We start from the raw sequence: 42,374 nt of genomic DNA, 5'->3' as shown, positions 1-42,374 counted from the left end.
CCGCCACGCACAGTGGCTAATAGTGATAAATAGAATAACTAACATATAACGACCGAAGGCCTGAGCAGCACCAACCCGGCATAAACTCCCGACCGCCTCGGCATCCCCAAAACCGTCCACCGGCGCGAGCGACTTTAATACCCAACCGGCGGAGGCGGCGGCGTCCCCGGCGGCGGTGGCGGTACCGCTGACTGCGTCGCATAACCCCCCGGTGCCGTGGCCATCACCCGCCCCCGAACCGGCACACGATTACCATTCGCATACATGCACTGCAGATACGCGTAGTCATAGCGGCGCTGAACGTCATAAGCCGAACCCTGCGCGGCAGTCGCACCAAACGCACTCCCAGCCAGCAACCCGACACCGGCGCCCACGGCGGCACCCGTCCCGCCATTGAACGCCGCACCCGCCGCGGCACCCAACGCCGTGCCGACCACAGCGCCGCCCACCGCGCTATTAGTCGCAGCCTGATTGGTCGTCACTCCACCCACCTGACCAAACGCAAACTGGCGGCACGAACCGTCGTCCGCACGGAACTGATCGAAGCTCTTGCCCGTACCAGGAAGAGCCATCACGCTCGGTCCCGTCGGCACCACGGCGCACCCGCCAAGAATGCCGAGCGACACCCCCATCGAAACGAGTAATGCAAGTCTTGAATACTTCATAACGCTGTGATCTTCCGTTCAATGTTTACTGAGAGTTGCCAGGCCGGGGCGCCACGGCACGCCAGCCAGCCGGACAGTCCTTCACATACGGGTAATACGCTTTCGATGCCTCGCAGTAGTACCAGGAACCGCCCGGCTGTCCGGAAGCATCGGCTGATGATCCTTGGTCCTGTGCCTGTCCTTGTTCGACGTAGTCGACGGGCGGCGGCGCCGGCACGGCCACCACCGGCGGGTAAGGGTAGTAATACGGAACGGGCGCAACTGGATAGTAATAAGGCACACCTACCCCAAAATAAACACCGACGCGTGCAGCATTCGCAGGTCCGCAAACACAGGCCGCAGCAACTGCCACCGCCGCCAGCGGTAGCCAAGGATTCAGGCGTTTCACGACGTTTCTCCCAACCTGGTTTGAAGAATAATTTTCTGTAAGCAGATGACGGACTCCCCCGCTGTCCGACGCGCTTAACCAGCACAACTTAACGCTAATTCAGTTGAACACGAAGTGCCATTACAGACGTTACCTGCCATTTTTCCGATCGTTACAAGGAAAATTTTTGCACCGTATATAAACGGGATTGGATGGCTGTAAGTAAGGTGTTTTACAACCGGCCTTCGAAAGAATCACAGGTAATACGGAGAGATTTTAGAAACGCATGCCGTGACTGGCCGGAGGTAATCCGGTGGCATCGTTCTGACGGTCGAAAACCAGAGTTCGCCCAACGCTCCCGGGCGTGGTGCGTCCTTCTGCATGAGGCTGTTCGTGAGAGGAAGAGGCCTTCATTTGACGGCGCACGAAACAAGCGGCGAGGGCGGCGGCCGGATCATGAAGATGTGCACCGAGTGGTCCGCGAACGCTTGGAACGCGAACCACCGGTGTCAAACTACGCGGACTATCCTATTGCCGTGTACCGGCTCGGATCGCATCGGCGAACCGCTTGATGTAGGCCGGCGATGCATCACTGATCGCCCAGTAAGTCATGCCGTCCTGATGCCACTCGACGAGCGAATAACCATCGTCGGATTGGGTAATCAAGGGCGTCGATATTGACGCGGTCTTGCCGTGATCATCGGGGAACACATACAAGTCGATCGGATGTTTCAGATAGCGGTAGATCATGACGGCAACCGGACGATGATCCACATAATCGAGCCGGCCACCGACCAGCGGAAACCCTTGCGCCTGAGGGTCGACCACCGGCGGCGCATAGTCAATGCGCCCGTTGAACCACGGTTTCACCGTATGCTGGTCGCTCGACAGCACATCCATCGTGCGCGCCGACATCAGCGCCCGGACATGACTCGACACGATTTCCTGCTGCAGGTCGCCGCCACGGGGCGGCTGTTGCGTCCAGAGCAGCGTCATGAATACCAGAGAGCACAGGCCGATCCCCATTATTCCACCGCCAACGAACGGCAGGCCGACCATGCGCCACGACCAGTTCCACGGCGACGGATTTTTCCTGGCTGTCTCCGCTTTCAGCCGGGCTTGCACCTGCGCACGCAAGGATGCCGGCGCCCGCTCGTAAAGTGAGCCGTCACGCAGCTTGTCAGCGAGCGATGAGTTAGGTTTAGTTTCCACGCTTGGACTCCTCCGGACCGGCGGGTGGTGTCTTGATCAGGCGAATGGCCGGCAGTTCCGACCCGCCCTGGGCCGCCCGCACGGCCGTACACAACAAACGGCGAGCACGCGATAGCCGCGACATGACCGTGCCAAGCGGTATGCCCGCGACCGCTGCTACGTCCTTGTAGCTCATATCTTCCAGCTCGCGTAACACGATCACCTCACGAAACTCGACAGGCAACGTAGCCAGCGCCCGATGCACGAGTTCGGTCTCGTCCTGGCGGACCGCCAGCTTTTCCGGATCGTCGCCGCTTTCATCGGCCCAGCCGGGAAGCTGCTCGTCGACATTGAGCGAGTCGTCGTACGGCGTGGCATCCGCGCGGTGACGCTGCCTGCGCCATTCGGTGAACCAGGTGTTGCGCACGATTGCCAGCAGCCAGGCGCGTGGATTGTCGCCCTGGTAGCCATCGAAGAAACGAAAGGCTCTCAGGAAGGCTTCCTGCACGACGTCATCGGCGTCTGTGGGACTGCCGCTCAACCAGCGAGCAAGGTTATACGCCGCGTCCAGATGCGGCAGCATCACCTCATCGAAACGATCCGGCGAGTGCTTCGCCATCAGTATTCTCCCTGGCAACCGCTGTTGCCTCGGACCGTGCCTAACGTGTGCCATGCGCCAACGCGCATTACGGGTGCCGGTCGGTTCGCAATCAAACCCGCCGGCTCTCAACTGTACTTACTGGTGGGCTTCTCGCTTTATTCCCGCTTTTCCCCAATTATGCGGTTTTAACAAAAAAATTTAGCGGGAATAAAACTGCGGGCTGCTGAGTTTGATGGACATGGGCAACGCACGCCCAACGCGCATTGCCCATGCCCATTTACCAGGAGCCATTCATGCCCGACCTCGACACAAGCGCCGTCCCGCCCGAACCACTCACCGAACACGGTGCCAGACGGCGCACCGCACTGACTTGCATGGCATGGGCCGGTGCCGGCATGCTCTGGACCCTGAATGGGGGCGTGCCCGGGTCGAAGCTGATCGGCGGAACCGCGCAGGCAGCCGAAGTCGATCGCCACGCGTTCAGCTTCGTACAGATCAGCGACAGTCATATCGGCTTCAGCAAGGACCCGAACCTCGACCCTGCGAGCACGCTGCAGGAAGCCGTCGACAAGATCCGTACGAGCAAGGAAAAGCCCAAGTTCATCATTCATACCGGCGACATCAGCCATTTATCGAAGCCAGACCAGTTCGACACTGCCACGCAGATCATCCAGAGCACGGGGCTGGATGTGCACTACGTACCGGGCGAACACGATGTGCTGGTCGACGACGGCAATTCGTATTTCGAGCGCTTTTCCAAGCCGTCCGCCCCCAAGTGGTACAGCTTCGACCAGAGCGGCGTGCATTTTATCGGCCTGACCAATGTGCTGGACTTGCGAGGCGGCGGCCTGGGTTTTCTCGGTGATGAACAACTCGCCTGGCTGCAGCAGGATCTGCACGCACGCACGAGCAGCACGCCGATTGTGGTGTTCGCGCACATCCCGCTCTGGTCGCTGTATCCGCAGTGGGGGTGGGGCACCGACGACAGCGCCCGGGCCCTGACCTTGATGAAACGCTTCGGCTCCGTCACGGTGCTCAACGGCCACGTGCATCAGGTCGCGCAAAAGGTCGAAGGTGAAATCAGTTTCTACTCGGCACTGTCAACGGCCTTTCCGCAGCCGGCGCCCGGCACGGCAGACGGTCCTGGTCCGATGAAAGTACCCGCCGACCAGCTGCGCAAAATGCTTGGCGTGCGCTCGGTCAACTATGTTCCGGGCAAGGGTCAGCTCGCCGTGGTCGACACCCGGCTCAGCGTATGAGAAGCCATCCAAACAAGCGGAGAGCGATGATGACAATGCCTGACCTTGGGCGTGCTTTAGTGGCTAAGAACGTGGCCAGGACCGTGGCCGCGATGTGCCTCGCAACGGCGCTAGCCGCTGCGCCCGCATTCGCGGCCGAAACGAAGCCGGCCACCACCATAGTGATCGACAACTTTTCCTTTAGTCCTGCTCAGTTGTCCGTTGCCACGGGTTCGACCGTAACCTGGGAGAACCATGACGATATGCCTCATACCATCGTCAACGATGCAACACCACGCGAATTCAAATCAGCGCCGCTGGATTCCGGGGAGCACTTTTCACAGACGTTCTCGAAGCCCGGCACGTATAAGTATTTCTGCTCGATTCATCCGCGTATGACAGGGACTATCGTTGTGAAATAGACGGGCTGACGGACGGCGCAACAACACGTTATTGCTGCAGGCCCAGGCGATACCAGGTGACCTGCCGATACGGCTCGCCGGGGCGCACGATCACGCTGCCGGCGTCCGCCATGTTGACCTGATTCGGAAACGCGCCGGCCTGGAGACACAGACCGGCGTGTTTGCCGTAGCGTTGTCCATGCCGTCCCACGATGCCATCGAGATGATTGCCGGTATAGAACTGCACGCCGGGGGCATTCGTGCCCATCGTCAACTCGCGGCCGCTCCCCGGGTCGTAGAGCCGCACGACGGGTTTGAGCGCGTTGCCGTTTTCCCCTACGACATAGCAATGATCAAAGCCTCCCGCACGCGCGAGCTGATCATGTGGCCAGTCGAGTCGCGCACCGAGCGGAGCGCTCGCGCGGAAGTCGAACGCATGGCCCGCGACTTCCGCACGGCCTTCGGGAATCAGGGCGGCGTCGACTTCGAAGAAGGTATCGGCGTCGATGGAAATAACATGGCCGCGGATGTCGGCGGTTTCGTCGCCGGACAGGTTGAAGCACGCGTGGTTCGTCAGGTTGAGCGGCGTAGGCGCATCCGATACCGCTTCGTAGGCGAGCGTGAGCGTGCCATCGTCGTCGAGCGTGTAGCGTAATGTGGTTGACACATTGCCCGGGAACCCGGCGTCCCCTTCCGGCGATTCGTGCGTGAGGACAAGTCCTCCATCTACTTCCTGCGCGTCCCACAGCGCGCGGTGAAATCCCGCCGCGCCGCCATGCAGCAAGTTGTCGCCCTCATTGCGATCGAGTGAATACGCCACGTCGTCGAGTGCGAAGCGCGCGTTCTCGATCCGGTTTGCCCAGCGTCCGATCACACCGCCCAGATAAGCATGGCCGGCGAAATATTCAGCCGGTGTGTCGTGACCCAGCAGGACATCGGCCACACGTCCCGCGCGATCCGCGCAATTCCACGAGACCAGCGTTGCGCCGAGATCGCTGATCGTGACCCGCATGCCATGCACGTTGCGCAGCGTGAACAGGCGCGCAACATCGCCGCCGGGCAATTCACCCCAGCGTTCGACACTTACGCGAGCAGAGCCTGGACGGACGATGGTGGGCATATCGGCGAGATACATAGAGTGCGGGGATCAGCCGGGTTGTGCGCAAGGCGCGACGAGCAAACGCTCCTGATACTCGCGCGGCGTGCAGTCCAGTTCGCGGCGGAACACGGCATACATGTATTGCAACGATGTGAAGCCGCAGCGGATGGCGACTTCGGCGCTGGATAAGTCGTGACGCGCGAGGAGTTGCTTTGCAACATCGAGCTTGTGATTCAGGATTTCCTGGTGCACGGTGTAGCCGAGTTCACGGCGGAAATGATCTTCCAGCGACGAACGCGACACACCTACGTAATCGGCCACCTGTTCCGTCTTGATGCCCTGACATCCGTATTGCCGGATGTAGTGGCGGGCACGCATGACATAGGGACTAGATACGGGCTGATGACGCGTCGATTCGAGCACGTTGATGCCGACCGGCGGCACGAGAATGCGTCTGCCGTGAAAGCGCGCACCGCCCAGCATCTGGTGCAACAGATGTGCCGCAGTGCGGCCCATTTCTTCGGCGCCTTGAATAACCGAAGAAAGCGGTATGCGGGTGAGCGAACGCGTCAGCGGGTCGTTGTCGATGCCAATGATGGCTACTTGCTCGGGCACGGGAATGCCGGAGATAAGGCATGCCTGCAGCAGATGCCGTGCGCGGGCATCGGTCACGGCGATCACGCCAACGGGCTTCGGCAAGCTCCCGAGCCACGAGGTCAGTTGCGCGCTTGCCTGGCTCCAGACCGGCGCGCTCGTCGGCAAGCCGCGATGAATATCCGCTTCGAGGCCATCGGCGGCGAGCAGCGCCTTGAAGGCAAGTTCGCGTTCTTGCGCCCAGCGGTTTTCTGGCGCTTCCGGCAGGCTGTACAGCGCAAAACGCTGCAAGCCGGCGCCGATCAGATGCGTGTACGCAAGCGAAATCAGCTTGACGTTGTCAGTGGCAATGTAGGGTAGATTGGCCGGATAACACGCAGCATCCGCATAAGACGAACCCACTGCAACCACAGGCAGTTGCGAGTCGCCGAGTGCTTCGGCCACATCCGGATCGTCGAAATCCGCGATGATGCCGTCGCCTTCAAATCGTTCGATGCCGTTCAGCCGGCAGCGAAAATCCTCTTCCAGGAAGAGGTCCCACGCCACCCGCGTGGACAGCAGATAGTTGCCGATGCCGGTAATGACCTCGCGGTCATACACCTTGTTTGCGTTGAACAGCAGCGCGATCCGGTGCGAAGTCTGAGCGGTCTGTGGTCGTGTCATCGAACTCCGGACGAACCCTACCGCAGTGCCGCGATATGTCCGTCATCTCCGTTGCAGCGCAATATGCGCCTGTTTTATGCGGCTGTTTTTAGCGTTTGCTGATTCTAGGCCCGGCTATCGGCTGACCGCCAGCCTGATTTGCACTAAGCTGAAGAAACACCATGAGCGCTGGCGGATTTCGCAATTGCTGGGTGCAGGGCGAAGCTGGCAGCATTGGGCCACCTTAAAAGAAGGAGACGTCCATGTCGTATTTCGAGCATCTGCCCGCCGTGCGTTACGAAGGCCCGCAGTCCGACAATCCTTTAGCCTACCGCCATTACGACCGCGACAAGCTGGTTCTCGGCAAGCGCATGGAAGATCACTTGCGGCTGGCAGTCTGTTACTGGCACACGTTCGTATGGCCTGGCGTGGACATGTTCGGGAAGGGCACGTTTCACCGGCCATGGCAGCAACCCGGCGACGCAATAGAACGGGCTCATGTGAAAGCCGACTCGGCGTTCGAATTTTTCTCGAAACTGGGTGCGCCGTATTACACCTTCCATGACACGGATGTGGCGCCCGAAGGCGACAGCATCAAACATTACGTCAACAACTTCAAAGGCGTTACGGATTATCTGGCGGCCAAGCAGGAACAAACTGGCGTCAAGCTGTTATGGGGCACGGCGAACCTGTTCTCGCACCCGCGTTACGCCGCAGGCGCTGCGACCAATCCGAACCCGGAAGTGTTTGCGTTCGCGGCCACGCAGGTGTTCCAGGCGCTTGAAGCCACCCATCGGCTTGGGGGCGAAAACTATGTTCTGTGGGGCGGCCGCGAGGGTTACGACACGCTGCTGAACACGGACCTCAAGCGCGAGCGCGATCAGCTTGGACGTTTTCTAAACATGGTGGTCGAGCACAAGCACAAGACCGGTTTCAAGGGCGCTTTGCTGATCGAACCGAAACCGCAGGAACCGACCAAGCACCAATACGACTACGACGTGGCGACGGTCCACGGCTTCCTCGCACAGTTCGGTTTGCAAAATGAAATCCGCGTGAACATTGAAGCGAATCACGCAACGCTCGCTGGGCATTCGTTCCATCACGAGATTGCGATGGCTTACGCGCTCGGCATCTTCGGCAGCGTCGATGCAAATCGGGGCGATCCACAAAACGGCTGGGACACCGACCAGTTTCCGAACAGCGTTGAAGAGTTGACGCTGGCGCTGTATGAGATCCTGAGGCACGGCGGCTTTAGCACGGGCGGCATGAATTTCGATGCCAAAGTGCGGCGTCAGAGCGTGGCGCCGGAGGACTTGTTCCATGGTCATATCGGCGCAATCGACGTCATAGCGATCGCTTTGGAACGGGCGGCCACGCTGGTCGAGAACGACAAGCTTGCGGAGTTCAAGAACCAGCGCTATGCGGGATGGGACACGGAATTCGGCCGCAAGATTCTCTCGGGCGGTTACTCTCTCGAATCGCTGGCTATCGACGCGCTGGCACGTCGCGTTAACCCTCAGCATGTGAGCGGTCAACAGGAGCAACTCGAAAATATCGTCAATAGGGCGATCTATAAGTGATGCGCTTACCCTGCAAAATCCGCATCTAAAATCATTAAGCGGCCCGGCCGATTTCGCAATTGCGTCCAAGGCGAATGAAGGCCCAAGCTAACGACAAAATCAAGAGACAAGCTTCTGTAAAACCGACGACCGCGAACATGGATTCGCGGCGCAAGCAGTAGATTCCGCCGACGTCTCCTCCCTCGCATATGCGTTGCCCTGACCGGCCACGCAGGGAGACGTATCGGCTAGTCAACCATAAAAAGGAGTGAGACATGAAGTCTGCAAAACGCCGTGCCGTGCTCGGATCGCTAGTTTGTGGAGCGATGTTCGCGAGTTTGACTGTGCTTCCGTCCCTGGCTCACGCAAGCAAGGACAAGCCTGAAATTGGCTTCTGTATTGACGATCTGCGCGTCGAGCGCTGGTCGCGCGATCGTGATTATTTCGTTGCCGCCGCCACGAAGCTGGGCGCCAAAGTGTCGGTGCAATCCGCCGATGCCAGCGAAGAACGGCAGATATCGCAGATCGAAAACCTGATCTCGCGGGGTGTCGATGTCATCGTGATCGTGCCGTTCAATTCGAAAACGCTCGGCAACGTAGTAGCCGAAGCGAAGAAGGCGGGCATCAAGGTGGTGTCGTATGACCGCCTGATCCTCGACGCCGATGTAGACGCCTACATCTCCTTCGACAACGAGAAGGTCGGTGAAATGCAGGCGCAAGGCGTGTTCAACGCGCAGCCGAAGGGCAACTATTTCCTGCTCGGCGGTGCACCGACCGACAACAACGCGAAGATGCTGCGTGAAGGGCAGATGAAGATCCTGAAGCCGGCAATCGACCGCGGCGATATCAAGATTGTCGGCCAGCAATGGGTGCCGGAATGGAGCGCGGCGACCGCATTGCGCATCACCGAAGACGCGCTTACGGCGAACAACAACAAGATCGACGCCATTGTCGCGTCTAACGACGGCACGGCCGGCGGCGCCATCCAGGCGCTGGCCGCGCAACACCTTGCAGGCAAGGTGCCTATTTCCGGCCAGGATGCGGATCTTGCTGCGGTCAAGCGTCTGGTGGGAGGCACGCAGACCATGACCGTCTACAAGCCGCTCAAGGTGATTGCGGGCGAAGCCGCCAAACTTGCGGTGGACCTGGCCAAAGGGCAGCAACCGGCCTACAACGCTAAATATGACAACGGCATGAAGCAGGTCAACACCGTGTTGCTGCAGCCGACGCTCCTGACGAAGAGCAATGTCGATGCAGTGGTGAAGGACGGTTTCTACACGCAGGCCCAGTTGGCGGGAAATTAATAACCTGCTGCGTCACGCAGGGCGTGAAGGCCGCGCAGGCCTTCGCGCGGATTCACTGTCCAGGATAAAAACCGCATGGCAAACGCGCTGCTGGAAATGCATGGCATCGTCAAGACGTTTGGCGGCGTGAAGGCGCTCGACGGGATCGATCTCGTGGTTGCGCCGGGGGAATGCGTCGGTTTGTGCGGCGAAAACGGTGCAGGAAAATCGACCTTGATGAAGGTGCTGTCCGGCGTCTATCCGTACGGTACGTGGGAAGGCGAAATTCGCTGGGAAGGTGAGCCTTTACGGGCAGCCAATATCCGCGATACGGAGGACGCGGGTATTGTCATCATTCATCAGGAGCTGATGCTGGTGCCGCAATTGTCGGTGGCGGAGAACATCTTCCTTGGCAACGAGATTACGCTGAGCGGCGGCCGCATGAATTATGCTGCTATGTATCAGCGCGCCGACGAACTGCTGCGCGAGCTGAACATCAGCGGCATCAACGTGGCGCAGCCCGTGATGAACTACGGCGGCGGCCATCAGCAACTGATCGAGATCGCCAAGGCGTTGAACAAGCGCGCGAAGCTGCTGATTCTTGATGAACCGTCGTCCTCGCTGACAGCAAGCGAGATAAGGATCTTGCTGGATATCGTGCGCGATCTGAAGAAGCGCGGCGTGGCGTGTGTGTACATCTCGCACAAGCTCGACGAAGTCGAAGCCGTCTGCGACACCATCACCGTGATCCGTGACGGCAAGCATGTCGCCACGCAGCCAATGAAGGATCTGAGCACCGACAGCATCATCGCGATGATGGTCGGCCGCGAGATCAAGAACCTGTTCCCGCGCGAGCCGCATGATATTGGCGAAGTGATCTTCGAGGCGCGCAACGTCACCTGTTTTGACGTAACCAACTCGCGGCGAAAGCGTGTGGACAATGTCTCGTTCTCGCTGCGCAAGGGCGAGATTCTTGGCGTTGCCGGGCTGGTCGGCGCGGGGCGGACCGAACTGATGCAGGCGATCTTCGGCGCGTATCCGGGCATCAGCGAGGCGGAGGTTTATCTGAACGGCAAGCGGCTGAAGATCAAGACGCCGGCCAATGCGATCGATGCCGGCATCGGCATGGTGCCCGAAGACCGCAAGCGCCACGGCATCGTGCCGCAGCTTGGCGTGGGACATAACATCACGCTCGCTGTGTTGAACCGTTTTGCGAAGGGCGGCCGTATCGATTCCGCTGCTGAACTCGACACGATCCACACCGAGATGAAGCGCCTCTCCGTGCGCGCCGCCACGCCGATGCTGTCTATCGCCAGCCTGTCGGGCGGCAATCAGCAGAAGGCCGTGCTGACCAAGATGCTGCTGACCGATCCGAAAATTCTTATTCTCGATGAACCCACGCGGGGCGTCGATGTCGGCGCCAAGTTCGAGATATACAAGCTGATGTTTGCGCTGGCCCGGCGCGGCGTATCGATCATCGTGGTCTCGTCGGAACTGAATGAAGTACTTGGCGTAAGCGACCGGGTGCTGGTGATAGGAGAGGGTCAACTACGCGGCGACTTCGTTAATGTCGGGCTCACGCAAGAACATATCCTGGCGGCTGCCATCCGCGCGACCCCTCAGACCCACTCTTTTCAAGCGAGCGTCGCATGACTCCTGACGTCACCTCGTCTCCAAAGCGCAGCGCCACGAGCGGCGCGAGCGCATCATCCGGGCAACGCTTCAGGCAATTGTTCACGCGTTATAAGCTGCTCGCGCTGCTGCTCGCTGTCACCGTCATCTGGATCTTCTTTTCGTTCCTCACTGACGGCGCGTTCGTCACCCCGCGCAATCTTTCAAACCTGCTGCGGCAGATGTCGATTACCGGCATGCTCGCGTGCGGCATGGTGTTTGTAATCATCTCGGGCGAGATCGATTTGTCGGTGGGTTCGTTGCTCGGTTTGCTCGGCGGCGTGGCCGCGATTCTGGATGTCTCGCATCACTGGCCGATCCAGTTCACTGTACCGGCAGTAATGCTGCTGGGCGTTGCGGTCGGCATGTTCAACGGCTGGTGGTCGACCTATTTGCGGGTGCCGTCGTTCATTGTGGGGCTCGGCGGCATGCTGGCGTATCGCGGCGTTCTGCTCGGTGTGACAGGCGGCTCGACGATCGCGCCGGTCTCCGACCATCTGGTGTTTATCGGCCAGGGTTATCTGCCGCGGATGGCGGGCAATGCGCTTGCCGTTGTGCTGTTCGTACTGCTGGTGACACTAACTGTGCGCCAGCGGCAGAACCGCTTGCGCTACAACTTGCCGGTCGTGCCGCTTTGGCAGGACGGCGTGAAGATCGTCGCGGCGGGGCTCGTGCTGGTTGCGTTCGTGACCACATTGAACCGGTACGGCGGTATTCCCGTACCCGTATTACTTCTGCTTGCGCTGCTCGGTATTTTCACCTATATCGCGACTCAGACTGTGTTCGGCCGGCGCATTTATGCAGTAGGTTCAAACCTTGAGGCCACGCGTTTGTCGGGAGTGAATACGAACCGCGTGAAGCTGATGATCTTTGCGTTGATGGGGTTGATGTGTGCGCTTGCCGGGCTGGTCAACACCGCGCGGCTGGCGGCGGGATCGCCCTCGGCGGGGACGATGGGCGAGCTCGATGCCATCGCGGCATGCTTCATCGGCGGGACCTCGATGCGAGGCGGTTCGGGAACGGTCTATGGCGCGCTGATCGGGGCGCTGGTGATGGCGAGCCTGGACAACGGCATGTCGATGCTCGATGTCGATTCGTATTGGCAGATGATCGTGAAGGGCGGCATTCTTGTGCTGGCGGTGTGGATCGATGTCGTGTCGGGGTCTAATCAGCGATAGCGTCAGGGTTTTCAATGGTGGTTTGACCGGAGGCCTAGTGTCACAAAACTTGGCGCATAATCCGAGCACCGAACGTGCTAGATCCGGGAGCGACCATGCTGACGAAGAACGAAGAGCGCATCGCGCATCTCCTTACCGATGTGGTCGACTTTGCGCGGGGGAGGCTGCCAGAGCCCGCGTTCAACGTCATAGAACCACTCCTGAGTCATTATTACGAACTCGCCGATCCCGAAGACGTCCAGAGCCGCGATATAGCCGATCTCTACGGCGCCGCCATGGCGCACTGGCAGACGGCGCAGAAATTCGTGACAGGCCACGAGGTCCTGCGGGTATACAACCCCAACCTCGAACAACACGGCTGGCACTCCGATCACACGATTGTGGAGATCGTCAACGACGACATGCCGTTCCTCGTGGACTCGGTGACCATGGCGGTCAACCGTCTCGGCTTGGCGATGCATTCCGCCATTCACCCGGTGTTCCGTGTCTCCCGCGACGCAAGCGGCGCGATCACGCGCATCGCGTTGGGTCACGTCGACGGCGGCGACCCGCAATCGCATCTCGAGTCGTTCATTCATTTCGAAGTGGACCGATGCAGCGAGGCCGCAAAGCTCGAAGAACTGCGCAGCGACATTGCGCGCGTGTTGGGCGACGTGCGTGCTGCGGTGGAAGACTGGCCGAAGATCCTCGAGGTGGCGCGCTCGACCATCGGCGAAATGAAAACGCGCGAGACAGGCGCGGAGGGTGTAGAGGCTCGTGCGTTCCTGGAGTGGATGGTCGCGGATCATTTCACCTTTCTCGGGCACCGCGACTACGAACTCATCTCGCAGGACGGCGCGTTCGCGCTGCGCGGCGTGCCGGGTTCCGGCGCAGGACTGCTGCGCGAAAGCCTGCGTCCGCCCACAGCCGATAACGTCACGCCATTGCCGCCCGCCGCCGCGGCCATCATCAATGGCTCCGCGCCGATTTTTCTCACCAAGGCCAATTCGCGAGCGACCGTGCATCGGCCGGGTTATCTGGATTATGTCGGCGTGAAGCGGGTTGGCGCGGACGGCAAGGTGACCGGAGAGCGACGGTTTATTGGCTTGTACACGTCGACCGCGTATCTGGTTCCCACGTCCGAGATACCGATCGTGCGGCGCAAATGCGCGAACATCATCAGGCGTGCCGGCTTCCTCGCGAAGGGGCATCTGCATAAGTCGCTGGTGACGGTGCTCGAACAATATCCGCGCGAAGAACTCTTCGAAGCCGATGAGGACGACCTGTTTGACATCGCACTCGGTGTGCTGCGCTTGCAGGAACATCAGCGCACACGCCTGTTCGTGCGGCGCGATCGTTTCGACCGCTTTGTCTCGTGCCTCGTTTTCGTGCCGCGCGACAAGTTCAACACCGACCTGCGCAAGCGCATCGCGAAAGTGCTGATGGAAGCGTTCAACGGCAAGAGCATCGAGTTCACGCCGCTGCTGTCCGAGTCACCGCTGGCGCGCATCTATATCACGGTGCGTTCGGATAAGGGCGCGATGCCCGAAGCCGATACACGCGAACTAGAACAACGCATCGTGCAGGTCGCGCGCCGCTGGCAGGACGATCTGGCGGATGCGCTGATCGATAGCTTTGGTGAAGAGCAGGGCAACCGGCTCTTGAATCGATATGCGGATTCGTTCCCGGCTGGTTATCGCGAAGATTATCCGGCGCGTACGGCGGTGCGCGATATCGAGCTGATCGAACAGACGCAGGTGAGGGCGGGCGGTCTCGCGATGAGTCTTTACCGGCCCATCGAAGCGGGGCGGCGGGCGTTTCGCTTCAAGGTGTATCGCGTGGGCGATCCGATCGCGCTGTCGCATAGCTTGCCGATGCTGGAGCATCTTGGTGTGCGAGTGGATGAAGAACGGCCTTACCGCATAGAACCGCTTGGTGCGCCGCACGCCTGGATACACGACTTCGGCTTGGAGCTCGCTGACGACGTGGAATTCGAGATCGACCGCGTCAAGGAGTTGTTCGAGAACGCGTTCGCGAGTGTCTGGACCGGTGAAGTCGAGAACGACGATTTCAACCGGCTGGTCCTGCGCGCGCAACTCGGCGCCCGCGATGTCACCATCCTGCGCGCTTACGCGAAGTACTTGCGGCAAGTCGGATCGACGTTCAGCGATGCCTACATAGAACGCGCGCTGACCGGCAATCCGGCGATTGCGCGCAAGTTGCTTGAGCTGTTCGTGGTGCGCTTCAATCCGGCACTTCCCGGCTCGGCCGGCGATAACTCCCAAAGCCGTGAGCTTCGCGACACACGCACGCAGCATGTGCTCGCCGAAATAGAAACCGCGCTCGACAACGTACCCAATCTCGACGAAGACCGCATCCTGCGGCAGTTTCTGGGCGTCATCAACGCGACCGTGCGGACCAATCACTTTCGCAAGGATGCCGAAGGCAATCCAAAGCCGTATCTGTCATTCAAACTCGATCCGTCGATGGTGCCGGGCTTGCCCGAACCCAAGCCGATGTTCGAAATCTGGGTCTACGCGCCGCGCGTCGAAGGGGTGCATCTGCGCGGCGGCAAGGTCGCTCGCGGCGGCTTGCGCTGGTCGGATCGTCGAGAAGATTTTCGCACTGAAGTACTCGGCCTCATGAAGGCGCAGATGGTGAAAAATACCGTGATCGTGCCGGTTGGATCGAAGGGTGGATTTGTGGTGAAGAACCCGCCGCCGGTGACCGATCGCGAGGCGTTCGCGCGTGAAGGTGTGGCCTGTTACCAGATGTTCCTGCGCGGTCTGCTCGACGTGACGGACAACCGGGTGGCCGGTGTCATCGTGCCGCCATCCGACACCGTGCGCCACGATCCCGACGATCCTTATCTTGTCGTTGCGGCTGATAAAGGCACGGCCACGTTCTCAGACTATGCCAACGCCATCGCGCATGAATATGGTTTCTGGCTCGACGACGCCTTCGCTTCGGGCGGTTCGGTAGGTTATGACCACAAGAGAATGGCGATCACCGCGCGCGGCGCGTGGGAGTCGGTGAAGCGGCATTCGCGCGAGATGGGTCTCGACACCCAGACAACGGATTTCAACGTGGTCGGTATCGGCGATATGTCGGGCGATGTATTCGGTAACGGCATGCTGCTCTCGCGCCATATCCGCCTGGTTGCGGCGTTCGATCATCGCCACATTTTCCTCGATCCCGATCCCGATACCGCCGCGAGTTTCAATGAACGCGAACGCCTGTTCGCACTGCCGCGTTCAAGCTGGGCCGACTACGACGTCGCGCTGATTTCAGCCGGTGGCGGTGTCTTCCCGCGCACGGCAAAAACGATTGCGCTATCGAAGCAGGTCCAGGCCGCGCTCGGCGTAACAGCGCCGACGCTCGCACCGAACGAACTGATCCGCGCGATCCTGTTGGCCGACGTTCATCTGCTGTACAACGGCGGGGTGGGCACGTATGTCAAGTCGACGCGTGAAACTCACGCGCAGGTTGGTGACCGCACTAATGACGCCGTACGCGTCAACGGTTCGGAACTGCGCTGTAAGGTTGTTGCCGAGGGCGGCAACCTTGGCGTGACGCAGCTCGGCCGGATCGAATACGCGCAGCAAGGAGGTCGGATAAATACCGATGCCATCGACAATTCCGCGGGCGTGGACTGTTCCGACCATGAGGTGAACATCAAGATCCTGCTGGGTCTTGTCGTGGCCGACGGTGAGATGACGGAAAAGCAGCGTAACGCGCTGCTCGCCGAGATGACCGATGAAGTCGGCTTGCTCGTGCTGAAGGACAACTATGCGCAGACGCAGGCGTTATCGATTGCGAACCGCTATGTGGCCGAGATGCTCGACGCCGAGGCGCGGCTGATGCGCTGGCTGGAACGCGCTGGACGGCTGAAACGCAAGATCGAATTCCTGCCCTCCGATGAAGAGATCACCGAGCGTCAGGCGGCCAAACTAGGGCTCACGTCGCCCGAGCGTGCTGTGCTGCTTGCCTATAGCAAGATGTGGCTGTATGACGAGTTGCTTGCCTCCGATGTTCCGGAGGACCCGCTTGTCGCCAGCATGTTGCCCGAGTATTTTCCGCTGCCCTTGCAGGCGCGCTACAGCGAACCGATGCAGCGCCATCCGCTCAGGCGTGAAATCCTCGCTACGCACCTGACGAATGCGTTGATCAACCGGGTCGGCTGCACCTTCGTGCATCGGTTGATGGAGGAGACCGATGCGCGTCCGAGCGAGATTGTGCGCGCCTGCATCATGGCGCGCGATGTATTCGATCTGAACGAGATCTGGCGCAATATCGACGCACTCGACAATCGCGTCGCCGACGAAGTACAGGCACGCATGTTTGTCGATGTGGTGCGTTTGCTTGAGGGCGCGACGCTCTGGTTCCTGCGTCACCTGAAGGTATCGACGGAGGACGCCAGTCTCGCGGCCGAGCGGGTCGCGCGTTGTCGTGAGGCGGCGCAAAGGCTTGCTCCACAGTTACCGGCTTTGCTTCCCACCGGCGAACTCGAAGAATGGACAGAGCGGCGCCGCGTGCTGGAGGAAGCGGGCGTCGAAGAGGTATTGGCGGCGCAAGCGGCGAGCGGAGAGATACCGACTGCCGTGCTCGACAGTGCCGAAGTGGCGGCAAGTTGCGGCCGTAGTCTCGAGGTGGTCGCGAGCGTTTACTTTGCTATAGGCACGTTGCTGAACTACGGCTGGATCGCCGAGCGCGCGATGGCGTTGCCGGCGTCCACTCACTGGGATCTGCTCGCACGGGCGGCTGCTTTGGAAGAACTGGCGAGGCTCAAGCGCGCACTCACGATCAGCGCGCTCGAACAGACACGCGATATTGACGCAACCGAGGTGATCGTTGAAAACTGGCGGTCGAGAAGGGAAGCCGCGGTCGAACGTTACGCGCGTTTGCTCGCAGAATTGCGTGCGACGACCGGCGCGAGTCTTTCGATGCTGCTGGTCGTGGTCCGTGAGATAGCGACGCTGGAACGCGCGTAGTCACGTAGGGCCGGAGCATAGACATGACTCCGGCCCTGCGCGGTCTCAAACGGTCCAGTCCAGAATCACCTTGCCGCTCTGGCCTGAGAGCATGGTCGCGAACGCTTCTTCGTAGTCGTCAACCGCGAAGCTGTGCGTGAGGATAGGGGAGAGATCGAGTCCGCTTTGCAGCATGGCGACCATCTTGTACCAGGTCTCGAACATCTCGCGGCCATAGATGCCTTTGATCTCCAGTCCCTTGAATATCACCTGGGTCCAGTCGATGGCCATGTGCGCAGGCGGAATGCCTAGCAACGCCACCTTGCCGCCGTGATTCATTGCTTCGAGCAAGCCCGTGAACGCGCTCGGCACGCCGGACATTTCAAGCCCGACGTCAAACCCTTCCGTCATATGAAGTTCGGCCATCACGTCGCGCAGCGAGGTCTCCGATACATTCACCGCACGCGTCGCGCCCATCTTGCGGGCAAGCTCCAGCCGATAATCGTTCACATCGGTGATGACCACATTGCGCGCGCCGACATGCTTGGCAATCGCCACGGCCATGATGCCGATCGGCCCGGCGCCCGTGATCAGCACGTCCTCGCCGACAAGATTGAACGACAGCGCCGTATGCGTTGCGTTGCCGAACGGATCGAAGATAGCGGCGAGATCGTCGGAAATATCGGGTGGAATCTTGAACGCGTTGAATGCGGGAATGACGAGAAATTCAGCGAATGCACCGGGACGATTGACGCCTACGCCCACTGTATTGCGGCACAAATGCCGACGCCCCGCACGACAGTTTCGGCAGAAACCGCAGGTGATATGGCCTTCGCCCGACACCCGGTCGCCGATCGCAAAGCCACGCACTTCCTGCCCCATCTCGACGATCTCGCCAACGTATTCGTGACCCACATGCATGGGCACGGGAATCGTCTTCTGCGCCCACTCGTCCCATTTCCAGATATGGATGTCAGTACCGCAGATGGCCGTTCGTGTGATGCGGATCATCACGTCGTTATGACCGACTTCAGGCTTCTTGACGCGAGTCAGCGTCAGCCCCGGTGCACGTTCTAGTTTTGCCAGTGCTTTCATGATTGTCTCGATGTCTCAGATGATGCCAAGTGATCGGCCAACGCGCGCGAACGCATCCACCGCGCGATCGATCTGTGCCGGCGTATGCGCGGCGCTCATTTGCGTGCGGATACGCGCGCGGCCTTTCGGCACCACCGGGAATGAAAACCCGATCACGTAGACGCCTTCATGCAGCAGCGCGTCCGCCATGCGCGAGGCGACTTGCGCGTCGCCGAGCATGACGGGGATGATCGGATGTTCGCCTGGGACGAGCGTGAAACCGAGCTTGCTCATGGCGTCGCGGAAATGCGCGCCGTTGGCTCGCACGCTGGCACGCAGCCGGGCACCTTCGTCGCTCGCCAGCAGTTCCAAAACCTTGAGCGTGGCGGCGGCAATGCTCGGCGCGAGCGAATTCGAGAACAGATAAGGACGCGAACGTTGCCGCAGCAACTCGACGATCTCGCGGCGCGCGGCGACGTAACCGCCGGACGCGCCGCCCAGCGCCTTGCCCAAGGTGCCGGTGATGATGTCGACGCGCGACAGCACGCCGCAATGCTCTGGTGTGCCGCGTCCGTTTTCACCGATAAAGCCCACTGCATGCGAGTCGTCGACCATGACCAGTGCGCCGTAACGATCGGCGAGATCGCAGATGCCGGCAAGATTCGCGATGATGCCGTCCATCGAAAACACGCCATCGGTGGCGATCAGCTTGAAACGCGCGCCGGCTGCATCCGCTTCGCGCAGCTTCGTCTCAAGGTCGGCGAGATCGTTGTTCTTGTAGCGATAACGCTTAGCTTTGGACAACCGCACGCCGTCGATGATGCTCGCGTGATTCAGTTCGTCGCTGATGATGGCGTCGGACTCGTCGAGCAAGGTTTCGAACAGGCCGCCGTTTGCATCGAAGCAACTCGAGTACAGGATGCAGTCGTCCGTTTGGAGGAAGGCGGCGAGCGCTTGCTCGAGTTCCTTGTGGACGGTTTGCGTGCCGCAGATAAACCGCACCGACGCCATGCCGAATCCGTCGTGATCCAGGCCCGCTTTTGCGGCCTCGATCAGGCGTGCATCGTCGGCGAGACCGAGATAATTGTTGGCGCAGAAGTTCAGCATGTCGCCGCCGCCCGCGAGCCGGATGTCGGCGGATTGCGGACTCGAGATCACGCGCTCGGTCTTGTAGAAACCGTCGGCGCGAATCTGATCGAGGGTGCTGCGCACATGCGCAAGATAAGAATCGTGCATGGATCATGCTCCTAAGTAATACGAGGACAGCCACGAGGACGGCGCACGAGGACCGCGCGGCAACGCCGTTTCGATGGTGCGGCTGCCAGTATGAAGGAAAATGCCATTCGCGCGAACGTTCGGGCGGCGCCGATCGCATTGTCTCAGGCCGTGGGATCGGCCGCATGAAACGCAAAACCGGCGGGTCTCAATGACGACCCGCCGGTACGAAGTGTCCACATTCCGTTTTTACATCAGAGGAATCATTCCAGCTCAACGCCGCGCAACTCGGGAATCAGGACGATCGTTGCCAGCAGATCAACGATATAAATCGACGCCAGCAACGCGATTGCCGTGCCGAACGAATAGTGCGTGGCGAGCGCACCGATGGCGAGTGGACCAAACCCGCCCACCGCCCGCCCGATGCTCCACAACACGTTTTGCGCGGTGCCGCGAGCGTGGGTTGGATAGAGCTCCGCCATCAGCGCGCCATAACCACCCATCATTCCGTTCACGAACAGACCCATGAAAATGCCGCCGATCAAAAGCGCATTGGGGGTTGTAAGCGTTGAGTAGATAAACACCATCACGAGTGCGCCGATCTGATAACCGACAAAGGCGGGCTTACGTCCTATCCGATCCGCAAGCTGCCCGAAGATCCAGATGCCGGCCAGCATGCCGAGGATCGAGGAGCCGGTCCAGATGGCCGACTTGGTGAGCGTGTAGCCGAACATCTTTGAAAGATAACCCGGCATCCACACGATGAGGCCGTAGTACCCGAAATTCTGGACCGAGCACAGGATGATCACGCCGATGCTGCGCTTTGTCGTGGTCTTGTCGCGAAACAGGGTCTTGATCGGGAACTCGCGTTGCTTCGTGGCGTGCGTGCGCACGAACAGTTCCGATTCGCCGATGGCCTTGCGGATGATGAACGATCCCACTGCCGGAAACAGGCCGACCACAAACATTCCGCGCCAGCCGATATGCGGCAGCAGCAGCGGCGTGACGATAGCCGCCGCGAGCACACCCAGCTGCCAGCCCATGCCGACATACGACGAGACGCGCCCGCGTTTGTTCGCAGGCCACGCTTCGATGGCAAGCGCCATGCCGATACCGAACTCGCCGCCGAGCCCGACACCTGCAATAAAGCGGTAGACGAGCAGATCGCCATAACTCGTCGCGAGGGCGCAGAGACCCGTGAAGAGCGCGAACAGCAGGATCGTGTAGGTCAGCACGCGAACGCGGCCGAGATAGTCGCTCAATATGCCGAAGCCCAGGCCACCCACCACGCCGCCGATAAGCGTCCACGTCACCAGTGACCCGGCTTGAGAACTCGTCAGGCCGAGATCGGCGGAAATCAGGTTCAGCATGAAGCCGAGGATCAGCAGATCGAATCCGTCCATCGCGTAACCTGAAACGGCTGCGATCAGCGCGCGAACGGGGCTTTGCGTTGGGGCTGCGGGCGGTGCGAGGATGTTGTCGGTCTCGCGTGCAGTGGCGTCGAGTGCCTCGACGCCGTCTTGCTTGTAGCTTGTCATGTAGGAAGGGCTCCGTGCGCGCTTAGTCGTGAGGCAACGGCGCGCCTGCACCGGTGCGCTCGACGATCAGTCCATAGTGCTCGGGCCGGCGATGCTTCGCGAAGTTGAACACGTGTTCGCGGAACGTGTCGCCAATGGCGAGATCGATGTTGGAGAAGATGACTTCATCTTCTTCACCCGACGACTGCGCCGCGATCTCGCCCGACGGCGCCACGATCACCGAGCCGCCTATCATGTGGAAGCCGTCCTCGAAGCCGCACTTCGCTGCCGCACCGATCCACATCGCGTTCTGGTAAGCCGAGGCCTGCAGCGAAATCAGATGCGTGTGCATGCGAAGATGCGGGGGCTCGTTCCAGTGAATATTCCAGGACGGCGTGTTGTAGCCGAGCACACCGAGCTCCGCGCTTTGCAGGGACATCACGCGCCACGTCTCCGGCCAACGGCGGTCGTTGCACAGGCACATACCGACCTTCGTGCCGAACGACTCGAATACCGGAAAACCTCGGTCGCCGACCTCGAAGAACTTCTTCTCGAGATGCTGGAATGGCGCATCGGGCTTATGGTCTGCGTGACCGGGCAAATGGATCTTGCGATATTTACCGATCACTTTCGCTTCCTTGTCGACCAGCACGGCGGTGTTGAAGCGGTGGCCTTCGGGTGTCAGCTCTGCATAGCCGAGATAAAAGCCAATGCCGAGTTCACGGGCTGCATCGAAGAGGGGCTGCACGTCCGCGTTAGGCATTGAACGTTCGAAGAAACGCTCGACCGCTTCGTCCTCGCTCATCCAGTAGCGCGGGAAAAACGTGGTCAGCGCCATCTCCGGGAACACGACCAGGTCTGCGTTGCGGCCCTTCGCCTCGCGCAACATGTCGACGAGACGCGCGACCACTTTGGGGCGATCATCGGCGAGGTTGACGGGACCCATCTGCGCCACGGCGAGACCGAGTTTTCGTGAATTACGCATGCTTGACCTCTGGTTGAAATCGATTCGAATTACGTAGGCAAATTACAAGGAGACCGGTTTGCTGCCGGTCAACGAGCGGAAGAAGCGAGTCGATGGCGTGAGCTCACGTTCAGTTGCGCAAGGCATGGGCGTAGAGCGCGGAATAAAGCGGCCGCTGCCGCGCGCCGCGTTCAACTGGCCATTCTCGACAATCACGCGCCCCGCGCTGACGACTGTTTCTGGCCAGCCTGTTATGGTGATTCCCTCGTAGGGCGTGTAGCCCACTTGATCGTGCAGCGCGCTCGCCGTAAGCGTCACCACACGCAATGGATTCCAGACAGCAACATCGGCGTCCGCGCCCGGCGCAAGCAGCCCTTTGCGCGGGAAAAGGCCATATAGGCGAGCATGATTGGCTGCGCTCAGCGCCACAAATTCGGGTATCGACAGCCGGTTCTTTCCAACCCCCTCCGAGAACAGCAGTGGCAAGCGCGTCTCCAGTCCGGGCAGGCCGTTTGCGATCTGCTTGAAGGTCGTTTTGTCGCCTTCGGGCAGCTTGCCGCTCGCATCGTATCTGTACGGCGCATGGTCCGACGATAGCGTCTGCAACGTGCCCTGCCTGAGCGCGTCCCATAGTGCTTCCTGAGCAGCGGCGTCGCGCAGCGGCGGGCTGCAGCAATACTTAGCGCCCTCGGTGCCTGGCAGGTCCATGTCGTCTTCCGTCAGCAGCAGATAGTGCGGGCAGGTTTCGCCATACACTTGCGCCCCGATTTTCTGAGCGGCCTGGATGGTCGCGAGCGCTTCATGCGCCGATACGTGCACGATCAGGATGGGTACGTCGAACAGGCGCGAGAGCTGGATCACGCGATTCGTCGCTTCGGTCTCGGCGAGTTGCACATGGCTCGTGCCGTGGAATTTCGGCGCGGTATAACCGCGTTCGAGCAGGCGCTGCGAGACCCAGCGGATCACATCGTTGTTCTCGGCATGCACCATCACCAAAGCCCTTTCGCGTGCGGCGACGGCCAGGACATCGAGCATCTGATAGTCGTCGATCTTCAACTGATCGTAGGTCATGTAGACCTTGAACGAGGTGATGCCCGAGCGGATCAACTCAGGCAGATCATGCTGAAGCGTTTGCGGATCGGTCTCCGAGAGAATCAGGTGATAGCTGTAGTCGATGACCGATTTCTCACGCGCGAGCGCGGCGTAATCGGCGGCTGCCTGTTTGAGCGACATGCCGCGATGCTGGGCCGCGAAGGGCACGATGGTTGTCGTGCCGCCGAACGCCGCGGACACGCTGGCGGAGTACCAGTCGTCCGCGCCCATGCGGCCCATTCCCGAGCGCTGCTCTACGTGGCAGTGCGTATCCACGCCGCCGGGCAAAACGAGGCGGTCCTTGGCATCGACGTCGTGGCGGCCGGGAGGCAAATCCGCTTCGACGGCAACAATGCGGTCGCCGACTATGCCGATATCGGCGCGGAAAACGTCGGTGTCGCTAGCGACGGTGCCGCCGCGAATGGTGAGATCGAAATCGGTCATAGAGAGGCGCCCTGGGATCGTTGACGACGCGTTGCTTCGGCGTGATCCTTCACGCGCGCGATAGCGAACGCGACCGCTGCCGTGCAGGGATCGACCACGGCAACACCCACCGCGGCTTCCACGCGGGAGCGCAGTTCGGCCATGCCTGCGCAGCCCAGCACGATCACGTCGGCGCCAGCGTCGTCGCGCAAGGTCTTCGCTGTTTCAATGAGGCGTTGCAGTGCGAGGTTTTCATCGCCGGAATCCGCCACGGGCAGGTCGATTGCAAGTTCGCCAGCAATCCGGCGATCGACCCCGAGCGTGCGGTAATAGCGAAGATGGCGGGGTATGCCGCGCGAACTCACGGCAATCACGCCGACCCGTTCGCCCAGTTGAAGGGCCGCTGACAGACCGGCTTGTCCGATACCTATAACAGGCTTTTTCGTTATTTCACGCGCGGCAAACAGGCCCGGATCGCTATAGCAGGCAATCACAAACGCGCTGGCGACGGCGTCGTTGCGCTCCACGTAGTCGGCGACGAGCGTCGCGGCGGAGTCCGCATCCCGTTGCGAGACGATGCCGGGCGGGGCGGTCTCGAGCGTAATGCAACGCAAGGCTGGACCGCCCGTTGACGCACCCGGTTGAACAGCGCGATCAATGCGCCCGGTGACGTCCGCGAGCGAGTTCGGATTGATGACGTGGATCGGCTGAATCATGGAGGAATCGCCTTGGAACGCGCAATCGTGGTGCACGCTTGCGCTGGATATGCGGCAACGATATCAATCGCCGCCCCAGTAGTGAAATACGCCAAAATTTAAAGGGTATAGACGGCATGCATGCATCTCGTCCGAGAGTGCGGATAGCGTTAAGCTTGCGCCGTCCGGCCGCCCCCGCCAAAAGGATTCGAGAGGCAATTGGAGAGCAGATGACCTACGACGACTCGCCGCAACGCAGGCTTACGATGAGCCTGCGCCAGATTGAAGTGTTTCGCGCCATCATGATCGCGGGGTCGATCAGCGAGGCCGCCCGCATGCTGTTTATCGCCCAGCCCTCGGTGAGCCGGGTGCTGTCGGTGTCGGAAGAGCGGCTCGGTTTCCTGCTGTTCGAACGCTCACGGGGCCGTCTTTATCCGACCCCGGAAGCCCGGCGTATTTTCGAGGAAGTGGAGTCGGCTTACGCGGGCGTTCAACGCGTCGATGACCTCGTGCGGGCGCTCGTGGAAGGGCGCAGCGGCAAGCTGAACGTGGTCTGCAGCCCGAGTCTCGGGGTGCATCTGGTGCCGCGCGCGATTGCGGTTTTTAACCGGCGTTATCCGAACCTTCCAATCCATTTCGAACCGCTCACGCATAACAACCTGATTCCGCGGGTGCTGTTCGGGAAGAACTATCTGGGGGTATCGATGTTCGACGTGGCGCACCCGAACCTCACGACGGAACCGCTAGTGAAGGTGCCGCTCATGTGTGTCAGTCCACCTGGCTGGCTGCCCGCGCACAAGACCGTGCGTCTGCGTGATCTGCAGGCGCGGCCGTGGATCGATTATGGTCACGACACGCCGCTCGGGCGCGTGGTGGGCGAGGCGTTCGGCAGCGAGCCACGCCCGGCGCCGATTGTCGAAGTGCGTTCGGCGATCAGTGCCTGCACGCTGGTGCAGGAGGGTGTAGGCGTGGCGCTCGTCGATCCGTTCTGCCTGGATGCCGCGTTGCGCGAGCGCATTGATGTGCGCCCGCTGCGGCCCGAGAAGACGCTGGAGCTGCAAGCCGTGTATTCGCGAGCGGAGCCGCTGTCGCATCCGGCTCGCGAGTTTCTCGAGGTATTGCGGCAGGTGTTGGAGGCCGTGCCGGGTGTTTAGTCTCCAGTGCAACTTTACCCGCTTGTCAGAGATTGGCCGGCAGCGGCATGTCGAGCCACTTCTGCGAAATGCTGTTTAGCGTGCCGTCGTGCTTGGCGCGGTCGATGGTCTGGTTGACGAGATCCAGCAGTCGCGGCTGATCCTTCAGCACGCCGATATAGCACGGCGAATTGCGGAAGATGTATTTGCTCTCCGGCATGCGCGGCGGATGCTTCGCGATGATCGCCGTCGCCACCACGTTGCCCGCCGCGAACAATTGAACCTGTCCGGAGAGGAACGCGGCAATCGTGCCGGCGTTGTCGTCGAAACGTTTGATCGTGGCGCTCGGCGGCGCGGTCTGCGTGATCGTCATTTCCTCCACGGTGCCGCGTGTTGCGCCAATTGTCTTGCCGGCCAGATCGGCAGGTCCCGTCACCTTGACGTCGGCGGGACCGAACACGCCCTGGAAGTACGGCGCGTAGGCCTGGGAAAAGTCGATGACCTTCTCCCTGTCCGCCGTCTTCGCCAGCGAGGAAATGGTCAGGTCGGCGCGGCCGCTCAGCAGGTAGGCCACGCGGTTCGCGCTCGTCACCGGGATCAGTTTCACCTCGACACCGATGGTCTTCGCCAGCAGGTTCGCCATGTCGATATCGTAGCCCTGCAGTTTCATGTCGGCACCGGGGGAGCCGAAGGGGGGATAGTCTTCGGGCACGGCAACCCTGAGCACATGCGCTGCGTGAATCGCATCGAGCTGGTCGGCATTAGCGGGTTGAACGGTCAATCCAATGATCAGCGATGCCAGTGCGGCAATTGCAGGCAAGCGGCTGCGGCGAGCGGCGCGGCGCGTCGGGAAATAGGGAAAGGGTTTCATCGAATGCTCCGTGGAGGTGAGTGGACAACGCGCGTCGCCGGCTCTTGCGAAAATTTTGCGAAAATTGCGAAAAGACCGGCGGATGCTATCAACCACGACGGAGCAAAAAAAATAGACCAATATCAATGCGATATAGCTGCAGGCTATGGTTCGCGATTCCCGGAGTCATCCGCAAACGCAAAGCCCATCGTGCGCCCGTGGTAATACAGCCCGCCGTCCTGCACGATCAGGAAACGGGCGCGCGGTTCATGGCCTTCGTTGTGATGCGAGTGCAGGGCAGCGGGTGGTGTCACGAGCGTCCGGTGCGGATGCCAGTCGCATCGTTTGCCGTCGACCATTGAAAAACAGTCGTCACCCGTCAGCACGAGCGTGATGGCCGCGGAATTGTGCCGATGGGGCCGTTGCATACAGCCGGCCGGCACCGTGTTCAGGCTCAGCGTGAGTATGGGCAGCAGGTTACGGCTCGGCTCCAGTTCCGCGCTTGAAAAGATCACTGCAAAGCCCGATGTCTCCGTATTTGCGGACGTCCTGAACAGCATCCCGAGCTGGCGTTCGATTTCGTCGGCGGGGAAGTGAACAGCAGCCAGGCCGCGCTGCGATGCCGTACGTGGCACGACATCTTCGTGCGCCAGCAATGGACTGTTATCGACACACCAGAGCAGCGCGCCGCTCTGCGCTGCATGCAAATTCGCGCCGGCGCTACCCGGCATCATGAAGACGTCGCCGCGATGCCACTCGAAGCCCGCCTCTCCATGCGTAGCCGTGCCGCTGCCGTCGATTACATACCAGATCGAACCGCTCGTCGTACTGTCGAGCACGATCTGCACACTGGCGGCCAGGCTCAAATAGCGGGCCAGCATGAACGGCGTAGTCGCGGGCACGCCAGATCCGAGCGCGTTCGACTGATCGCAATCCATCCACTGCGTCTCGCATGGCGTTGAGTTCGACATTGACATCGACAGCGGCAGATCGAAACTCGCGGCGGGCACGTCCGGCAGATGAATGTTGAACGCATTGCCCGAGTTGAAGAAACGGGCTCGCGCGGCGGCTTCGGTCTTCGGCGCGAGCGGCATTTGTGCAGGGAGGCTGGCCATATCCACGGCTTCGTTCAGTTCAGCTTGCATCATGTCGGTCCTGGTTCTGTGTTTGAAGCCACGCTTCAAGCGTCGCGTACAGTACATCCGCGCCCGCGCCGACCTGCTCCGGCGCCGACCATTCGGCGGGCGAGTGACTGATTCCCTCCCGGCACGGAATGAAGATCATCGCGCTCGGCGTCACTTGGGCGAGAAAACGTGCGTCGTGTCCGGCAGCCGACAGGATCGGCATCGATGAGTAACCGAACGCACACGCGGCAGTCTCAATCAGCCGCCCGAGTTGTGGATCGAAACCGTTCGACGGGGCATCGACTAGCGGTACGACACGGACCGAACAAGGTCGCGCGTTTGCTAAGCACAACGCCTCGACCTGCATCCCCAGCCGCGTCAGCATCGCATTGTCCGGATGGCGCAAATCGATACTGAATGTCAGCTTGCGCGGCACCACCGAGGGCGCGTTCGGTTCGGCGACGACGCGCCCGATCGTGAACTTCACCTGCTCGTCGGCATGCCCGAGTTCGTTATCGAGCGCAACGGCGACCCGTGCGAAAGCCGCGAGCGCATCGCGCCGGTCGCGCATGGCAAGCGTTCCCGCGTGGCCGCTTTCCCCATCGATTTCGACCCGCCAGGTCTTCTTGCCCTGGATGCCGCTGACCACGCCGATGTTCGTACCGGCTGCTTCGAGAAACGGCCCTTGTTCGATATGCAATTCGAAGTACGCCGCGACGGGAAAGCCGAGCGCGCGGCGCGGCAACCCGGCAAATACGGTGTGCAGATGATCGAGTGCCGCACTCACGCTGATGCCGTCTGGGTCGCACACGGCTCGAATCTCGTCGATGCCGGCCGCTCCAGCAAAGGCTTGCGAGCCCATCATGCCGGGCGCAAAGCGCGACCCTTCCTCGTTCATCCAGCCGACCGCGATCAGGTCCCGGTCGCTTTCGAGTGCGCGTTCGGCGCGCGTGAGCAATACCTCGAGCGCGCTCAGCACGCCGTACGCGCCGTCGAACCGGCCGCCCGCGGGCTGGCTGTCCAGATGACTGCCGAGCAGGACGGGCGGCAGGTCGCGATAACGTCCGGGTAGCGTGAGGAACAGGTTGCCGGCGGCATCTGTCGACGCTTCTATCGGGCGTCCCGTACCTTGTGCGGCGAGCTCGATCAGGTATTGCCACGCCGCGATTTCCGCCTCGCTGAGCGCCTGCCGGTTCACTCCGCCGTCCGCGAGTGCACCGATCTCGCCCAGCGCCATCAGACGGCTCCAGAGGCGCTTGAAATCGATACCTCGCGGGCAGTTGGCCTCGGAGGTGTCGGGTTTGCTCGTGCTCACTTGATAACGCTCGTCAGGGAACAAGGTGGGTTTAATCCGTCTTCATGATTTGCGATGGCAGCGCGCGCGGGTCCCGTTTAGCCCACGCGCCGGCCTCGACTTGCGCGACGAATTCGGCGAGCAGTCGGTTGAACGCTTCGGGTTCTTCGAGGTTCAGCGTGTGCCCGGTTTTAGGCATCACGGCGAGGCCGCACGCGGGCATCGTCTTCTTGAGGAAGATGCCGGGCTGGAGGCAGTGATCGTCCTCATCGCCGACGACTACCAGCGTCGGCGTCACCATTTGCGAAAGTGGTTTTTCGAGGTCGTATAGCGAGGGCCGCCGCGCCTGAACGCCGCGCATGGTATTCGCCGACCCGACGGCGTCGTGCTCGCCGAGCCGCGTCGCGAATTCCTGCCAGCCGCGCGGGTCCTTGTTCTGGAACTGGACGCGGCTCGCGCCGAGCGAATACGTCCGCGCGAACACTTCGCTGCCTTGCTTCTCGAACTGTGCGGCGACTTCCATCGATACGTTGCGGAAGTAGGCTTCATGTTCCTTTTCGGCTCCGTACCCTGCGCCCGCTACCGTCAGCGACAGCGCGCGTTGGGGCGCGCGCAAGCCGAGATGCAACGTCGCGAAGCCGCCCATCGACAGGCCGACGACATGCGCGCGTTCGATACCGAGATGGTCGAGCACCGCGACGATGTCATCGGCGGCGTTGTCCTGCGAGTAGGCATCGACGTCCGTGGGAATATCGGACGGTGCGTAACCGCGCGCGGCGAATGTGATGACCTGATGGCGGCGCGCAAAATAACGCATCTGCGGTTCCCAGCTGCGATGATCGCCGCCGAATTCGTGCACGAAGATGATGGGTGTGCCGTGGCCACCGTGCTCGTAGTAGAGCGACACGTCGTCGGCCGTTCTCGCGAAACCCATGATGTTGTCCTCAGAACTCAAAAGAGCGGCCGCGCGCAATGGTCGGCGCGGCGTGCTGTTTCCAGCGCGGCGGGCAACGCCTCGCAGAACGCGGTGACCCAGTCCGCCGGTACCGAGATCGATACCTTCACAAAGCGGTCGCCGAAGCGCGGCGTGTGATAACTCCCTTGTCGAATCATGATGCCGATGTCGCCAAAAGCTTCGACCAGCGCCTCCGGCGCGACGCCGGCATCGATACATTCGATCACCAGGAAATTGCCCTGCGAGGGATACACGGCGACCTTCAGGCCAGGGTGCCGGGACACGGCATCGAATACGGCTTTCTGGTTCGCGCGTTGCAGCGTCTGGACTTCGCGCATCCACTCGTCCTTGACAGCCAGTGCGGCCAGCGCGCCTTTCTGTGCAATCACGCTTGAGCCAAGTGGTGCTTCCGAGCAAGTCAGGATTTTTTCAAGCAGCGCCGGTGATGCCACGAGCGCGCCGAGCCGCAGACCGGCGAAGCCTAGCCACTTCGAAAAGCTCACGATGGTGATCGTGCCTTCGGGATAAAACTCCGCCGCGAGATGATGATCATCGGCGAAATCGCGATACGTGCAGTCGTGGATCAGGATGGCGCCGATCTGCTTCGCCCGCTGCGTAAACGCGGCAATTTCATCGCGCGTGTAGCAGACGCCGAGCGGGTTATTCGGATCGACGAGATAGATAACGCCGGTGTTTTCGCCGGTTGCGGCCGTCAGCGCGTCCGCACTCAGCCGGTATTGATATTGCTCTCCGTAGATCGGAATTTCCGTGATCGGCGAACCCGCGCGGGCCGCGAATTGCAACGGCCATTTCCAGCCGGGGTCCGTTGTCACGAAGCCGCTCTGCGGACCGCAAAAAGCACGGCAGGCGAGTGCAAGCGCGGCCACTGCCCCGTCGGTGACGACGGCTTGCTGTTTGCCTGCGAGGCCGAGATCATCGACGATCGCATCGCGCAATGCCTCGAGTCCCAGGGGCGGCGCATATGCACGAAAACCTTCGTCGTCGATGGCCTGGTGCAGCGCCGTGCGCACGGCTGCGTGCAGCGGTACATGATTGGTGTTCTGGCCAAGCCACTTCAAGCCAGGCGTGTTGAACAGCCGGTCGAAATACTGGTTGCGAATTTCCGCAGTGCTGGCCGGTGTGTGGATAGTCGAACTCATTGGACGGCTCCGGCCTCGGCGAGTATGCCGGCGGCGGCCGGAGAGATCTCGGCATTGGCGCGCTTGCTGGTCTTGATGATGGAGCCGCGCGCGGCAATGCCCCCGTCGATGGTCACGATCGTGCCCGTGATATACGCCGCCCGAGGCGAAGCGAGGAACACCATCAGTTCGGCCACTTCGTCGGCGCGCGCCGGACGTCCGCCCGGGTAGAGCGAAAAGAGCTCGGTCCAGCGCGCCTCGTCGCCGTGCATGTCCAGCGCTCGGCGCTTCATCAGCTTGACCATGCGATCGGTTTCGACCGGCCCCGGATTTACGCCGATCACGCGGATATTGTCGTCGAGACTGACGCCGCCGAGCGCGCGCGTGAACGCCATCAGCGCAGCATTGCCGGTGGATCCGGCCACATAGTTGGCATCCCAGTTCTCGCCCGAGTTACCGATGTCGTTGATGATCACACCGCCGCCCCGGGCCTGCATGCGTGCGTAGTACGCCTTCGTGAGGTCTATGTAGCCGAATACTTTCAGTTCGAAGCCACGGCGGATCGCGGCGGGATCGAGTGCGTCGAGTGGTCCCGAGGGCAGGTCGCCGGCATTGTTGATCAGGATATCGATGTCGCCCGCGCGATCGGCGAGCCTGGCCATCGAGCCGGCTTCCCCGAGATCCATCGCATGAACGGTGACGCTCACGCCGTGTTTTTCGACGATGGCATCGCGCGCTTCGCTTAGCGCTTCAGCATTGCGCGCGGCGAGATGCAGGTGACATCCTTCGGCGGCGAACGCGTGGGCGGTGGCGAGTCCGATACCCTTCGAGGCGCCGGTAATGAGGACGGTCTTGCCGTCGAGATCGAGTTTCATGGTGTTTCCTCTGCCGCGGACGCGGGGTCCGGCCGGTTCAGGCCGGCTTGATTTAAAGTTGGGTTGAAACAGAACACGAGGGAATTCAGGACGGCGAGATCGCCGCGATGAAATCGACCATGTCGTCACCGAGCAGATTCACGTGATCGCTGGCAGCGTCTTCAGCGGCTTGCGCGTCGGCGGCTGCAATGGCGTCGATGATTCGCTGATGCTCGCCGATTGTCGCGTTCATGCGCCCCGGCTGGTTGGTCACATAACGCCGGTAAGGTGCGACACGCTTGCGCAACGCACGCGTCTGCTCGGCGACATATTCCGTGTTCGACGCTGCGTAGAGCTGATCGTGAAAGATCTGGTTGATGTCGTAGAAACGCTGGGTATCGCCGTCTTTCAACGCGGCCGTCAACGCTTCGTGTGTCTCGGCCAGCGCCCGTTTCTGCGCCGCGGTTGCCCGGCGCGCCGCGAAGCGCGCACACAGTCCTTCGAGCGATGCCATGACATGAAACATCTCGATCAGCACCGGCAGCGACAGCTTTGCCACCGTCACACCCTGACGACCGCGAATCTCGACTAGCCCCAGACCTTCGAGCGCCTTGAACGCTTCCCGGACCGGCGTGCGGGAAGCATTGAAGCGGACTGCGAGCTCGCCTTCGTCAAGGCGTTCCCCTGGTTTGAATTCGCCGCTGAAGATCAGGTTCTCGAGCGCTTTCTGAACGGTCTCCGACAGTGTCGCCGGACGTTCGGAACCGGCGCCGGTGTCGCTCTCCACAGTGAACGCGTAGGCGGTGGGGGTACTCATCACATGTCTCCTTCAATCGCTTGCCTGTGCCAGGCGTACAACGGCTGGCCGTTTATCCGTCAGGTCCGCGGCGTTAAAACGGGCGGTCGCCGGCAACCGTCGTGCGGTGCATGACACGGCGGTATTTGACGTCGTCGTACGGCGTCGCCCGATGCATGGTGGAGCGGTTGTCCCAGATCAGCAGGTCGCCCGGCTGCCATACATGACGATAGACGAAGCGTGAATCCACCGCATGTGCGTTCAGGCGCGCCAGCAGCACCTGACCTTCAGGGCCCTCCATTCCTTCAATCCCGCTCACCACGTCCTCGCCCACGTAAAGCGACAGACGTCCCGTTTCCGGATGCGTACGTACCAACGGATGGGTGATGTCGGGCACCGCGGCCTTTTGTTCGCTGGACAGCGGCGTGCGATCGGCAAACGCCTTGCCGTAGTACGACGAATACGAATGCACGCCGCGTAATGGGCGAATGAAATCCCTGGTGTCGTCGTCGAGAGCGTCGAAGGCGGCATACATGGAAGCGAACAGCGTATCCGCGCCTTCGGGCGGCGTTTCGATCGCGTACAGCAGCGAACCGAGGCACGGCTCGGCCTTGTAGGACAGGTCCGAATGCCAGTTCCAGCCTTCCTTGTGATTGCCGATCGGTTTGCCGCCGTCGACCACGTTCGACAACACGTAGATCTCGGGGAAACCCGGTTTCAGGAATTGCGCGAGTACGTGCGTGAGCAGCGGACCGAAGCGGCGCGAGAACGCAACGTGTTCCGCTTCGCTCAGCGTCTGGTCGCGAAAGAGCAGCACGGAATGCTGGTTCAGCGCTTCGCGCAGCGTAGCGAAGTCGTCGTCGGCAACCGGCTTGCGCAGATCGGCATCGTGAACTTCAATGCCTAGAAACGGCGTGATGGGCTGCAGCTTCATGTCTATCTCCGTTAGTGATGTGTGTCTGGTCAATCCCGGTACGACGGGTCCAGTTTGTCGAGCAAGCGGATAAAGGCCGGCCATTCACGGCTGCCCGGGGGCAGGATGTCGCCGGCCATTTCGTTGAACTGACGCGAAGCCAGCGCGCTGATGTCCGCGTGCGGCAAATGCAGCGTCGCGCCGCCTGCCGCGCTCGCTGCCCCTTGCGCGAGCAACTGCACGCGAGCGGCGCGCTCGAAGTAGTACGCCAGGATGAAAGCTTCCGCGACCGTACGCCCGACGCTCAACACGCCGTGATTGCGCAACACGAGAACGGGATGCTCGCCGAGATCTCGGATCAGGCGCTCTCGCTCGCCGGTTTCGAGCGCGACGCCTTCGTAATCGTGAAAACCGGCGTGGCCATGAAAACGCATCGCGAACTGGCTCAGCGGCAGAAGGCCTTCGGTCAGCGCGGACACGGCGGTCGCCGCTTCCGAATGCGTGTGCAGCACGCAATTGGCATCGGCGCGGCCCGCGTGGATCGCGCTGTGAATCACGAAGCCGGCACGGTTCACCGGCTGCGTGGTGTCATCGACCCGGTTGCCTTCGTGATCGATCTTGACGAAGCAGGAGGCGTTGATCTCCGAGAAGAGCAAACCATAGGGGTTGATCAGGAAATGACCCGGCTCGCCGGGTACGCGCACTGAGATATGGTTGTAGATCAGGTCGTCGAGGCCGAAGTGCGCGACCAGCCGGTAACACGCGGCCAGTTGCACCCGCAGGGTCGCTTCGTCCTGGGCGACGGGATTGGCGGCATCGGTTTTTGAAGAGTCGGGAAGAACGGTTGTCATTGCAGTTCAGTTCCACCAGACGAGTTTGCGGTCGATCCACACCAGCGCCGTGTACAACAACACGCTCGCCAGCGATGCGCTCAGCACCGCAACCCACACACCAAGATTGTCGACTTGCTGCATCGACTCGAAAATAATCCTGCCGATACCGCGATACGCGCCCAGCATTTCACTGACGATGGCCACGATCATGCTGCGCGGGATAGCAACGCGCAGTCCGTTGACGACGGAAGGCATCGCGGCGGGCAGTTGCAGCCGGCGCAAGATGGAGAGCCGTGACGCGCCGAAGCTGCGCATCAGGTCGATCGCGCCGGTTTCCGCCTGCTTCAGGCCGTGTAGCGCATTGATCAGCACCACGAACCCTGTCGACAGGGCAACAAGCGCGAGCTTCGAAGCCGGTCCGATACCGAACCAGACCAAGGTGACGGGCACGTAGGCGACGATAGGGACCGAGTTGATCGCGACTGCGACCGGCAGCAGGCTGCGTTCAAGCGGCACGATCAGGACCATCAAGGACGCGATCGCCACGCCGAGTACTGCGCCGATCACAAATCCTCCCAGCGATTCACTGAGCGTGGCGGCAAGGGCATCGGCGAGGAGGTGGCTGTCGCCCGATAAGCGCACGGCGATCTGCGTGAGATGCGGCAACACAAAATTCGGGATGTGAAACAGCGCGATCGCGCCTTCCCAGGCCGTCACGAAGATCAGCAACGTGATGAGGACGGGCACTGCGCCAGCCTCGGTCAGCTTGCGGAACGCCACCATACGAGCCTCCGTTCGATCAGCGAAATCAATCCGTACAGCGTGGAGCCCATCAGCCCGCACGCAACGATCACGGTCCACAGGCGCGTCATGTCTTCGGTGTACATCGCTTGCAGGAGCATGACGCCGAGACCGACCGTCTCGCCAAACCATTCACCGACAATCGATCCGATCAGGCTCAGCGAAATCGCCACCTTCAGCCCGACCATGACCTGGGGCAGCGCCCACGGCCATGCGAGCTTCGCAAAGAGCGCGAAGCCGCGCGCGCCGAAACTGCGCATCAGGCCGATGCGCTCAGGATCGACGCCCTTCAATCCACGCAACGTGTTGACCGTCACCGGCAGGAACGAAAGAAACAACGCCATGACCACTTTCGCGAGCAGTGTGTTCCCGAACCAGATCACGACGAGCGCACCGAACGCGACGACGGGCATCGACTGAGAGATCACGAAGAGCGGAAATACCGAGCGTTCAAGCGTGCGCACGTAGGCGAAGGTGATGCCGAACAGGCACCCGAGCAGTGAACCAGCGATAAAACCGAGCAGCGTCTCCAGCAACGTGCGGCCGAAGCTGGCGAGCAGGTCGGCGCGGACCGTCCAGGCGTCGGCGAATACGGCCGACAGCGGCGGCAGGGTCCGCCTGGGCACCGCGAACGCAATGGTCGCGAACTCCCAGAGCAGCGCAAGCGCGATCATGGAAGCGAGAGGCGAGCGCAGGAATCCCATCAGGAGGCGTTGCTGCCAGCCGGGCCTGGCCGCTACGGCGCCGCCGCGCAGCCCCGCCGGCAATGCCTTCTGAGCGAGGTCGGACGAGGCGCTCACAGTCCCTCCGATGCGAAGGACTTCATGCTTTCCTCTTCGATCACATCGAGCAGACGACGCTTGATCGTTGTGAATTGCGTCGACGTGACAAGCGCGGGATCGCGCGGTCGAGGCAAGTTGATGATCTCCTCGCACTTGATCGTGCCGGGTCGCGACGTCATCACCAGTACGCGGTCGCCGAGAAAAATCGCTTCGTCGATATCGTGCGTGATGAACAGCACCGTGCGCTGGCGGCGTGCCCAGATATCGAGCAGCCAGCTCTGCATCTTCGCGCGTGTCAACGCGTCGAGCGCGCCGAAGGGTTCGTCGAGGAGCAACAGGTCACGCTCGAACAGGAACGTGCGCATCAGCGCAACGCGCTGGCGCATCCCGCCGGAAAGCTGTTGAGGGTAGTGATGTTCGAAGCCCTTAAGACCGAATTCGGGAAACATCGCTTCGGCTCGCTTGCGGGCTTCGCGGCGTGGCACTCCTTCCACTTCGAGCGCGATGATCGCGTTGTCGAGCACCGTGCGCCAGGGGAACAGTAAGTCCCGCTGGGGCATGAACGACACTTTGCCGAGCAGCTTGCCGTCCGGCTGGGGGACGTTATCGAGCAGGATCGAACCGTCGTTGTCCGGTGCGATCAGCCCCGCGATCATGTTGAACAACGTCGATTTGCCACAGCCCGACGGACCGATCAGCGTGACAAATTCACCCTTCGGAATACGCAAGTCGACTTCGCGCACGGCGATAGTCGGTGCGGCTGGGTCGCCGAAACGCTTCCAGACGTTGACGAGTTCCAGTTGCGCCGGTGCGGCTGTCGACTGGGCCAGGGGCGGGGCGCTAACGGTTGTCGTGGGCATCGGATCGTGTGAAAGACCGGTTTGCAGTTCAGCTTGCAAGACGACCTCCTGCGGAAATGGGAACGTAAAACTGCGTCGATGATTGCCGCAACCCGGTAGCGGATGGGCCGCGGTGCTCACTGCAAATGAACCCAATGAGGCAGGTCAAAGCGATTTATCGGCGCTCGGGACCTGATCCCAGACCTTGGTATCGAACGCCTTGTTCAGATCGACCGGCGCCTTCAGCGCCTGGTATTTGATGAGCCGTGCCTGGATGGAGCTGGCAACGTCCATGTCGATCTGGCCGATTCCCTGCGAGCCGTTCTTGCCCGCCGTGATCAGCGTGGCGAGCTGGTCGAGCATGGCGGTCTGGTGGGCGCGGTTTGCGCTCGGCGCGGCGGCCATCACGATGTCAATTGCTTCGGACTTGTGCGCCAGCGCGTACTTCCAGCCCTGCAGCGTCGCTGCCAGGAATGCCTGCGCCTGATCGGGGTGCGCCTGCAGGAATTTCTCCGATGTGATGATCGAATCAGCCTGGGCAACCACACCGAAGTCTGCCGGTTTGAACACGGTCAGGTCGGTCACGCCTTGCTCCTGCAAGGTGACGAATTCGTTATAGCGCGTCGCCGTTGCTGCCTGGAATTCACCTTCGATGAACGGCGTCATGGTCGCAGCCTGCGGCACGATCGTCAGTTCGGACGGCTTGATGTCCTGGCTCGCGAGCATGGCGTACAGCGTGTATTGCGCGCCGGTGAACCACGTCGACACCTTCTTGCCGCGGAGGTCGGCCAGCGTCTTGATGCCCGATTTCTTCTGCGCAACAAAGACGTGCGGGCTCTGCTGCAGCGTCATGCCGATACACACGAGTGGCAGGCCCTTTTCGCGCGCAAACAACATGGCTTCCGGTCCGCCACCGACGCCGAAAGTATCGGCGCCTGAACCCACGAGTGTCTCGACGGTAATGTTCGGGCCGCCGGGATTGATGCTGACGTCCAGCCCCTTGTCCTGATAGAAACCCTTCGCCTTGGCGACGTAGTAGCCGGCGAATTGAGCTTGCGGCAACCAGCGCAAACGGACGGAGACCTTTTCCTGCGAGAACGCGGCCGTGGCACTCGTAAAAGACAAAACGACGGCACTGGCGACGATCAAACGACGGACAAGCGGACTTCGCATGATGAATTCACCCCGTTGGATATACGTAAATTGTCTTAAGCAATATACGGGCCATAATAAAACTGGCGATTTGCCGGGGATTTGTATCGTTCAGGAGGCCTGCGCTGGTGCATTGCGCCTCGTTGCTGGGGAACGTGCTTGAGCACGGTGCATGCGGTTGGGAACACGCAATACGCCGCGGTTGGACGTGGTGCAGGGCCACGTTTCCACTCGCCGAGGCCGTGTCAGGCGGCAGTAGGGACGTTGAAGCCAGCCGTGTTCAAGATTCGATCGCGCATCCGGCGCGCGCACGGTCGATGGCAGCGCGCGTATGGATAAGCTGACTATCGGGATCGGCTAAAACTGTATGCCTGCGGCACTTATGCGTTCGCACGGCGATAACCGGCGCACATGGGAGCACGTGGGAATAGGGGCAAAAAACGGCACTAAAAACAATCAAACGGGTTCACGCGATGACCCGAGCAGCGCGCCGCCGCGGGGTTCATCCGAGGCCTGTCCGCTATGCTTTTCGATCCAGTTGCGGCGCTCCTCGCGCGGTGTCACGCCGAAGCGGTCGCGGTACGCATTGGAGAAATGCGCCGCCGACGCAAATCCGCACGCGAGGCTGATTTGCACCACCGACTTGCTGGTGCGCTGCAATTGCGTGCGTGCCTTGGTGAGGCGCAGGTTGACGTAGTACTTCGACGGCATCGCGCCGAGATACTGGCGAAAGAGGCGCTCGAGTTGGCGTCGCGAAATGCCGATGAGCCCGGCGATTTCATCGGTGGCAAGCGGGTCTTCAATGTTGGCTTCCATCAGTTGCAGCGCGTCGTTCAGGCGCGGATGGCGTTCGCCCGGCGCAGTCACGAACGGGATGCGCTGGCGTTCTTCGCCTGAACGCAGCACGCCGATGCCCAGTGAATCGGCGATCCGTTCCGCCAGGTCCGCACCCTGATCGCGCGCGATCATCGCCAGCATGAAGTCGACGGTCGCCTGGCCGCCGGTGCAAGTCGAACGGTCGCGGTCGATCTCGAAGATCTGCTGCGTGACGATAGAACGCTCGAATTCCTCGGCGAATTGCTGGTAGGTTTCCCAGTTCACGGCCACGCGATAGCCGCTCAACTGGCCCGCCATTGCGAGCCACCAGACGCCGTGATGAATGCCTGTCACGCGCTGCGTGCGGGTGCCGACGCGCGCGAGGCTTTGCAGAAAGAGCCGATAGTCGGCGAACTGTTGATATCGCTCGCTGACCACGATCAGCCAGTCGCAGCTAACGGCGTCGCCGAACGCGGAGTCCGCGGGAAGCTGCGCCCCGCCGGCGAACGTCAAAGGGCGGCCGTCCCACGAGCAGATCTGCCACTCGTAGAGCGCGTGGCCGTCGATCTCGTTCGCGAGACGCAGGCTGTCGAGGATCAGCCCGGCACCGCTCATGGAACAGGGCGGCAGTACGGCTATTGCCACCTTGAGCGGTTTTGCGCTCGGACCCGGGCCCGGGTTCACGCTCACGCGCTTACTTGAGACTGCCGGAGAGGAACTGGCGCAGCCGCTCGCTCTTCGGTGCGGTAAGCACGTCGGCCGGCGCACCTTCTTCTTCCGTGCGGCCCTGGTGCAGGAACATCACGTGGTTCGAGACGTTGCGGGCAAAGCCCATTTCGTGCGTGACCACGATCATCGTGCGGCCCTCTTCGGCAAGCTTCTGCATGACCTTGAGCACTTCGCCGACCAGTTCCGGGTCGAGCGCCGAAGTGGGTTCGTCGAACAGCATCACGTCGGGATGCATTGCCAATGCACGTGCAATCGCCACGCGTTGCTGCTGCCCACCGGACATGTGCGACGGATATTGCTTTTCGATGCGAGGCGCGAGACCCACCTTCTCGAGGTACATCCGTGCGCGCTCTTCCGCTTCCTTCTTTGAGAGGCCGAGCACATGCCGTGGCGCTTCCATCACGTTTTCGATGGCGGTCATATGCGACCACAAGTTGAAGTGCTGGAACACCATGGCGAGCTTCGTGCGCACACGCTGCAACTGCTTGCGGTCGGCCACGTCATGGTTGCCCGCGCGGTCAGCCTTGACGAGCACCGTCTCGCCGTCCACCACGATCTGCCCCGCGTTCGGCCGCTCGAGAAAATTGATGCAGCGCAGGAACGTGCTCTTGCCCGAACCGCTCGCACCGATGATGCTGATGACGTCGCCCGCACGAGCGGAAAGCGACACGCCCTTGAGCACTTCGTTGTCGCCGTAGCGCTTGTGAATGTCTTGCGCGACCAGTTTTGTCGCGGCATCTTTGGCGGTTAGCTCCAACGCGTACTCCCGAGAGTGATGACTGTAATACGGTTTTGACAAGGTAACGATCTGATTTGAATCTCAACGACGCGCTGTGCCCAGATACCCAAGCCAGCGCTTTTCCGCGCGCCGGAATGCGCCGATCAACACAAACGACACCACCAGATAAATCAGCGCGGCGATCCCGAACGACTCGAACGACTGATAGGTCGCCGAGTTTGCGTCGCGTGCGACCTTCAGGATGTCCGGTACGGTCGCGGTGAACGCAACCGTGGTGGCGTGCAGCATGAGGATCACCTCGTTACTGTACAGCGGCAGCGAACGGCGCAGTGCAGAAGGCAGGATCACGCGCCAGTACACAGTGAACGTGCTCATGCCGTAAGCACGTGCCGCTTCCACTTCGCCGTACGGTGTCGATCGGATCGCACCCGCGAATATCTCGGTGGTGTACGCGCAGGTATTGAGTGCGAAGGCCGCGATCGCGCAGTTGAAGCCGCTGCGGAAAAACGCTTCGAGCAACGACTGCGAACGCACGAATTCGAGACTGTACATACCGGTGTAGAGCAGCAGCAACTGCACGTAGAGCGGCGTGCCGCGAAACACGTAAGTGTAGATGCGCACCGGCGTGGAGAGCCAGCGGTTCTTCGAGACCCGTGCGCAGGCAAGCGGAACGGACGCGACAAAACCGAGCGCAAGCGAGCTCGCCAACAACCACAAGGTCACGACGAGACCCGAGGCGCGCATGCCGTCGGAGTAGAGAAACGGGCGCCAGTAATCGGCAAGTATCTGGATCATGAGGGGTCGTCCGGCGCTTAGAGGTCGGCGTGCCGCACGCCGGTGGAATAGCGGCGTGCGAGATACAGCAGCACGATGTTCGAGGCAGTGGTGATGATGAGGTAGCCCAGCGCCGCGATCATGATGAAGAAGAACATGTTGTAGGTGCTCTTGCCGGCGTCCTGCGCGGCCTTGACGATATCGGCGAGACCGATGATCGATACCAGCGCCGTCGCCTTGATCATCACCTGCCAGTTGTTGCCGATACCGGGCAGCGCAAAGCGCATCATCTGCGGAAACAGGATGCGGATGAACACACGCACGCCGCTCATCCCATAGGCGCTGCCTGCTTCCAGTTGTCCGCGCGGCACCGCGAGAAAAGCACCGCGAAAGGTTTCGGTGAAGTACGCGCCGTAGATGAAACCAAGCGTCAGGACACCCGCCGTGAACGGGTCGATATCGAACTGGTCCAGGCCTAAAGCATCGGTCAGGTTGTTGACCGCGATCTGGATGCTATAGAAAAGTAGCAGCATCAGGACCAGGTCGGGCACCGCGCGGATCAGCGTCGTGTAGGCCGTGGCGATGCCGCGTGTGACGCGGTTGTGCGAAAGCTTGGCGCTCGCGCCTGCCAGTCCGAGCAGGACGGATACCGCAAGAGACAGGACCGCGAGTTCGACCGTTTGCTTCGCGCCCGCCAGCAGCAGGGGACCATAACCGTAAAGGAACAAGTGCGTCTCCGTCCGTTGAAGGGGTCGTGCGGGCATGCGCCTTCTGGCGGCGGCATTGTCCGCACGACTGGCGCCGATAGTCACCAGCGAAAATTAATTGCTCAAATGCGAGGGCGGGCGCTTATTGCGCTGCAACATGTGCTTTGGTCAAAGACTATGGCGTGTAACGGGCCACGGGACCGGGGCTTCTAGCGCGTCGCGGCATTCGTATGACGCTTGGCATCATGCTGGCCGGCGAGCGGAATCCACAGGTTTTGCGTCGCTTTTCCGATAGAAACCAAGAGGGGCCGGGAAAGCGCTTTTAGCAGGGGCACGCGCGGCAGATTTGCTCGCTTGGCCGGTTAACGCGCGCTCAGAACGCATGAAGCAGCCTGAGACCGTAGGCGCTGTGGAACCAGACGTGGTCCACCAGCACTGCTGCGGCGATCCATGCCGCACCGACGATCAGCGCGTCGCATCGGCCGCTGTTCCACCAGTTCAGGGAGTGTCGCGAGATGATCCACGGTACGCCCAGCGGGTTGGGCCAGTCGGCGAACAGATGCATCAAGCCGCCGCATGCGAAGCCGAAGCTGATGGCAGCCCATGGGTGAACGCCGAGAAAATGGTACGAAACCGCGAGCAGTGCGAGCCAGCCCACACCCCAATGCGTGAGCGTGCGGTGCGTTATCCATAACTTTCGCGCTCGCGTCCACCACGCCACTTCGA

38 protein-coding genes (1 of these 38 only partly in view) are annotated in these 42,374 nt (G+C 61.2%); 8 read left to right on the top strand and 30 right to left on the bottom strand.

Features of this window, described 5'->3' with window-relative positions; translation table 11 throughout:
- Window positions 1-134: 134 nt before the first annotated feature.
- The 4 genes from M0D69_RS22180 to M0D69_RS22165 form a co-directional block, all read right to left on the bottom strand.
- On the bottom strand, window positions 135-665 hold the full coding sequence (locus M0D69_RS22180) for a YMGG-like glycine zipper-containing protein (RefSeq protein ID WP_301784048.1): 531 nt from the start codon (window positions 663-665) through the stop codon (window positions 135-137).
- A gap of 25 nt (window positions 666-690) precedes the next feature.
- A complete protein-coding gene (locus M0D69_RS22175) occupies window positions 691-1,044 on the bottom strand; it encodes a hypothetical protein (RefSeq protein ID WP_301784055.1) in 354 nt (117 codons plus the stop codon).
- Window positions 1,045-1,560: 516 nt separating this feature from the next.
- On the bottom strand, window positions 1,561-2,244 hold the full coding sequence (locus M0D69_RS22170) for an anti-sigma factor (RefSeq protein ID WP_301784047.1): 684 nt from the start codon (window positions 2,242-2,244) through the stop codon (window positions 1,561-1,563).
- The gene (locus M0D69_RS22165) at window positions 2,234-2,842 is read right to left on the bottom strand and encodes an RNA polymerase sigma factor (RefSeq protein ID WP_301784046.1); all 609 of its coding nucleotides are present in this window, start codon (window positions 2,840-2,842) and stop codon (window positions 2,234-2,236) included. Before M0D69_RS22165 ends, M0D69_RS22170 begins: the two co-directional genes overlap by 11 nt.
- A 275-nt stretch (window positions 2,843-3,117) precedes the next feature.
- On the opposite strand from M0D69_RS22165, the gene M0D69_RS22160 reads away from it, so the two are divergent.
- Window positions 3,118-4,083 (top strand): metallophosphoesterase, encoded by a 966-nt coding sequence (locus tag M0D69_RS22160; RefSeq protein ID WP_301784045.1) that lies wholly within the window; start codon window positions 3,118-3,120, stop codon window positions 4,081-4,083.
- A gap of 29 nt (window positions 4,084-4,112) precedes the next feature.
- Window positions 4,113-4,484, top strand: coding sequence for a plastocyanin/azurin family copper-binding protein (locus M0D69_RS22155; protein WP_301784044.1), 372 nt, complete (start codon window positions 4,113-4,115; stop codon window positions 4,482-4,484).
- A gap of 28 nt (window positions 4,485-4,512) precedes the next feature.
- On the opposite strand, the gene M0D69_RS22150 is transcribed toward M0D69_RS22155, so the two are convergent.
- A complete protein-coding gene (locus M0D69_RS22150) occupies window positions 4,513-5,583 on the bottom strand; it encodes an aldose epimerase family protein (protein WP_301784043.1) in 1,071 nt (356 codons plus the stop codon).
- A gap of 27 nt (window positions 5,584-5,610) precedes the next feature.
- Complete coding sequence (locus tag M0D69_RS22145; protein ID WP_301784042.1) at window positions 5,611-6,819, bottom strand: DNA-binding transcriptional regulator; 1,209 nt, start codon at window positions 6,817-6,819, stop codon at window positions 5,611-5,613.
- Window positions 6,820-7,061: 242 nt separating this feature from the next.
- On the opposite strand from M0D69_RS22145, the gene xylA reads away from it, so the two are divergent.
- From xylA to M0D69_RS22120, 5 genes are all read left to right on the top strand, one after another.
- Entirely contained in the window at window positions 7,062-8,378 is a 1,317-nt protein-coding gene (gene xylA, locus M0D69_RS22140) for a xylose isomerase (RefSeq protein WP_301784041.1), read from the top strand.
- Window positions 8,379-8,632: 254 nt separating this feature from the next.
- The gene (xylF, locus tag M0D69_RS22135; RefSeq protein WP_301784040.1) at window positions 8,633-9,661 is read left to right on the top strand and encodes a D-xylose ABC transporter substrate-binding protein; all 1,029 of its coding nucleotides are present in this window, start codon (window positions 8,633-8,635) and stop codon (window positions 9,659-9,661) included.
- A gap of 75 nt (window positions 9,662-9,736) precedes the next feature.
- Window positions 9,737-11,293 carry a D-xylose ABC transporter ATP-binding protein gene (xylG, locus tag M0D69_RS22130; RefSeq protein ID WP_301784039.1) on the top strand — a complete coding sequence of 519 codons (1,557 nt, stop codon included), beginning with the start codon at window positions 9,737-9,739 and terminating at the stop codon, window positions 11,291-11,293.
- Window positions 11,290-12,489 carry a sugar ABC transporter permease gene (locus tag M0D69_RS22125; protein ID WP_301784038.1) on the top strand — a complete coding sequence of 400 codons (1,200 nt, stop codon included), beginning with the start codon at window positions 11,290-11,292 and terminating at the stop codon, window positions 12,487-12,489. The genes xylG and M0D69_RS22125 overlap by 4 nt, the downstream gene beginning before the upstream one ends.
- A gap of 95 nt (window positions 12,490-12,584) precedes the next feature.
- A complete protein-coding gene (locus M0D69_RS22120) occupies window positions 12,585-17,459 on the top strand; it encodes an NAD-glutamate dehydrogenase (protein WP_301784037.1) in 4,875 nt (1,624 codons plus the stop codon).
- A gap of 45 nt (window positions 17,460-17,504) precedes the next feature.
- Here M0D69_RS22120 and tdh read toward each other — a convergent pair whose 3' ends face one another.
- The 6 genes from tdh to M0D69_RS22090 form a co-directional block, all read right to left on the bottom strand.
- Window positions 17,505-18,533 (bottom strand): L-threonine 3-dehydrogenase, encoded by a 1,029-nt coding sequence (gene tdh / locus M0D69_RS22115; RefSeq protein WP_301784036.1) that lies wholly within the window; start codon window positions 18,531-18,533, stop codon window positions 17,505-17,507.
- 15 nt (window positions 18,534-18,548) lie between these two features.
- Window positions 18,549-19,748 carry a glycine C-acetyltransferase gene (locus M0D69_RS22110; protein WP_301784035.1) on the bottom strand — a complete coding sequence of 400 codons (1,200 nt, stop codon included), beginning with the start codon at window positions 19,746-19,748 and terminating at the stop codon, window positions 18,549-18,551.
- Window positions 19,749-19,990: 242 nt separating this feature from the next.
- Window positions 19,991-21,265 (bottom strand): MFS transporter, encoded by a 1,275-nt coding sequence (locus tag M0D69_RS22105; RefSeq protein ID WP_301784034.1) that lies wholly within the window; start codon window positions 21,263-21,265, stop codon window positions 19,991-19,993.
- A 22-nt stretch (window positions 21,266-21,287) separates the two neighbouring features.
- The gene (locus tag M0D69_RS22100) at window positions 21,288-22,229 is read right to left on the bottom strand and encodes an N-carbamoyl-D-amino-acid hydrolase (RefSeq protein WP_301784033.1); all 942 of its coding nucleotides are present in this window, start codon (window positions 22,227-22,229) and stop codon (window positions 21,288-21,290) included.
- 42 nt (window positions 22,230-22,271) lie between these two features.
- Complete coding sequence (hydA, locus tag M0D69_RS22095) at window positions 22,272-23,744, bottom strand: dihydropyrimidinase (RefSeq protein WP_301784032.1); 1,473 nt, start codon at window positions 23,742-23,744, stop codon at window positions 22,272-22,274.
- A complete protein-coding gene (locus M0D69_RS22090; protein ID WP_301784031.1) occupies window positions 23,741-24,439 on the bottom strand; it encodes an aspartate/glutamate racemase family protein in 699 nt (232 codons plus the stop codon). The genes hydA and M0D69_RS22090 overlap by 4 nt, the downstream gene beginning before the upstream one ends.
- Before the next feature lie 209 nt (window positions 24,440-24,648).
- On the opposite strand from M0D69_RS22090, the gene M0D69_RS22085 reads away from it, so the two are divergent.
- A complete protein-coding gene (locus M0D69_RS22085) occupies window positions 24,649-25,572 on the top strand; it encodes a LysR substrate-binding domain-containing protein (protein WP_301784030.1) in 924 nt (307 codons plus the stop codon).
- A gap of 25 nt (window positions 25,573-25,597) precedes the next feature.
- Here M0D69_RS22085 and M0D69_RS22080 read toward each other — a convergent pair whose 3' ends face one another.
- The 18 genes from M0D69_RS22080 to M0D69_RS21995 form a co-directional block, all read right to left on the bottom strand.
- Window positions 25,598-26,422, bottom strand: a complete 825-nt coding sequence (locus M0D69_RS22080; RefSeq protein ID WP_301784029.1) for a transporter substrate-binding domain-containing protein — start codon at window positions 26,420-26,422, stop codon at window positions 25,598-25,600.
- 143 nt (window positions 26,423-26,565) lie between these two features.
- The gene (locus tag M0D69_RS22075) at window positions 26,566-27,549 is read right to left on the bottom strand and encodes a cupin domain-containing protein (protein WP_301784028.1); all 984 of its coding nucleotides are present in this window, start codon (window positions 27,547-27,549) and stop codon (window positions 26,566-26,568) included.
- Window positions 27,536-28,840 (bottom strand): M20 family metallo-hydrolase, encoded by a 1,305-nt coding sequence (locus tag M0D69_RS22070; RefSeq protein ID WP_301784027.1) that lies wholly within the window; start codon window positions 28,838-28,840, stop codon window positions 27,536-27,538. The genes M0D69_RS22075 and M0D69_RS22070 overlap by 14 nt, the downstream gene beginning before the upstream one ends.
- A gap of 31 nt (window positions 28,841-28,871) precedes the next feature.
- The gene (locus tag M0D69_RS22065; RefSeq protein ID WP_301784026.1) at window positions 28,872-29,753 is read right to left on the bottom strand and encodes an alpha/beta fold hydrolase; all 882 of its coding nucleotides are present in this window, start codon (window positions 29,751-29,753) and stop codon (window positions 28,872-28,874) included.
- A gap of 17 nt (window positions 29,754-29,770) precedes the next feature.
- Entirely contained in the window at window positions 29,771-30,934 is a 1,164-nt protein-coding gene (locus M0D69_RS22060) for a pyridoxal phosphate-dependent aminotransferase (RefSeq protein ID WP_301784025.1), read from the bottom strand.
- Entirely contained in the window at window positions 30,931-31,788 is an 858-nt protein-coding gene (locus tag M0D69_RS22055; RefSeq protein WP_301784024.1) for an SDR family oxidoreductase, read from the bottom strand. Before M0D69_RS22055 ends, M0D69_RS22060 begins: the two co-directional genes overlap by 4 nt.
- A gap of 85 nt (window positions 31,789-31,873) precedes the next feature.
- Window positions 31,874-32,584 (bottom strand): GntR family transcriptional regulator, encoded by a 711-nt coding sequence (locus M0D69_RS22050; RefSeq protein ID WP_301784023.1) that lies wholly within the window; start codon window positions 32,582-32,584, stop codon window positions 31,874-31,876.
- 73 nt (window positions 32,585-32,657) lie between these two features.
- Window positions 32,658-33,497, bottom strand: coding sequence for a TauD/TfdA family dioxygenase (locus M0D69_RS22045; RefSeq protein WP_301784022.1), 840 nt, complete (start codon window positions 33,495-33,497; stop codon window positions 32,658-32,660).
- Window positions 33,498-33,526: 29 nt separating this feature from the next.
- Window positions 33,527-34,327, bottom strand: coding sequence for a class II aldolase/adducin family protein (locus M0D69_RS22040; protein ID WP_301784021.1), 801 nt, complete (start codon window positions 34,325-34,327; stop codon window positions 33,527-33,529).
- A gap of 6 nt (window positions 34,328-34,333) precedes the next feature.
- The gene (locus M0D69_RS22035; RefSeq protein ID WP_301784020.1) at window positions 34,334-35,092 is read right to left on the bottom strand and encodes an ABC transporter permease; all 759 of its coding nucleotides are present in this window, start codon (window positions 35,090-35,092) and stop codon (window positions 34,334-34,336) included.
- Entirely contained in the window at window positions 35,071-35,910 is an 840-nt protein-coding gene (locus M0D69_RS22030) for an ABC transporter permease (RefSeq protein WP_301784019.1), read from the bottom strand. Before M0D69_RS22030 ends, M0D69_RS22035 begins: the two co-directional genes overlap by 22 nt.
- Window positions 35,907-36,791, bottom strand: a complete 885-nt coding sequence (locus M0D69_RS22025; RefSeq protein WP_301784018.1) for an ABC transporter ATP-binding protein — start codon at window positions 36,789-36,791, stop codon at window positions 35,907-35,909. The genes M0D69_RS22030 and M0D69_RS22025 overlap by 4 nt, the downstream gene beginning before the upstream one ends.
- 105 nt (window positions 36,792-36,896) lie before the next feature.
- The gene (locus tag M0D69_RS22020; RefSeq protein ID WP_301784017.1) at window positions 36,897-37,904 is read right to left on the bottom strand and encodes an ABC transporter substrate-binding protein; all 1,008 of its coding nucleotides are present in this window, start codon (window positions 37,902-37,904) and stop codon (window positions 36,897-36,899) included.
- A gap of 435 nt (window positions 37,905-38,339) precedes the next feature.
- Complete coding sequence (locus M0D69_RS22015) at window positions 38,340-39,314, bottom strand: GlxA family transcriptional regulator (RefSeq protein ID WP_301784054.1); 975 nt, start codon at window positions 39,312-39,314, stop codon at window positions 38,340-38,342.
- Between the two features lie 79 nt (window positions 39,315-39,393).
- Complete coding sequence (locus M0D69_RS22010; protein WP_301784016.1) at window positions 39,394-40,185, bottom strand: ABC transporter ATP-binding protein; 792 nt, start codon at window positions 40,183-40,185, stop codon at window positions 39,394-39,396.
- Between the two features lie 63 nt (window positions 40,186-40,248).
- Window positions 40,249-40,962, bottom strand: a complete 714-nt coding sequence (locus M0D69_RS22005; RefSeq protein WP_301784015.1) for an ABC transporter permease — start codon at window positions 40,960-40,962, stop codon at window positions 40,249-40,251.
- Between the two features lie 17 nt (window positions 40,963-40,979).
- Window positions 40,980-41,669: an ABC transporter permease gene (locus tag M0D69_RS22000; RefSeq protein ID WP_301784014.1), complete on the bottom strand. Its 690-nt coding sequence runs from the start codon at window positions 41,667-41,669 to the stop codon at window positions 40,980-40,982.
- Between the two features lie 352 nt (window positions 41,670-42,021).
- Window positions 42,022-42,374: the 3' portion of a metal-dependent hydrolase gene (locus tag M0D69_RS21995; protein ID WP_301784013.1), read on the bottom strand. It continues 154 nt past the right edge of the window; only the last 353 of its 507 coding nucleotides appear in the window; its start codon lies off the right edge, out of view — the gene reads right to left on this strand; the stop codon is at window positions 42,022-42,024.

Source organism: Caballeronia sp. SEWSISQ10-4 2, from assembly GCF_030464885.1.
GTDB lineage: Bacteria > Pseudomonadota > Gammaproteobacteria > Burkholderiales > Burkholderiaceae > Caballeronia.
This window is presented reverse-complemented; position numbering and strand designations above follow the sequence as displayed.

What these genes read in the sequence shown, in the direction of transcription:
- M0D69_RS22180 (WP_301784048.1), bottom strand. Translation starts at nt 665, where the DNA reads ATGAAGTATTCAAGACTTGCATTACTCGTTTCGATGGGGGTGTCGCTC.
- M0D69_RS22165 (WP_301784046.1), bottom strand. Translation starts at nt 2,842, where the DNA reads ATGGCGAAGCACTCGCCGGATCGTTTCGATGAGGTGATGCTGCCGCAT.
- M0D69_RS22160 (WP_301784045.1), top strand. Translation starts at nt 3,118, where the DNA reads ATGCCCGACCTCGACACAAGCGCCGTCCCGCCCGAACCACTCACCGAA.
- M0D69_RS22155 (WP_301784044.1), top strand. Translation starts at nt 4,113, where the DNA reads ATGACAATGCCTGACCTTGGGCGTGCTTTAGTGGCTAAGAACGTGGCC.
- M0D69_RS22150 (WP_301784043.1), bottom strand. Translation starts at nt 5,583, where the DNA reads ATGCCCACCATCGTCCGTCCAGGCTCTGCTCGCGTAAGTGTCGAACGC.
- M0D69_RS22145 (WP_301784042.1), bottom strand. Translation starts at nt 6,819, where the DNA reads ATGACACGACCACAGACCGCTCAGACTTCGCACCGGATCGCGCTGCTG.
- xylA (WP_301784041.1), top strand. Translation starts at nt 7,062, where the DNA reads ATGTCGTATTTCGAGCATCTGCCCGCCGTGCGTTACGAAGGCCCGCAG.
- xylF (WP_301784040.1), top strand. Translation starts at nt 8,633, where the DNA reads ATGAAGTCTGCAAAACGCCGTGCCGTGCTCGGATCGCTAGTTTGTGGA.
- xylG (WP_301784039.1), top strand. Translation starts at nt 9,737, where the DNA reads ATGGCAAACGCGCTGCTGGAAATGCATGGCATCGTCAAGACGTTTGGC.
- M0D69_RS22125 (WP_301784038.1), top strand. Translation starts at nt 11,290, where the DNA reads ATGACTCCTGACGTCACCTCGTCTCCAAAGCGCAGCGCCACGAGCGGC.
- M0D69_RS22120 (WP_301784037.1), top strand. Translation starts at nt 12,585, where the DNA reads ATGCTGACGAAGAACGAAGAGCGCATCGCGCATCTCCTTACCGATGTG.
- tdh (WP_301784036.1), bottom strand. Translation starts at nt 18,533, where the DNA reads ATGAAAGCACTGGCAAAACTAGAACGTGCACCGGGGCTGACGCTGACT.
- M0D69_RS22110 (WP_301784035.1), bottom strand. Translation starts at nt 19,748, where the DNA reads ATGCACGATTCTTATCTTGCGCATGTGCGCAGCACCCTCGATCAGATT.
- M0D69_RS22105 (WP_301784034.1), bottom strand. Translation starts at nt 21,265, where the DNA reads ATGACAAGCTACAAGCAAGACGGCGTCGAGGCACTCGACGCCACTGCA.
- M0D69_RS22100 (WP_301784033.1), bottom strand. Translation starts at nt 22,229, where the DNA reads ATGCGTAATTCACGAAAACTCGGTCTCGCCGTGGCGCAGATGGGTCCC.
- hydA (WP_301784032.1), bottom strand. Translation starts at nt 23,744, where the DNA reads ATGACCGATTTCGATCTCACCATTCGCGGCGGCACCGTCGCTAGCGAC.
- M0D69_RS22090 (WP_301784031.1), bottom strand. Translation starts at nt 24,439, where the DNA reads ATGATTCAGCCGATCCACGTCATCAATCCGAACTCGCTCGCGGACGTC.
- M0D69_RS22085 (WP_301784030.1), top strand. Translation starts at nt 24,649, where the DNA reads ATGACCTACGACGACTCGCCGCAACGCAGGCTTACGATGAGCCTGCGC.
- M0D69_RS22080 (WP_301784029.1), bottom strand. Translation starts at nt 26,422, where the DNA reads ATGAAACCCTTTCCCTATTTCCCGACGCGCCGCGCCGCTCGCCGCAGC.
- M0D69_RS22075 (WP_301784028.1), bottom strand. Translation starts at nt 27,549, where the DNA reads ATGATGCAAGCTGAACTGAACGAAGCCGTGGATATGGCCAGCCTCCCT.
- M0D69_RS22065 (WP_301784026.1), bottom strand. Translation starts at nt 29,753, where the DNA reads ATGGGTTTCGCGAGAACGGCCGACGACGTGTCGCTCTACTACGAGCAC.
- M0D69_RS22060 (WP_301784025.1), bottom strand. Translation starts at nt 30,934, where the DNA reads ATGAGTTCGACTATCCACACACCGGCCAGCACTGCGGAAATTCGCAAC.
- M0D69_RS22055 (WP_301784024.1), bottom strand. Translation starts at nt 31,788, where the DNA reads ATGAAACTCGATCTCGACGGCAAGACCGTCCTCATTACCGGCGCCTCG.
- M0D69_RS22050 (WP_301784023.1), bottom strand. Translation starts at nt 32,584, where the DNA reads ATGAGTACCCCCACCGCCTACGCGTTCACTGTGGAGAGCGACACCGGC.
- M0D69_RS22045 (WP_301784022.1), bottom strand. Translation starts at nt 33,497, where the DNA reads ATGAAGCTGCAGCCCATCACGCCGTTTCTAGGCATTGAAGTTCACGAT.
- M0D69_RS22040 (WP_301784021.1), bottom strand. Translation starts at nt 34,327, where the DNA reads ATGACAACCGTTCTTCCCGACTCTTCAAAAACCGATGCCGCCAATCCC.
- M0D69_RS22035 (WP_301784020.1), bottom strand. Translation starts at nt 35,092, where the DNA reads ATGGTGGCGTTCCGCAAGCTGACCGAGGCTGGCGCAGTGCCCGTCCTC.
- M0D69_RS22020 (WP_301784017.1), bottom strand. Translation starts at nt 37,904, where the DNA reads ATGCGAAGTCCGCTTGTCCGTCGTTTGATCGTCGCCAGTGCCGTCGTT.
- M0D69_RS22015 (WP_301784054.1), bottom strand. Translation starts at nt 39,314, where the DNA reads ATGAGCGGTGCCGGGCTGATCCTCGACAGCCTGCGTCTCGCGAACGAG.
- M0D69_RS22005 (WP_301784015.1), bottom strand. Translation starts at nt 40,962, where the DNA reads ATGATCCAGATACTTGCCGATTACTGGCGCCCGTTTCTCTACTCCGAC.